Below are 56,008 nucleotides of genomic sequence, written 5' to 3' on the forward strand. Positions count from 1 at the left end.
GTTACATTCCGAACCCGGAAGCTAAGCCTTTCAGCGCCGATGGTACTGCATGGGGGACCGTGTGGGAGAGTAGGACGCCGCCGAACTAATTGTGAATGCCGTAGGCCCCAGGTCGAAAAGACCTGGGGCCTACGGCTTTTTTGCGTTTACTGTGGCGTCATGCGCTATGACCTCGTGATTTTCGACAACGACGGTGTGCTCGTCGACAGCGAGCCCGTCTCCAATACGATCCTTGCCGCATATCTGACCGAGCTCGGTCACCCCACCACCTACGAGGAGTCCGTTCGCGACTACATGGGCTCCGCCGTCCACCGCATTCACGAGCTCGTCCTCGAGCGCACCGGGCAGCGGCTGCCGGACGGATTCGACGAGGTGCTGCAAGCACGCGTCCTCGACGGTTTCGCTCGTGAACTCCAGCCGGTCAAGGGCATTGGCGAGGTCCTGGAGCTCCTGGTCGCCGAGGGCATACCGTACTGCGTCGCCTCCTCCAGCACGCACGAGCGCATTCGGGCCGGGCACCGCCGCACCGGCCTGGACGAGTGGTTCGAGGACGCGTGGGTCTTCAGCGCGGAGGACGTCGGCCGGGGCAAGCCCGCACCGGACCTCTTTCTGCATGCCGCCCGCGCCATGGGCGTGGAGCCGTCCCGCTGTGTTGTCGTCGAAGACAGCCCGCTGGGTGTGCAGGCCGCCGTGGCCGCCGGAATGGACGTCTACGGATTCGCTTCCATGACGCCGAGCGACCGGCTCGCCGCGGCCACGGGCCTCTTTTCCGAAATGACCGAGCTCCCCAGGCTTCTCGCCTAAGCCCGTGCATTCCCGTGCGCGCGATCGATTACCGTGACGGTCATGAGCGGCCGCGCACAGGTGATGTGGGACGAGGCAGTAACGGGCTACGACTTCGGTCCCGGGCACCCGATGGACCCGGTACGGCTGGCCCTCACGATGCGGCTGGTCGAGGCCTTCGGTCTCGACCGTGCCGCCCGCGTGGTGGCGGCAAAGCCCGCAGGGGACTCCACCCTGCGTCTGGTCCACCGCGAGGACTATGTCGCGGCCGTGCGCGCCGCGTCCGCCGACCCGTCGTCCGCCGACACTTCTTATGGCCTCGGCACCCCCGACGACCCCGCCTTCGCCGGGATACACGAGGCCGCCGCGCTGATCGCGGGGCAGTCGGTCAGCGCCGCCGAGGCGGTGTGGGCCGGCGAGGCCCTGCACGCCGTGAACTTCGCCGGTGGACTGCATCACGCGATGCCGGGCGCGGCTTCCGGCTTCTGTGTGTACAACGACGCCGCCCTGGCCGTCGCACGGCTCCTGGAGCTGGGCGCCGAGCGCGTCGCCTACGTCGATGTCGATGTGCACCACGGGGACGGTGTGCAGGCGGCGTTCTGGGATGACCCACGGGTGCTGACGATCTCCCTGCACGAACACCCCCGCACCCTCTTCCCGCAGACCGGCTGGTCGGAGGAGACCGGCGGGGACGCCGCCCAAGGGAGCGCCGTCAACCTGCCGCTGCCGGCGGGGACGGGGGACGCGGGCTGGCTGCGGGCCTTCCACGCCGTCGTGCCCGAGCTCCTGGCCGCCTTCCGCCCGCAGGTGCTGGTGACCCAGCACGGAGCGGACACCCACTTCGAGGACCCCCTCGCGCACCTGGCGGTGTCGCTGGACGCTCAGCGGCTCGTGGCGGAGGCCTGCCACTCCTTGGCGCACGAGCACGCGGAAGGGCGCTGGCTCGCCCTGGGCGGCGGCGGGTACGCGGTCGCGGAGGTCGTCCCCCGGGCGTGGACGCACCTGGTGGCGGTGGCCGCCGGGCAGCCGGTGGCGCCGCAGACGCCGGTGCCGGAGGAGTGGCGGGCCGAAGTCTTCCGACGCACCCGGCAGTTGGGGCCGCTGCGGATGACGGACGGCCTGGAGCCGCAGTGGAAGGACTTCGCGCACAGCGGTTACGACCCGGCCGACCGGCTGGACCAGGCGATCCTTGCGACCCGGCGCGCGGTGTTCCCCTCCCACGGCCTGCTGCCCTGAGCCGGATGCCGGATGCCGTCTGACGGCATATCGGCCCGCCGGCCCGCCGGCCCGCCGGCCCACCGGCCCGTATCCGCCCACCAGCCCGTCCGTTACCCCGCCTGTGGGACCCCCGGCCCGAAAGCCCCGCGGCCGTCCGTCCGGTGAGCAAGCATCAAAGGCGTGCCGCCCCCCGACTCTCCCGTCTCCCGCTCGTCCCTGCGGGCCCACCTGCTGGCCGCCCGGCTGGCCGGTGTCATCGCCACGCCGCGGGAGCGGAGCCTGCAGCGGTACCGGATGTTCGCGGCCCGCGACCCACGGGTGTTGCTCGGACTTGAGCCTGAATGTGACTGGTGTTTCGGTGACTTGTTACATCTGATGGGGCAGAGGTGCGGAGTTTCGGCCGATCCCAAGCACACTTCCGGGCAGGATGTGATCGACCCGGACCGCACCCTGGTGGCACTCGATGCCTTCGCCGACCGGCTGGCGGTGGCGGCCGCGGCCGGCGCGCCGGTGCTGCTCGGCACCGGGCACCCGCATCGGCTCCTGGGGTTCTACGCCTCGTTGGCCGCCGCCCTCTCGGCGGCGGGATGTGGTGTCCTCACCCCGGCGCAGGGTCGAAGTGTCGACATAGCGACCCGGTTCGGGGTACGCACATACAACCTTGACTACGTCCGAGGAGTCGCGCTGATGCGTGAACCCGGCGCACGCGCGCCGGGAAGTGAGCCGGGCGTGCATACCCATTCACCCCTCCCGCTTCGTATCGCGCTGGCCGCCGCCGCGGAGGCGGACGGGGTGCTGCCGGCGCTGGTCATCGGGGACCACGGGTGGGTCTGCGGGGCAGGTCAGATGGGCATTGAGGCCATCGGGCTGGCCGACTCCGACGACCCCGCGCCGTTCGTCGGGGAGGCCGAGGGGCGAGTGTCCGTGGCCGTTCCGCTTGATGACACTGTGCGGTCTGATTACTACCGACCGCTTACTCGCTATGTACTCAATCGAGCGTGTCTGTCACAGTAGGCGGCCGATGGCTGCTCCTCTTCCCCACTCGCATCACGCGCCCCTAACCTGGGGAGTGAGCGCGCAGCGACGAGGAGTCACCGGAGGGGAAGCCGGTGCGCGTCATGTGCGGAAGGTTCAGGTGTGTCATGGCTGCTGGCGAAAGGCCTCTCAGCGAGGTTCAGTTCCTGACCGTGGCGGAAGTCGCCGCGGTGATGCGAGTGTCCAAGATGACCGTGTACCGCTTGGTGCACAGCGGTCATCTGCCGGCGATCCGGGTGGGAAGGTCCTTCCGGGTCCCAGAGAACGCGGTGCACGAGTACCTCCGGGAGTCCTTCGTGGGGGTGGAAACGGCCTGACGGTCACCTCGGATTACGCTGTTCGCCCGGTGCCGGGTAGGCTGGCCCGATGTAGGTCGTGTGGGCTCGGACGCCCCGCACCGAGTGAATCGATGTAAGCGAGGGTAGTCGTGGGCTCTGTCATCAAGAAGCGGCGCAAGCGGATGGCCAAGAAGAAGCACCGCAAGCTTCTCAAGCGCACGCGTGTTCAGCGTCGCAACAAGAAGTAAGCGGCGCCGCTGTGCTCGTCCCGCAGCCCTCTCACCGTCATGGTGGGAGGGCTGCGGTGCGTTGCGGTGAGTAAAGCTTTCGCTACGGCTTGAAATGTCGCTCCACGCATCGGGTGGTCATCACAGCGCAACAACGACCCGCTACGGTGGCCGCGTCGGGCACCCGGCACGTCACATGCCGGGGCACCGCGTCAGGTCACCGCTCGCCGGGCGAGGGTGGGAAGGAAGGCGCTGATCTTGGGCAGGGTCGTGCTCGTCACCGGAGTCGCGCGGCAGCTGGGCGGCCGCTTCGTCCGCCGCATCCAGCGCGAGCCCGACGTGGACCGCGTCATCGGGGTGGACGCAGTGCCACCCGCGCACCGGCTGGGCGGGGCCGAATTCGTACGGGCGGACATCCGCCACCCCACGATCGGCAAGGTCCTCGCCGAGCACGCCGTCGACACGGTCGTCCACATGGACGTCAACGGCACGCCCCTCGGCAAGCGCGGCAGCCGGGCCACGGTCAAGGAGACCAACGTCATCGGCACCATGCAGCTGCTCGGTGCCTGCCAGAAGACGCCGTCGGTCAAGCGGCTGGTGGTCAAGTCCAGCACGAGCGTCTACGGGTCCGCGCCCCGCGACCCCGCGGTCTTCACCGAGACCACGCCGCCCAAGTCGCTGCCCGGCGGAGGCTTCGCCAAGGACGCGGTCGAGGTCGAGGGATACGTACGCGGCTTCGCCCGGCGCCGCCCCGATGTGGCCGTGTGCGTGCTGCGCTTCGCCAACATCCTCGGGCCCTGCGCGGACTCGCCGCTCGCCGAGTACTTCTCGCTGCCCGTGCTGCCCACCGTCCTCGGCTTCGACCCGCGCCTGCAGTTCGTGCACGAGGAGGACGCGATCGAGGTGCTGCGGATCGCCACCGGAGAGCCGGTGCGCGGCACGCTCAACAGCGGGACGTTCAACATCGCGGGCGATGGCGTGCTGCTGCTCTCCCAGGCCGCACGGCGCCTCGGGCGCCCCACGCTCCCCTTCTTCCTGCCCACCGTCACCTGGGTCGGCTCCGCACTGCGGTCGGTGGGCGTCCTGGACTTCTCACCCGAGCAGATCCGGCTCCTCACGCACGGCCGGGTCGTCCAGACCACGCAGATGCGGGAGACGCTGGGCTTCCAGCCCAGGTACACGACGGCGGAGGCCTTCGCCGACTTCGCGCGCAGCCGTGGTGCGGGGCTGCTGCCGCCCGAGACCCTCGCCCGTACCGTCGACCGGATCGCCGCGCTGATGCCTGCCGGCCGCGGCCAGAACTGAGGAGCGCACGCACCATGGCGGATGCGAAGGTCATTCCGTTCGGCGACGAGCCGCGGTCCAAGCGGCGGGCCAAGCGCCCGGCCCGGGGCGGCCGTACGGGCCGGGCGGCCGCGCCGCTCGCGCCCGTACCGCCGCAACGTGACGAGGCGCAGCAGGCGAGCGCCCCCCTGGAGGGCGGCGGCGAGCAGGCGGCGGCCGCGCCCCGGCAGGAGCAGGCGGAGGGCGGCTGGGACCGGAAGCTGGCGCACGGCCTGAACTTCCTGCGGCGGCGGATCACCGGCGAGTACGAGGTCGACGACTTCGGCTACGACAAGGAACTCACCGACCAGGTGGTGCTGTCGCTGCTGCGGCCGTTCAAGGAGAAGTACTTCCGGGTGGAGGTGAAGGGCATCGAGAACATCCCGGACAAGGGGGCGGCGCTGATCGTCGCCAACCACTCCGGGACGCTGCCCGTCGACGGGCTGATGCTCCAGGTCGCCGTGCACGACCACCATCCGGCCGCGCGGCATGTGCGGATGCTCGCCGCGGACCTGGTCTTCGTGCTGCCACTGATCAACGAGCTGTCCCGAAAGCTGGGGCACACGCTCGCCTGCGCCGAGGACGCCCAGAAGCTGCTGGAGCGCGGCGAGGTGGTGGGCGTGATGCCGGAGGGCTTCAAGGGGATCGGGAAGCCGTTCTCCGAGCGGTACAAGCTGCAGCGGTTCGGGCGGGGCGGCTTCGTCTCGACGGCACTGCGTGCCGGGGCGCCGATCGTGCCGTGCTCGATCGTGGGCGCGGAGGAGATCTATCCGATGCTCGGCAATTCCAAGACACTGGCGCGGCTGCTGGGCTTTCCGTACTTCCCGCTGACGCCGACCTTCCCTTGGCTCGGGCCGCTGGGCGTGGTGCCGCTGCCGACGAAGTGGACGATCCAGTTCGGCGAGCCGATCCCGACGGACGGCTATCCGCCGGAGGCCGCGGACGACCCGATGCTGATGTTCAACCTCACCGATCAGGTGCGGGAAACGATTCAGCACACGCTCTACAAGCTGCTGGTGCAGAGGCGGTCGGTCTTCTTCTGAGAACGGCTTCTGAGAACGGCAGAGGCGGTCGGTGTTCTTCACGAACACCGACCGCCTCCGGGTGAGCGGGCTTGCTACTTCTCTTCCTCGCCGTGGATGCCCAGCCCCGGGAGGATGTCCGGCAGCAGCGGCGGGATGGTGATGTCCGGCTGCCTGGACGGCTTGCCGTCCTTGCCGTGCTGGCGGTCCTGGCCGCTCTCGGAGCCGGACGGGGGCTGGAGCAGGCCCGTGCCGCCCAGGAGGCCCTCATGGTCGTCGCGGCCGCCGGGGGAGGACTGCGCGGGGTGGCTGCTCGGGTGCTTGCCGTCGGCCGTGGCGGGCGCCTGTGGCGTGGGCGCGGAGTGGCCCGCACCGCCGGACGAGCCGTGCGGGGAGGCACCGGCGCGGCCGGGGGTGCCCTGCGTGCCGTGGTCGGAGTGGAGCAGGGAGCGCAGCGGCTCGACGTCTTCGTCTATGGCGGCGAAGACCGAGCTGACCTCGTCGACCATGTCGGTGAGCTGAGGGGGCAGCTTCTGGCGCAGTTGGCTCCAGCTCTCGCGGTGCGTGGCCGTGAAGGACGACAGCAGCCGCATCGGGCCGAGCGAGCCGTCGCGCTCGTAGGCGGCGTGCAGCAGCCGGTGGCCCTCGGTGGCGTCGTGGGTCATGCCGGAGAGCGTCTTGCGGATCTCGGACAGCGACTCGTGGTCGAGGTGTCCGGAGCGGCCGCGCTCCATGAGGCGGCGGGCCTCCTGCATGCGGGTGGACGCCTGGTCGAGGAAGAGCCCGCCGCGGTCGCGGTCGCCGTCGGCCATGCCGAGCTTGAGGTCTTCCATGCCGCGCTTGAGCCCGTAGAGCGTGTCGCCCGGCAGGGCGTTGGAACTCGCCGCGGCCACGCCGCCGAACGCGCTCGCCGCGACGCCCACCGTGAGCCCGCCGGCCGCCAGGCCCTTGGACCACCGCGAGCGCGGCCTGAGCCGGCTCAGCCGGTGCGCGCCCCGGCTCGCCGCCGCGCCGGTGCGCGGCTCGGGGACGGTGGCCGCGCCGCCGCCCGCGAACTGGGCCTCCATGGCGGCGATCAGCTGCGCCCGCTGCACGGTTTTGACCTCGGCGTCCAGCTCGGGCACCGGCAGTGCGCCGAGCCCGCCGGCGAGGGCCAACAGCTTCCCCTGGTCGGCGTCTTCCGCCGATGGGCCGGACTGTGCGGCCGCAGCACCCTGGAGGTCCTGGTCCTCCAAGGCCTGGGCGAAGGCGTTCGCCCGCCGGTGCGCCGATACGTTCGCGATCACGGGCGGCACCTCCTCTCGTCATGACGGTCGACTCCCCCGGGCACCTGAAGGGTTGCACGCCATGGAGGCATCCACTCGATCGAGTGAGTGAATGCGGGCATGACGTGACATCGGGAAGTCTGCATCCCGGACAACGAGCGGCGCGGCAGTCGGGTTACGCGGCCGGGGCGAGGTGGCCGCCGTCGAGTGAAGGTTGGCATGAAGTCGGCGAGGATCAGCGGGCGTCGTCCGGGAGAAGTCTTGCCAGGGTGCGCACGGCGCGGTACTGGAGGGTCTTGATGGCGCCCTCGTTCTTCCCCATCACGCGGGCGGTCTCGGCGACCGACAGGCCCTGGAGGAAGCGCAGCGTGACGCACTCCTGCTGCTGGGGGTTGAGCTTGCGGACCGCCTCCAACAGGGCGGCGTTGGAAAGGGATTCGAGGACGGAGTCCTCGGGGCTGCGCTCGACCTCGTTGGCGTCGAGCATCTCCCCGGTGGTCACCTCGAGCCGGAACCGCGAGGACTTGAAGTGGTCGGCGACCAGATTGCGGGCGATGGTCACCAGCCAGGCCCCGAAGTCGCGCCCCTGCCAGGTGAAGGTGCCGATGCGGCGCAGGGCGCGCAGGAACGTCTCGCTGGTGAGGTCCTCGGCGGTGGCCCGGCCGCCCACGCGGTAGTAGATGTAGCGGTAGACGGTGTCGGCGTACTGGTCGTAGAGGCGGCCGAAGGCCTCGGCCTCTCCGGCCTGGGCGCGCTCGACCAGGTCGAGCATGCGGGCGCTGTCGCTGTCGGCGCTCGGGCGGCGGGCGGTGGTGGACGTGGCGGCCCCGGCGCCGCGGCGGGTGCGTCTGCCGACGGCCGCACTGCTCTCGGCGAGGGCGTAGCAGGGGCCGGCGGGGCCGACCGCTGCGGCAGGGGCGAGCGTGGCGAGGGCGGGGACGGCGTACGCGGTGGGGACGAAGACGCGCAGACGGTCGAGGACCGCTGCGCGCAGCGTAGCCAGGCCCGAGGCGTCAACCCCGACGTGTGGGTACACGGGACTCCCAGAGGCAGAGCTTCCATCACGTGCAGTGCGGGACCGTTCACTCGTCGTAGGGACAAGCTGGCACCGGTTTGCGTCTGAGGAGAATAACCCTTCGTACAGGCAGTGCTACACCGAGTTGCCTAAATCATCGTTTCCGTTCGCTCTCACTCCTATTGGTGGCCGATCAAATATCGAACTACCAACGGAAGTTGACCAGATTTGGCGATGGTGTGGCCGATTGGGCAGCGTGTTGTGGCAATCCGGACACCGAAGGACTGTCGGGGGCCGTGTGCGGGTATGACAAACGGATTGCCTGTGCGCCCAAGGTGGTTACGCGGCGTGGCGAGGAGGCGCGCCGAAGCGTCGCCCGTTCCGGTGACGGCGGCCCGATCGGTGGGGTGCGGACGGAAGGGGTCGCGCGAGGCGGCTTTGGCCAGCGTTCTGGCGGGCATCCGGAGCGTGATCATCCGGTACTGCGCGTGATCATCGACGGGCCCGGGGCACGGCCCGTCGGCAGCGCGCATCAACCGGCGGCGCCGGAGATCACCCGATCCGGTGCCGCCGTCCCGTCCGGCGGGGTTGAACGCCCGGCCCGGCCGCTCAGCGGCGCCGGGCGCGGTGCAGTGCGACGGCCGCGGCCGCGCCGCCCGCCAGGGCGCCGGCGCCGGCCGCCGCCGGGAGGCCGATGCGGGCCGCCTTGCGGCCTGTCCGGTAGTCGCGCAGCCGCCAGCCGTGCTCGCGCGCGTGCTTGCGCAGCCGCGCGTCGGGGTTGATCGCGTAGGGGTGGCCGACGAGCGAGAGCATCGGAATGTCGTTCGCGGAGTCGCTGTAGGCCGCGCAGTGGGACAGCTCCAGGCCCTCGGCCGCGGCCAGGGCCCGGACCGCCTCGGCCTTCGCCGGGCCGTGCAGCATCTCGCCGACGAGCTTGCCGGTGTAGACCCCGCCGACGGACTCGGCGACGGTGCCCAGTGCGCCGGTCAGGCCCAGGCGGCGGGCGATGATCGTGGCCGTCTCCACGGGGGCCGCGGTCACCAGCCAGACCTTCTGCCCGGCGTCCAGGTGGGCCTGGGCCAGGGCGCGGGTGCCGGGCCAGATGCGCTCGGCCATGTACTCGTCGTAGATCTCCTCGCCGACGGTCATCAGCTCCGAGACCCGGTGGCCCTTGACGATGGAGAGCACGCTGTCGCGCGCTTCCTGGATGTGCTCCGGGTCCTCGATGCCCGCCAGCCGGAACCAGGTCTGCTGCCAGGCGAAGCGAGCCAGTTCGCGCTTGCCGAAGAACTCCCGCTTGTACAGTCCGCGGCCGAAGTGGAATATCGCGGCGCCCTGCATGACGGTGTTGTCGAGGTCGAAGAAGGCAGCCGCCTTCTCGTCTCCCGGCACGGGGAAGTCCGGCTCCGGCGGTGGGGTGCCGCCCGGCCCCGCGGCCAGGGACTCCTCGCTCTCCCGAGCGGACTTGCGGGCAGCCTCAGCCGCGGCCTCGCCTGCCAGCACGCTGCGTGCGGTGGCGGAGCGGCGGCGGTGTGTGAGCCATCCGAGTGCGGCCATGCCGCGAGCATAGCCAGTTTGTTCGGGGTAACCGGAAGCCGGGACGGCGCGATGGCGTGAACAGTGCGTATCCGGGCGGTCACGGCTACCCGGCGAGGGCCTTGCGCAGCCGGTCCGGGTTCACCCGCCAGAAGTCGTGCTGGGCGCCGTCGACGAGGATCACCGGGATCTGCTCCCAGTACTTGCGGTACAGCTCCTCGTCCTCGGTGATGTCCTTCTTCTCCCAGCGGGCGCCCAGCTCGCCGCAGACCTCGGCGATGACCGCCTCCGCGTCGTCGCACAGGTGGCAGCCGGGCTTTCCGACGAGCGTGACCAGGCTGTCGGCGGGGTTCTTGCGGGGGGCGCGGCGCAGCAGAGGGCTCATGGCGGCCATTGTGCCCCGGCAGCGGGCGGCGTCGGCGGCGGCGATTTTGGGTGCCTGAGTCGACTACCATCGGTGGGCGTTTTATTGATGTCCGGGAGTTTTAACCGGCCGGGGGGCCGGGGGCGGCGCTCCGGCAGGAAGAGTTGCGGTGAGGAGTGAACGCCCGTGTCCCCGTCCGTGCGCCCGTGGTGCGGGTGTGGCCCATGTGGCGGTCGCGGTGATGCGGGCGATGGTTCCCGGATCGGGCCGAAACACCGCGTGACACCCATCACTTTGCCGGGGCAAAACGGACACCATCTTTGTGCACGCGTTCACAAAGGCATAGCCTGCGTTCGACGGGGCGGTCCTGGGACAAGGCGCCGCCTACAGCCCCGCTCTACCCGCAGGAGCACCGTGGCAACTGGCCGAACTCACCGACCGGCGACCCGAAGCCGAGGGATTCCCGAGGCCACCGTCGCCCGGCTTCCGCTGTATCTGCGTGCGCTGACCGCGCTCTCCGAGCGTTCGGTCCCCACGGTCTCCTCCGAGGAGCTCGCGGCCGCGGCGGGCGTCAACTCCGCCAAGCTGCGCAAGGACTTCAGCTACCTCGGCTCGTACGGCACCCGCGGTGTCGGCTACGACGTCGAGTACCTCGTGTACCAGATCTCGCGGGAACTCGGCCTCACCCAGGACTGGCCGGTCGTCATCGTCGGCATCGGAAACCTCGGCGCCGCCCTCGCCAACTACGGCGGCTTCGCCTCGCGTGGCTTCCGCGTCGCGGCGCTGATCGACGCCGACCCCGCCATGGCGGGCAAGCCGGTGGCCGGGCTGCCCGTGCGGCACACCGACGAGCTCGAGTCGATCATCAGCGACAACGGCGTCTCCATCGGCGTCATCGCCACCCCGGCCGGGGCCGCGCAGCAGGTCTGCGACCGGCTCGTGGCCGCCGGGGTCACCTCGATCCTCAACTTCGCGCCGACCGTGCTCGTCGTGCCCGACGGGGTGGACGTGCGCAAGGTCGACCTCTCCATCGAGCTGCAGATCCTCGCCTTCCACGAGCAGCGCAAGGCCGGCGAAGAGACCGCGGAGGGCGCAGCCGCCGCCACGCCCCGCCCGGGCGCGGCCGCCGCGCCCGCCGCTGCGGGCGGCAGGAAGGGACCGGACGGGGACGTGCCCGCCGTGATGCCGGCATGAGCCTTCTGGTCGTCGGCCTCAGCCACCGCAGCGCGCCCGTCAGCGTGCTCGAACGCGCCGCTCTGACCCGCGAGACGCAGGCCCGTCTGGTGCACGACACGCTGACCGCCGAGCCCGCCACCGAGGCGGCGGTGCTGGCCACGTGCAACCGCATCGAGCTCTACGCCGACGTGGACAAGTTCCACGCCGGTGTGGCCGAGCTGTCCACGCTGCTCGCCCGGCACTCGGGCGTGTCGCTGGAGGAGCTCACTCCGTATCTCTACGTGCACTACGAGGACCGGGCCGTCCACCACCTGTTCTCGGTGGCGTGCGGGCTGGACTCGATGGTCGTGGGCGAGGGCCAGATCCTCGGCCAGATCAAGGACGCGCTCGCCCTCGGCCAGGAGCTGCACACCGCCGGGCGGCTGCTGAACGACCTGTTCCAGCAGGCCCTGCGGGTCGGCAAGCGCGCCCACAGCGAGACCGGCATCGACAAGGCCGGCCAGTCGCTGGTGACCTTCGGCCTGGAGCGGCTGGCCTCCGGTGTGCCGGTGGCCGACTGGGTCGCGGGCAAGCGCGCCCTGGTGATCGGCGCCGGCTCGATGTCCTCGCTCGCCGCGGCCACGCTCGCGCGCGCGGGGGCCGCGCACGTGGCCATCGCCAACCGCACCCTGGAGCGGGCCCGGCGCCTGGCACAGATACTGACCGAGCCCGGCGGCCCGGGCACCGCGGGGTTCACCGCTTCCGCCGTCGAGATGACGGCCGTCGCGGAGGAGCTGGCGCTCGCGGACATCGTCGTCTCCTGCACCGGCGCCACCGGCCTGGTGCTGACGGTCGAGGCCGTACGGGACGCGCTGGCCGCACGGCCCGCAGCCGCGGACGTGACGCTGGCCCTGCTCGACCTCGCGATGCCGCGCGACATCGACGCCGCCGTCCACCGCCTGGAGGGGCAGGGCACCCGGCTCGTCGACATCGAGACGCTCGCCGAGGCCTCCGCGGACGCTCCGATGGCCGCCGACGTCGATCAGGTGCGCTCCATCGTCTCCGACGAGGTCGCCGCCTTCGGCGCCGCCCAGCGGGCCGCGCACATCACCCCCACCGTGGTCGCCCTGCGCACCATGGCCGCGGACGTCGTGGCCGGCGAGATCGCCCGGCTCAACGGCCGCCTGCCCGACCTCGACGACAAGCAGCGCGCGGAGATCACGCAGACCGTGCGCCGCGTCGTCGACAAGCTCCTGCACGCGCCCACCGTCCGGGTCAAGGAGCTTGCCTCCACCCCGGGCGGCGCCGGCTACGCCGACGCCCTGCGAGAGCTCTTCGACCTCGACCCGCAGGCGGTCGCCGCCGTCAGCAGGGCGGACACGCGTGCCGACAGGCACAACACAGCACGGGAGTCGGCATGAACGACACCTCCACCACGGCGGCCGCCGGCCGTCCGCTGCGGTTGGGCACCCGCCGCAGCAGGCTCGCCATGGCCCAGTCCGGCATGGTGGCCGACGCGGTCCGGGAGCTCACCGGGCGCCCGGTCGAGCTGGTCGAGATCACGACCTACGGCGACGTCTCGCGAGAGGCCCTCGCGCAGATCGGCGGCACCGGCGTCTTCGTCTCCGCGCTGCGCGACGCGCTGCTCGCGGGCGAGATCGACTTCGCCGTCCACTCGCTCAAGGACCTGCCCACCACACAGCCCGACGACCTGACGCTGGCCGCGATCCCGCTCCGCGAGGACCCGCGCGACGTGCTGGTCGCCAGGGACGGCCTGACCTTCGAGACCCTCCCCGAGGGCGCCCGCATCGGCACGGGCTCCCCGCGCCGCATGGCGCAGCTCAACGCCTGGGCGCGCGCGCTCGGCCGGAGGATCGAGACGGTGCCGATCCGTGGCAACATCGACACCCGCATCGGGTTCGTCGCCAAGGGCGAACTGGACGCCGTCGTGCTGGCCGCAGCGGGCCTGAACCGCATCGGCCGGATCGGCGAGGCCACCCAGTTCCTGGAGCCCGACACGGTTTTGCCCGCCCCCGGCCAGGGGGCACTGGCGATCGAGTGCGCCTCGACCAACGCACCGCTCGCCGCCGCGCTCGCCGAGCTCGACGACCCGCACACCCGGGCCGCCGTGACCGTCGAGCGTTCCCTGCTCGCCGCCCTGGAGGCCGGCTGCTCCGCACCCGTGGGTGCGCTGGCCGACCTCCAGGCCAGCGGGCAGGTTGTCACCGAAATGCGCCTGCGTGGCGTCGTCGGCACCACCGACGGCAAGACGCTGGTGCAGCTGTCCACCACCGGTCCCGTACCCGCGTCCGAAGAGGACGCACTTGCACTCGGCCGCGAACTCGCCGCCGAGATGCTCGCCAAGGGTGCGGCCGGTCTTATGGGGGAGCGAGCACATTGAACCCCACCGCCCCGAACCACCCCGCGCACGGGCACGTCACCTTTCTCGGTGCCGGCCCCGGAGACCCGGGCCTGCTGACGCTGCGTGCCGTGGAGGCACTGGCGGCCGCGGACGTCCTGATCGCCGATCCGCAGGTGCTCGACGTGGTGCGTGCACATGCCCGGGCAACCGTGGACATGCCTGCGCAGACGGTTACTGACGAGTCGTCAAAGGCCGCCGAGATCCCTGTCCTTAGGGACACCGCCAATCTTGTCATGACGGCCGCGCGCGGCGGCAAGCGGGTCGTCCGTGCGGTCCTCGGCGACCCCGGCCTCGACGGCAACGCCGCCGACGAGATGCTGGCCTGCGCCGACGGCGGAGTCACCTTCGAGGTGGTGCCGGGCGTCGCCACGGCCGTCGGCGTGCCCGCCTACGCCGGGGTGCCGCTGCGCGACGGGCAGGGCGGCGACGTCCGGTTCGTCGACGCCCGTACCGCCACCGCCGTCTGCTGGGCCGAGGCCGGCACCAGCGAGGCGACCGCGGTGGTCTCCGCCACGCTGGGCACGGTCGTGGCCGCCGCGGGCGAGCTGGTCGCCGCCGGGCGCCGGCCGCAGACGCCGGTCAGCGTCACGGTCGCCGGCACCACCACCCGCCAGCGCACCTGGACCGCGACCCTGGGCACGCTCGCGCAGGTGCTCAAGGCCGCCAAGGTGCTGCCGTCCGCCGACGGCGCCCAGCCCGTCATAGCCGTGGTCGGCGAGCGCAGCGCTGCCGAGCAGCGCGAGCGGCTCTCCTGGTTCGAGTCCAAGCCGCTCTTCGGCTGGAACGTCCTGGTGCCGCGCACCAAGGAGCAGGCCGCTTCGCTCTCCGACCAGCTCCGTTCGTACGGCGCCGTGCCCAGCGAGGTGCCGACGATCGCCGTCGAGCCGCCGCGTACCCCGCAGCAGATGGAGCGCGCGGTCAAGGGCCTGGTCACCGGCCGCTACGAGTGGATCGCCTTCACGTCCGTGAACGCCGTCAAGGCGGTGCGCGAGAAGTTCGAGGAGTACGGGCTCGACGCGCGCGCCTTCGCGGGCATCAAGGTCGCGGCCGTGGGCGAGCAGACCGCCAAGTCGCTCATCGAGTTCGGCGTCAAGCCGGACCTGGTGCCCAGCGGCGAGCAGTCGGCCGCCGGGCTGCTGGAGGACTGGCCGCCCTACGACCCGGTCTTCGACCCGATCGACCGCGTCTTCCTGCCGCGCGCCGACATCGCCACCGAGACCCTGGTGGCGGGCCTGATCGAGCTGGGCTGGGAGGTCGACGACGTCACCGCCTACCGCACCGTGCGGGCCTCGCCGCCGCCGGCCGAGACCCGTGAGGCGATCAAGGGCGGCGGCTTCGACGCCGTGCTCTTCACCTCCTCCTCCACCGTGCGGAACTTGGTCGGCATCGCCGGCAAGCCCCACAATGTCACCGTCATCGCCTGCATCGGCCCGGCCACCGCGAAGACCGCGGAGGAACACGGCCTGCGGGTGGACGTGCTGTCGCCCGAGCCCTCGGTGCACAAGCTGGCCGAGGCGCTCGCGGAGTTCGGGGCGGCGCGGCGCGATGCCGCGCTGGAGGCCGGGGACCCGGTCACCCGCCCCAGCGAGCGACGGCCCGGATCGCGTAGGAGGGCACGGAGTTGAGCACCACGTACGGCACGTTTCCCGGTTCCCGTCCCCGGCGGCTTCGGACGACCCCGGCCATGCGCCGCATGGTCGCCGAGACCCGGCTGCACCCGTCCGACCTGATCCTTCCCGCCTTCGTGCGGGAGGGCATCGGCGAGCCGGTGCCGATCTCCGCCATGCCGGGGGTCGTGCAGCACACCCGCGACACCCTGCGGAAGGCGGCCGTCGAGGCGCGTGAGGCCGGCGTCGCCGGGATCATGCTCTTCGGCGTGCCCGAGGATGCCAAGAAGGACGCGCTCGGCACCGCCGGCACGGACCCCGACGGCATCCTCCAGGTCGCCATCCGCGATGTGAAGGCCGAGGTCGGCGACGAGCTCGTCATCATGTCCGACCTCTGCCTGGACGAGTTCACCGACCACGGCCACTGCGGCGTCCTCGACGCCGAGGGCCGGGTCGACAACGACGCGACGCTCGAGCGCTACGCCGAGATGGCGCAGGTCCAGGCGGACGCGGGCGTCCACGTGGTGGGCCCCAGCGGCATGATGGACGGTCAGGTCGGCGTCATCCGCGACGCCCTGGACCAGACCGGCCACGAGGACGTCTCGGTCCTCGCCTACACCGTCAAGTACGCCTCCGCGTTCTACGGCCCGTTCCGCGAGGCCATCGGCTCCTCGCTGCAGGGCGACCGCAAGACGTACCAGCAGGACCCGGCCAACGCCCGGGAGTCGCTGCGCGAGCTCGCGCTCGACCTCGCCGAGGGCGCCGACATGGTGATGGTCAAGCCGGCGCTGCCCTACCTCGACATCCTGCGGCAGATCGCGGACGCGGTGGACGTGCCGGTCGCCGCCTACCAGATCTCCGGCGAGTACGCGATGGTCGAGGCGGCCGCCGCCAACGGCTGGATCGACCGGGACCGGGCGATCATGGAGACCCTCACCTCCGTCAAGCGCGCGGGCGCCGGCATGATCCTGACGTACTGGGCGACGGAGGTCGCCCGCAGCCTCTAGCGGCTTCGTGACGCACGGCAACGGCGGCGCTCCCCGGTGGGGGCGCCGCCGCTGTCGTTGGCACTCTTGCGTCTTCCTCGCGTTTGCGCAGCTCACGCATTGATCACAGACAGTGCACCGACGTCACCCACAGGGGTCGAGTCTCGTCGAAATGAGAGAGGAAGGGCTCCCAGCCTCCGACCATGACTACCGTGTGTGTCAAGCCGCTTACTCTACGGAGGCGTGCATGAGTCATGAACCTGAACTGACGGAAGACTGGGAGTACACCCTCCAGGTCCCGTCGGACCCCATGGCGCCGTGCATCGCGCGCCGCACCTTGCGCACCATCTTCGAGGAGCACGGCTTCCTGGAGCTTGCCGACACCGCCGAGCTGCTCACCTCGGAGCTGGTGACCAACGCCTACCGCTACTCCGACGGGCCCGCCTCCGTCCGCGTCAAGCGCGAAGGGGACCGGGTCCGCGTCGCCGTCTGGGACACCAACCCCCGGCTGCCCGCCCTCGAAGGCGTCACCCTGCCCGACGCCGAGGCCGAAGGCGCCGAACAGGGCAGGGGGCTGGGCCTCGTCCAGTGGTGCGCCGACAGCTGGGGCGGATTCGCGCTGCGCGACCAGCCGCAAGGGCTGGTCGGCAAGCTCATCTGGTTCGAACTGGGCGCCAAGGCCGCCAACACCGGATGACCCCCGCGGGGGCCCCGCGGGCCTACAGGCGCTCGGGCGTCCGCAGACCCAGCAGCGCCATCCCCTGACGCAGCGTGCGCGCCGTCAGGTCGCACAGCAGCAGACGGTTCTCGACGTGCGCCGGGGTGTCGGCCTTGATGACCGGGCACTGGTCGTAGAACGTCGTGAAGTGCGAGGACAGCTGGTACAGGTACGAGGCCAGCTTGTGCGGCTCGTACGAGGCGGCCGCCTCCGCCAGCGTCTCCCCGAACTGGTCCAGGTGCAGGCCCAGCGCGCGCTCGGCCGGGGCCAGCGCCAGCTCCGGGTGCGCCTTGGGGTCCGTGCCCTCCGCGCGGCGCACGATCGAGCGGATCCGGGCGTAGGCGTACTGCAGGTAGACCGCGGTGTCGCCGTTGAGGGAGACCATCTGGTCCAGGTCGAACTTGTAGTCGCGCGCGGCCGAGGTGGACAGGTCCGCGTACTTCACGGCGCCGATGCCGACGTACACGCCGTTCTCGGTGATCTCCTCCTCGGACAGGCCGACCTTCTCGGCCTTCTCCCGCACCACCGCGGTCGCCCGCTCGACGGCCTCGTCCAGCAGGTCCACCAGGCGGACCGTCTCACCCTCACGGGTCTTGAACGGCTTGCCGTCCTTGCCCAGCACCGTGCCGAAGGCGAGCTGCACCGCGTGCACGTCGTCGCTCAGCCAGCCGATCCGGCGCGCCGTCTCGAAGACCATCTTGAAGTGCAGCGACTGCCGGGCGTCCACCACGTACAGCAGGGTGTCGGCCTTCAGGTGCTGCACGCGGTCGCGGATCGCCGACAGGTCGGTGGCCGCGTAGCCGTAGCCGCCGTCCGACTTCTGCACGATCAGCGGCACCGGCTTGCCGTCCGGGCCCTTCACATCGTCGAAGAAGACGCACAGCGCACCCTCGGAGCGCACCGCGACCCCGGACTCCTCCAGCAGCCGGCACGTCTCGGCGAGCATGTCGTTGTAGCCGGACTCGCCGACGACGTCCTCGTCACGGATGAGCATGTCGAGCTTCTCGAAGACCGAGTAGAAGTAGATCTTCGACTCGTCGACGAACCGCTGCCACAGGGCGAGCGTCTCCGGGTCGCCGGCCTGGAGGTCGACCACCCGGCGACGGGCGCGCTCCTTGAACTCCGCGTCCGCGTCGAACAGCGCCCGCGCCGCCTTGTACAGCCGGTTGAGGTTGGACATGGCCTCCTCGCCGGAGGTCTCGTCCTTGTGGTCCAGCTCGTGCGGGTGCTCCATCAGGTACTGGATGAGCATGCCGAACTGGGTGCCCCAGTCGCCGATGTGGTGGCGGCTGATCACCTTCTCGCCGGTGAACTCCATCATCTTCACCATCGCGTCGCCGATCACCGCGGAGCGCAGGTGGCCGACGTGCATCTCCTTGGCCACGTTCGGCTGGGCCCAGTCGATGACCGTGGTGCCCGGCCGCTCCTTGAAGGGGACGCCGAGGCGGTCGTCGGCAGCGCGGGCCGCGAGCGTCTCGGTGATCGCCCGGTCGGCGACCGTGATGTTGAGGAAGCCGGGGCCGGAGACCTCGATCTCGCCGATCAGCTCACCGGCCGGCAGCCCGTCGACGACCTTGCCCGCCAGCTCGCGCGGGTTCCCCTTGAGCTTCTTCGCCAGCGCCAGCAGACCGTTGGCCTGGAAGTCCGCCCGGTCGCTTCGTCGCAGCAGCGGGTCCGCGGCGCCGGCCTCCGGCAGGGCGGCCGAGACGGCGTCCGCGATGCGCCGGTTGAGCGTGGAAGCGAGGGAGGGAACCGAAGCCATGAGGTGGGTGCCATTCCGGTAGACGGCATTGAGAGGAGTACCGAGTATCCCATGCGCCTACCACGGCACCCCCGGGATTTTCGCCCGCCCCGGGCAACCGCCGGACCACCCCGTCCGTCTGGGACAATGGTCATGCCAGGACCGTAAGGAAGGAAGTGCCGTGGCTCAGGCTCAGAGCACCGAGGCCGACTGGGTCTCCCGTTTCGCCGACGAGGTCATCGCCGAAGGTGAGCGCCGCGCCCCCGGCAAACCCATCGTCGTCGCATCCGGCCTCAGCCCCTCCGGCCCGATCCACCTGGGCAACCTCCGCGAGGTCATGACCCCGCACCTGGTCGCCGACGAGATCCGCCGCCGCGGCCACGAGTGCGTCCACGTCCTCTCCTGGGACGACTACGACCGGTACCGCAAGGTCCCGGCCGGCGTCGACGCCTCCTGGGCGGAGCACATCGGCAAGCCGCTCACCGCCGTCCCGGCGCCCCCCGGCAGCCCCTACGGCAGCTGGGCCGAGCACTTCAAGGCCGCCATGATCGAGGCCCTGGACGAGCTGGGCATCGAGTACCGCGGCATCAGCCAGACCGAGCAGTACACCTCCGGTGCCTACCGCGAGCAGATCCTGCACGCCATGAAGCACCGCGGCGACATCGACGCGATCCTCGACCAGTACCGCACCAAGGCCAAGCCCGGCGCGAAGAAGCAGCAGAAGCCCCTCGACGAGGCCGAGCTGGAGGCCGCCGAGGGCTCCGGCGCAGCCGCCGAGGACGACGGCAGCGCGGGCGGCGCGGGCTACTTCCCGTACAAGCCCTACTGCACCGTCTGCAACAAGGACCTCACCACAGTCACGTCGTACGACGACGAGACCACCGAGCTCGCCTACACCTGCACCTGCGGCCACGCCGAGACCGTCCTCCTCAAGGAGTTCGACCACGGCAAGCTCGTCTGGAAGGTCGACTGGCCCATGCGCTGGGCCTACGAAGGCGTGATCTTCGAGCCCAGCGGCGTCGACCACTCCTCGCCCGGCTCCTCCTTCCAGGTGGGCGGCCAGATCGTCGGCCCGATCTTCGGCGGCGAGCAGCCCATCGGCCCGATGTACGCCTTCGTCGGCATCAGCGGCATGGCCAAGATGTCCTCCTCCAAGGGCGGCGTCCCCACCCCCGGCGACGCCCTCCAGATCATGGAGGCCCCGCTGCTGCGCTGGCTCTACGCCCGCCGCCGGCCCAACCAGTCCTTCAAGGTCGCCTTCGACCAGGAGATCCAGCGCCTGTACGACGAGTGGGACAAGCTCGACGCCAAGGTCGCCGACGGCACCGTCCTGCCCGCGGACGCCGCCGCCTACAGCCGTGCCACGCGCACCGCCGCCGGCGAGCTGCCCCGCACGCCGCGCCCGCTGCCCTACCGCACCCTCGCCTCCGTCGTCGACATCACCGGCGGCCACGAGGCGCAGACCCTGCGCATCCTCAGCGAGCTCGACCCGGACAACCCGGTCACCTCGCTGGAGGAGACCCGGCCGCGCCTGGAGCGGGCCGAGCACTGGATCAACACCCAGGTGCCCGCCGAGTCCCGCACCATCGTGCGCGACGAGCCCGACACCGAGCACCTCGCCCGCCTCGGCGAGCAGGACCGCGAGTCGCTGCGCCTGCTCCTGGAGGGCCTGGACGAGCACTGGTCGCTGGACGGCCTGACCACGCTCGTCTACGGCGTGCCGAAGGTCCTCGCCGGACTGGAGCCCCACGCCAAGCCGACGCCCGAGCTCAAGGCCGCCCAGCGCGCCTTCTTCGCGCTGCTCTACCAGCTGCTCGTCGGCCGCGACACCGGCCCGCGCCTGCCCACGCTGCTCCTCGCCGTGGGGGCGGACCGGGTGCGCAAGCTGCTCGGCGCCTGACGGCTCCCGCAGCTCCCGTACGGAAAAGGGCCCCGGCCCGGTGATCGCTCACCGGGCCGGGGCCCTTCCGTTTCCGCGAACTACTTGTTGGCCTTGCCGACCGACTCCACGACCTCCTTGGCCGCGTCCTGCGCGTCCTTCTTCATGTCGTCCGCGTTGGGCGTCTTCGCGCCCTCGTAGCCGGCGCCGCTGTACTTGACGGTGATCACGACATTCGCGGTGCGGGCGACGACGGTCTCGTTCTTGAAGTCGTTGTCGTCCTTCTTTGTGCTGGTGCTCACCACGCTCGCACCGTCGCCGATGCCGCTGGCCTGCTCCGTCTTGGCGTCCTTGGCGCCGTCCGCCGTGGTGGCCGCCGTCGTCTGCTTCGCCGCGAAGTCCTGTGCGCGCTTCTCGCCCGTGCCCAGCGTCGGGTCCGAGGCGAACCGCTTCAGCGAGATCGTCAGGGTGCGGAACTGCAGGTCCTTGACGTCCTCGTCGTTCAGGCCGTTCCAGAAGCAGCTCGCCGAGTCGTTGGTGTCGGGCGTCGGAAGGGCCTTGCCCTCCTTCTTCTCCGCCTTGGGCACCATCTTGTCGACGGTCTTGTCGGAGATCGTCTTGCAGACGTCGGGCAGCTTGGCGTAGGTGGCCGCCTTCACCGTGGGGGAGGCGCCCGGCGTCGCGGTCTGCGAGGGCTTGGCCGACTCCTTCTTGGACCCGCCGGAGTCCGAGGAGCAGCCGGTGGCTACGAGCATCACCGGTACTGCGGCGCAGGCGAGGATTCGGGCGAGGCGCGGGGCTGTACGTCGGTGCATGGGTCCTTCGCTTCAGTGGAGTGGGTGTCGCGGGGCGCTTTCAGGGGCACGGTACGCCGCTCGCGCTTTCCGGCGGCCGAAATGCGGGGTTACTCGCCGGGCCGGAACCGGGCGGGTCAGTTGCCGAAGTGCCCCGCGTCGAGCTCGCGGGCCAGGGAGTGGGCCTTGCCCTGGAGGTCCTGGCTGGCGGGGATGTGCTGCTTGTCGGTGGACCACTGGTCGTAGGTGATCGTGACCAGGACGTTGGCGGACCGGAAGACGACGGTGACGTCGCGGTGCTCGCCGCCGCCGGCGGGGACGAGCTTGTCGTCGACGAAGGCGTCGTCGCCGATGTCGTCCAGGGCGCGCGGGGCGAGGCGGGGGTCGGCGGAGGCCGAGCCCGTGGGGGCGGGCGAGGCGTCCGCCAGCTGCGGGCCGAGGTCGCCCTTGGCGGCCGCGGCGGCGGTCGGGGAGGCGCTCGTCGAGGGGGAGGCGGAGGGACCGGAGGAGGGGCCGGAGGAGGCGGCGGCCGGGATGTGCGCGGCCATGGCCAGCCGCTGGTACAGCTGCTCCGCGCGCTCGTCGTCGCTGACGCCGGTCTGGTACGAGACCACGCGCTCGAAGTCCACGGAGAGGTGGCGGGTGCCGTTGGGGGTCTCCAGCTTCCAGCGGCAGCCGACGCGGCGGTCGGTGTCGTAGGTGATGGCCGCCTGGCCCCCGTAGATCTTCTCCGCCTCCTGCTCGTCGCCGTCGTCGGCGCCGGGCAGCATCCGCCGCAGGGTGTCGCGGTGGACGTAGTGGCAGGGCTCGGGGAGGCTGCGGTACTTGCCGGGCTGTGCGCCGGGCACGGAGGAGCCGGCCTGTCCGGCCTTGGCGTCGATGCCGCCGCCGCTGTTGCCGCCGCCCGTGCTGCACCCGGCGAGACCTGCCGAGAGCACGGCCGCGACCAGTGCTGCTGCCGGTGCGTACGCCCTTCGCTGCACTGTCCGTGGCTCCCTTCGCGCCGGGCGTCCGCCCGAAAACCGGTTGCTGCCGCGTGGCGGCGGCTGGACACAATGTGTACCGCACGGGCTGCGGAGTCTGCCGGTCCGCTGTCGTGAATCGGAGCTTAGGTCCGATTTTTGCTTTATCTCAGTTTTTCGGGGGAATGGAACAGATATGTCGTACGTCGAGGTGCCCGGCGCCCGGGTCCCGATCCGTATGTGGGCCGACCCGGCCACGGTGGAGCCCGTCGCCATGCAGCAGCTGCGCAACGTCTCCACCCTGCCGTGGATCCAGGGTCTGGCCGTGATGCCGGACGTCCACTTCGGCAAGGGCGCCACGGTCGGCTCGGTGATCGCCATGCGGGGCGCGGTGTGCCCGGCGGCGGTGGGCGTGGACATCGGCTGCGGGATGTCCGCGGTGAAGACCTCGCTGACGGCCAATGACCTGCCGGGCGATCTCTCGCGGCTGCGCTCGAAGATCGAGGAGGCGATCCCGGTCGGCTTCTCGATGCACGACGACCCGGTCGACCCCCGGCGCCTGCACGGGCTGCCGACGGCGGGGTGGGACGACTTCTGGGGGCGGTTCGACGGAGTGGCCGAGGCGGTCAAGTTCCGCCAGGGGCGGGCGCTGAAGCAAATGGGAACACTTGGCTCGGGCAACCATTTTTGGGAGCTATGCCTCGATTCGGACAATTCGGTCTGGATCATGCTCCACTCCGGGTCTCGGAACATCGGCAAGGAGCTGGCCGAGTACCACATCGGTGAGGCACGGAAGCTGTCGCACAACCAGGGGCTGGTCGACCGCGACCTCGCAGTGTTCATAGCCGACACTCCGCAGATGGCGGCTTACCGGCACGACCTGTTCTGGGCGCAGGAGTATGCCCGGCACAACCGCGAGATCATGATGGCGCTGTCCCAGGATGTGCTGCGCCGGGAATTCAAGAAGGCGAAGGTGACCTTCGAGCCGGTCATCTCCTGTCACCACAACTATGTGGCGGAGGAGACCTATGAGGGCGTCGACCTGCTGGTCACCCGCAAGGGCGCGATCCGCGCGGGCGGCGGGGAGTACGGCATCATCCCGGGCTCGATGGGCACCGGTTCGTACATCGTGCGCGGCCTGGGCAACGACGCGTCGTTCAACTCCGCCTCGCACGGTGCGGGCCGCCGGATGAGTCGTAACAAGGCGAAGAAGCTGTTCTCCGAGCGGGACCTGGCGGAGCAGACTCGGGGCGTCGAGTGCCGCAAGGACCGCGGCGTCGTCGACGAGATCCCGGCTGCCTACAAGCCGATCGAGCAGGTCATGGCACAGCAGCGGGATCTCGTCGAGGTCGTGGCGAAGCTCAAGCAGATCGTCTGCGTGAAGGGCTGACTGGGCTACTGCTTCTGCAAGCGCCAGCGACGGATCTGGCAGGAATTCTTCGACCTGCCCAATTGCTCGGCCGCCTCGTCGAGGGACGAGGCGGTCAGGAGGATTCGGTCTTCTCTCTGGGTCCAGCTGCGGCGGGGGCGTGGCGGCCGCATGTGTGCGGGGCGAACCCAGGCGCCGACCTCGGTTGCTGCTGTGCGCTTGCGCTCAAGAGCCAGGCATTCCTGGTGGTAGAGGTGCTGTGCCACTGCCGCCCCGGCCTCTCGCATGTACATGATGTTGTACGCGCGGTCGCGGACGTTTCGTCCCGTCAGACGGTGAATGCCGAGCGTCAGCTTGGTGTAGCGGCACAGATAGGTGGCGATCGCGGTGCTTGTCGTTGCGAGGCTGATGAAGGGCAGGTCCTGGGCTGTGAAGCCCACGGCGCCATCGGCATCGATGATCCCGCGCAGGTAATCCGGGCGGGAGAACGGAACGCGGGGCGGCGCGATTCTGGTGGACTTCTTCCCATAGGGGAGACCCAGCTCCACGAGGCGCTGCCGCGCTTCCATCGAGCAAACGGTCCAGATGGCGGACCGATGGCTCTCCGAGAAGCTGGTGGCTCTCGTGCGCTCGCTTACGGTGCTGTTGTACGGGCACAGCTCCTGGAAGGTGTGGAGTATGCCGATGTCGCGGTAGCTGATCTCGATGCTCAGGCGGCCTTTTCGGCCGGGGCCTGCGTGCATGTGCCCGTCGGCCTGCAGGAAGCCGAACATGTATGCGTAGCGTGGGTCTTCCAGGTCCATGAAGGTCATGTGGTGATCGTGTGATGCACCCGTTGCCCCCGGGGTGGGTTTCGCCGTCCGCCCCTCGAACTAGCGAGCGTGCAGTGTTGCGTACGCGCCGCTTCCGCTTACGCCGCTGCTCACGCATTCTGCGGGTGCATATACGGACAACACTGGGGTCAGTGGTTCCACTAGGAAAAAAGCGGAACCATTGACACCTTCCGTTACAGGCCGGTTCACTCACCCCCAACAGCTGGGCGCGGCAAGCGTCATCCCCACGGTGGCGCACCAATTGCCGTGTCCGGCGCACCGGTTCGGTGCGCCGACGAGCATGGGAGGAGAGAAGACCGATGTCGAAGTTCCTTGCTGCCGTACGCAATGCGGGTATCCCGATCTGCCGTGAGGTGCCGCTCTTCAAGAAGAGCGAGCCCAGCCTCAAGCAGAGTGCCTGGTACATCTGGTACTAGGCCCGGCCGGTACCGGTGACGGGCCCGCACGCGGCGGAGCCGGTTTTTCCTTCCGGCGCCGCCGTGTGCGGGCCCCCGGCATTTCCGCGCCGGAAATCCCCCCTGGAGCCTCCCCTGATGCCACCCGCAATACCGCACCCGGCCGCCCGCCGGGCCACCGTATTCGCCCCCCGCCTCCAAGCCCTCTTCGACGAACACCTCGGCAAGGACCTCGCCCGGCTGGAGCCCGACACGATCGGCATCGCCGGCGCGGAGCTGGCGGACCGGATCCTCTCCGCCCGCAAGGCGACGGAGACCGAACGGCCCACGTTCAAGCCCCTGCACGGGCGGTCGATCTCCAGGACCGAGGCGTCCGCGGGGATCAGGACGATCGGCCGGGACATCCGCGAAGCGCTCACGCATCCGATCCCCGAGCGGACGGACCTGTCGGGGCCGTGGCCGATCACCGGGCACATGTTCCTGCGGGATCTGGTCCTGCGCGGCGACCCGTACCGGCTGCGCATCCTCATGAGCCGCAAGCTGGAGATCGACACCAAGCTGACCTGGACGACCATCGTCGTCGGGGCCGCCCTGCCCGGCCGGCCGAAGCCGGGCCCGCGCCTGACCCACACCGCGCACCTCGTCGCCGAGGCGGAGGGCTATCAGGACCGCCGGTACGCCATGGGCATGTACCGCCGCCTGGCGGCGCCCGTGTGCTTCACCATCTCCACCCTCGTCGCCAACGCCCTGTGGCTCGGCGCCCCCTTCGACGAGGGCGTGCCCAGCCGCAACATCCTTTACGAGGCCATGCGGCTGCTGCCCCCCTCGTGGAACCTGCTGCGCAACCGCTCGCCCGAGTACCCCGTGATCGACGACCGGATCAGGCCCGGCGACGACCTGCTGATGCTGCCGCTGCTCACCCACCGCGACCCCGCCCTGTGGGACGCGCCGGACGCATTCCGGCCCGAGCGCTGGGACACGCTCGACCCCGACGACACCCCCGGATACATGCCCTTCGGCCATGCGTCCGAACGCTGCTGGGGGCGGCACATGGTCATGCCGCTCGCCGAACTCCTCCTGGACCACATACGCCGCACCGGCCTGGTCGTCGCCCCCGGGCAGCGCACGGCCGAGGTGCCCCTCCTCGGGCTCCTCGGCGTGAAGGAGATCCACATCGGCCCGAGGAGCAGGATCCGCCGTGCCCGAGCCTGAGCTCCCCGAGCCCGAGCTCCCCGAGCCCGAGGTCCTCGCGCCCTCGTTCTACGACCGGGCCCACGCCGTCCACCGCCTGTGGCGGGAGGGCGGGGGCGTCCGTCATGCACGCTTCCCCGGGGCGGCGGGGATCGAGGGATGGGTCGTCACCGGCTACGACGACGCCAGGCGGCTGCTGGCCGATCCGAGGCTGTCCAAGCAGGACGCGGTGCAGAAGTTCGGCCGGCGCACCGGGCGGACCGAGGGCCCCGGCGAGGCGCTGTTCACACACATGCTCAACTCGGATCCGCCGCAGCACACCCGGCTGCGCAGGCTCGTCCAGAAGGCGTTCACCGCGCGGCGGACGGCGGCCCTGCGTCCGATGATCGAGGCCCATGTGGCCGCGCTGCTGGACGAGTGGGAGGGGCGCGAAGAGGCGGAGCTGATCGGCGAGTTCGCGCTGCCCCTGCCGGTGGCGGTCGCCTTCGACCTGTTCGGGGCGTCCGACGCGGACCACGAGATGCTGCAGGTGCGGGGCAACACGCTCGGCGGCGGCCGGGGCGACGGCGAGGTGTCGGTGTTCACCGCCGAGCACATGCACGCCTACCTCGGCGCGCTGATCGCCCTCAAGCGCGAGAACCCCGACGACGGGATGCTCTCGGCCCTGATAGCGGCCCGGGACGAGGGCGACGCGCTGAGCGCGGACGAGATCACCTCCATGGCCTTCCTCCTGGTGGTGGCGGGCCATCAGACGACCGTCAACCTCATCGCCAACGGCGTCCACACCCTCCTCACCCACCCCGGCTCCCTCGACGCGCTGCGCGCCGATCCGTCGCTGATGCCCGGGGCGGTCGAGGAGATCCTGCGCTACGAGTCCCCGTCGGGCCTGGCGTCCCTGCGCTACACCACCGAGCCCGTCACGGTGGGCGAAGCGACCGTTCCGGAGGACGAGTTCGTCCATATCGGTCTGCTCGGCGCCAACCGCGACCCGGCCGTGTTCGCCGATCCGGACCGGTTCGACATACGCCGCGAGAACGCCTCGAAGCACCTCGCCTTCGGGCACGGCATCCACCACTGCCTCGGTGCGCCCCTCGCGCGGCTGCAGGCCGGGATCGCGTTCACCGCGCTCCTGGAACGCTTCCCCGGACTGCGGCTCGCCGAGGGGCACGAGGCGCGGTGGCAGGCCAACCCCCGCCACCGCGGGCTGCTCGAACTGCCGGTGCGGCTGCGCTGAGCGTTTCCGGTCGCGCAGTTCCCCGCGCCCCTTACGGGGCGCGGTACCGCACCCGCGCTCAGGCGTCCTGCGGGTACCAGCGCAGCTCCACCGTGTTGCCGTCCGGGTCCTGGACGTAGACGGACTGGGCGTCCCCGCGGGCGCCGAAGTTCGTGTACGGGCCGCGGACGGAGCCGAAGGTGCCCGCGTCGATGACGGACTGCCAGTCGAGGGGTTCGACGACGAGGCAGATGTGGTCGACGTTGGACTGGCCGCGCTCGCGTTCGACCAGGTCGATGATGGTGGTGGGGCTGACGCGCACGGAGGGGAAGGGGACCTCGCCCGCGCGCCATTCGGCCACCCGGACCGGCTCCAGGCCGAGCGGGCCGCAGTAGAAGTCGAGGGCCCGCTCGGCGTCGGAGACGTTGAGGACGAGATGGTCGAAGTCGATGACGCGCATGAGGGCTCCTTCTGCTGCGGTGCGTGACCTCGACCGTAGCCGCCCTTGATCGTTTGCGCGATCGGTCGTTGGGACTAGGGCCGGGACTAGGGCCCGAGGCTCAGACCCCGCTCCTCACGACTCGCGGTGCACCTTGTAGTTGGACGCCTGGGCGCGCGGGCGCAGCACGAGCAGGTCCACGTTGACGTGGGCGGGGCGGGTGACGGCCCAGGTGACGGTGTCGGCGACGTCGTCGGCGTCCAGGGGCTCGGCCACGCCCGCGTAGACGGCGGCCGCCTTCTCCTCGTCGCCCCGGAAGCGGGTGACGGCGAAGCCCTCGGTCTTCACCATGCCGGGGGCGATCTCGACGACGCGCACCGGCTGCCCGCACAGTTCCAGGCGCAGGGTCTCGGCGATGACGTGCGCGCCGTGCTTGGCGGCGACGTAGCCGCCGCCCCCCTCGTAGGTGGCGAGGGCGGCCGTGGAGGACAGGACGACCACGGTGCCCTCGGCGGCGACGAGGCGGGGGAGGAGGGCCTGGGTCACGTTGAGGACGCCGAGGACGTTGACCTCGTACATGGCGCGCCAGTCGGCGGGGTCGGCGGTGGCGACGGTCTCGGTGCCGATGGCGCCGCCCGCGTTGTTGACCAGGACGTCGATGGAGTCGTGGGCGTCGAGGGCGGCGGCGAAGGCGTCGACGGCGGCGCGGTCGGTGACGTCGAGGGGGTGGGCCGTGGCCCGGTGGCCCTCGGCCGTGAGCTCGGCGGCCAGCGCCTTGATCCTGTCCTCGCGGCGGGCGGTGAGGACGACGTGGAAGCCGGCGGCGGCGAGGCGGCGGGCGGTGGCGGCGCCGATGCCGCTGCTGGCGCCGGTGACGACTGCGGTGCGGGTGGTCATGGTGAGGCCTCCGGGGGTGCCGTGATCTGTCCGCAGCATAGGCCGGGTCAGCGGCCGCGCGGCGCGTACATGATCAAAGCGACACCGAGCAGACAGACGAGCGCGCCGGCCACGTCGTAGCGGTCGGGGCGGAAGCCGTCGGCGACCATGCCCCAGGCGAGGGAGCCGGCGACGAAGACCCCGCCGTACGCGGCGAGGATCCGGCCGAAGTGGGCGTCGGGCTGGAGGGTGGCGACGAAGCCGTACGCCCCCAGGGCGGCGATCCCGGCGATGATCCAGGGCAGGCCTCGGTGCTCTCGCACGCCTTGCCAGACGAGCCAGGCGCCGCCGATCTCCAGGAGAGCGGCGAGCAGGAAGAGGGCGATGGAGCGGAGGAGGAGCATGGCGTCGTTACGGCCAGACCAGGCAGTAGGGCTGATGGCCCGCCTCGTGCAGGCGGTGGGAGAAGTCCTGCCATTCGTGCAGCAGTCGGTAGACGGTGAAGGCGTCGCGCGGGCCGCCGCGGTCGGGGACCGTGGACCAGATGAAGGCGGCGGCGCCCACCGATTCCTCGCCAATGCCGCGCAGCGGGTCGACGACGGTCATGGGGAGCTTGACGACGGCGTAGTCGGGGTGGAGAACGACCAGCTCCAGCGGGGGGACCTTGTGCAGGGGTATGCCCTCGATGCCGGTGAGGACCATGGCGGCCACGGTCTCCGGCTTGATCTTGGTGAACATGCCGCCCATGCCCAGCTCGTCACCGCCGAGCTCCTCGGGGCGCATGGAAATGGGAACGCGGGCCGCGGTCGCGCCGTTCGGCGCCCCGAAGTACTTGTAGGTCACCCCCACCCGGCCACTCCCGCTCACGCTGTCTTCCCGGCGTTGTTCCTCGCGCCGGTGTCGTCCTTTGCCGGGCCATCGGGCGGGCTCGGGGCCCAGGTCATCGGTGCCCTCGCCCAGTCCGCCACCGCGATGCATATCTCCACCCGACCGCTTTTTTACGCAGCACAGCCCCAGCCGCGCAACCCGATCATCGTCTCAGAGACCTCCCCCGTGAACCGCGTGCGAAACGCCCGGACGCGACTGCCCGCGCGGCTCTGAGACCATGGCTGGCGTGAGCTACCCATATGACGCCCCAGTCTCCCAGACGCTCTTCGACCGCGCGGCCGTCGTGACGCCCGGTGGCGTGAACTCTCCGGTGCGTGCGTTCCGTGCCGTGGGCGGTACGCCCCGCTTCATGGTGTCCGGCACTGGTCCGTACCTCACCGACGCGGATGGCCGGGAATATGTGGACCTCGTGTGCTCGTGGGGACCGATGATTCTCGGCCATTCCCACCCCGAGGTGATCGCGGCCGTGCAGGAGGCCGTCGCGCGCGGCACGTCCTTCGGCACGCCCGGTGAGGGCGAGGTCGCCCTGGCCGAGGAAATCGTCGCCCGGATCGAGCCCGTCGAGCAGGTGCGCCTGGTGTCCTCCGGCACCGAGGCGACCATGTCGGCGATCCGCCTGGCCCGCGGCTTCACCGGCCGCGCCAAGGTGATCAAGTTCGCGGGCTGCTACCACGGGCACGTGGACGCCCTGCTGGCCGCGGCCGGCTCGGGCCTCGCGACCTTCGCCCTGCCGGACACGCCCGGGGTCACGGGCGCGCAGGCCGGCGACACCATCGTGCTGCCGTACAACGACCTGCAGGCGGTGCACGAGGCCTTCCACACCCATCCGGGCGAGATCGCCTGTGTGATCACGGAGGCATCGCCGGGCAACATGGGCGTGGTGCCGCCGGCGCCGGGCTTCAACGAGGGGCTGAAGAAGGCGTGCGCGGACAACGGCGCGCTCTTCATCTCCGACGAGGTCATGACGGGCTTCCGCGTCTCGAAGGCCGGCTGGTACGGCATCGACGGCGTCACGCCCGACCTGATGACCTTCGGCAAGGTCATGGGCGGAGGCTTCCCGGCGGCGGCCTTCGGCGGCCGGGCCGATGTGATGGCCCACCTGGCCCCGGCGGGCCCGGTGTACCAGGCGGGCACGCTCTCCGGTAACCCGGTGGCGACGGCCGCGGGCCTGGCGCAGCTGCGGCTGCTGGACGACGCGGCGTACGAGAAGGTGGATGCGGTGTCCGCCGAGATCCGCACCCTGGTCGGCGAGGCGCTGACCAAGGAGGGCGTGGTGCACCGGCTGCAGACCGCCGGGAACATGTTCTCGGTGTTCTTCACCGGGTCCGAGGTCACGGACTACGAGAAGGCGCGGGCGCAGGAGTCCTTCCGGTTCACGGCCTTCTTCCACTCGATGCTGTCGCAGGGCGTGTACCTGCCGCCGTCGGCGTTCGAGTCGTGGTTCGTCTCGACGGCCCACGACGCGGCGGCCGTCGAGCGGATCGCGGCGGCGCTGCCGGCCGCGGCGCGGGCCGCGGCCCAGGCGAGCGAGGGGGAGAAGTGAGCGGTATGCAGGAGCAGGGCAAGGACATCACCGTCGTCCATCTGATGCGCCACGGTGAGGTGCACAACCCCGAGGGCGTGCTCTACGGGCGCAGATCGGGCTACCACCTGTCGGACCTGGGCCGGCGGATGGCGGACCGGGTGGCGGAGCACCTGACCGGGCGGGACGTGACGTACGTGGTCGCCTCGCCGCTGGAGCGCGCGCAGGAGACGGCGACGCCGATCGCGAAGGCGCACGGTCTGGACCTGGCGACGGACGAGCGGCTGATCGAGGCGGGCAACGTCTTCGAGGGCAAGACGTTCGGGGTGGGTGACGGTGCGCTGCGCAAGCCGGCGAACTGGAAGCACCTGACCAACCCGTTCCGCCCGTCGTGGGGCGAGCCGTACGTCGAGCAGGTCGTGCGGATGATGGGTGCGCTGGACGCGGCGAAGGACGCCGCGCGGGGGCACGAGGCGGTGCTGGTGAGCCATCAGCTGCCGATCTGGATCGTGCGCAGCTTCGTGGAGAAGCGGCGGCTGTGGCACGACCCGCGCAAGCGGCAGTGCACGCTGGCGAGCCTGACGACGTTCACCTACCGGGGCGACAAGATCGTTTCGGTGGGGTACAGCGAGCCGGCCCGGGATCTGGTCCCGGCTCATCTGCGGGCGGGCGCGAAGCCCGTGAAGGGCGGCCAGAAGGCCTTCGGCGCGTAGCGCCCGGGTCGTGCGCGCCGGCGCGTGAGTCATCGGGGCGTCAGCCCTACCCGCCCGGCGCGCATTCGGCGTCCGGTACGCCCGAATGGCGCGTAAAAACCGGCAAAAGGCCGCAACCGTCCCGGCTCGGCGAGCCCTCGTTCCCCATGTCGATTTATATGACGACGTGGGGGTGCGAGGGCACGGCGAGAGCGACGGACGGAGCCGACATGCGCGAGATATCCCGGCGAGGCCTCCTCGGAATGGGGGTGGGAGCGGCCGCGGCGCTCGGCGTGGCCGGCTGCTCGGCCCGCAGCGCTCCGCCGGCGGCGAAGCCGGTCCCGCCCGCCGCCAAGGCGGCCGCCCGGGCCCGGCTGCGTCCGATAGGCGACGGCTCCACGGCGGACGCGGGGGAGCAGCCCCATCAGCCCCCCAAGCCCGAGCCGCTGGAGCCGGGGCAGAAGCCCCCGCAGTTCGTGATCTTCTCCTGGGACGGGGCGGGCGAGGTCGGCAACGGCCTGTTCCCGCGCTTCCGGAAGCTGGCCCGGGACCACGGGGCCAAGATGACGCTCTTCTTCTCCGGGGTGTACTGCCTGCCGGAGGACAAGCGGCACCTCTACGAACCGCCGAACAACCCGGTCGGCGCCTCGGACATCGGCTACCTCTCCGACGAGCACATCAGGGCCACGCTGGAGAACCTGCGCGAGGCGTGGCTGGAGGGCCACGAGATAGGCACGCACTTCAACGGGCACTTCTGTTCCGGGCGCGGTTCGGTGGAGCACTGGACGCCCGGGGAGTGGGAGTCGGAGATCGAGCAGGCCGTCTCCTTCGTCACCCGCTGGCGCACGAACACCGGCTTCACCGATCTCGACCCGCTGCCCTTCGACTACCGCAAGGAGCTCATAGGCGGCCGGACCCCCTGCCTGCTGGGCCAGGACAACCTGCTGCCGACCGCGGCGAAGCTCGGCTGGCGCTACGACGCCAGCTCCTCCGGCGGGCTCCAGGTGTGGCCGTCGAAGAAGCACGGCCTGTGGGACCTCCCGCTGCAGGAGATGCCCTTCCCCGGGCGCTCCTTCGAGGTCCTGTCCATGGACTACAACATCCTCGCCAACCAGTCGAACAACTCCACCCGCGGCCCCTCCCGCCACTACCCGGACTGGCGGCGGCAGGCCACTGAGGCCTACATAGCCGGTTTCGAGCGGGCCTACGAGACGAACCGGGCGCCCTTCTTCGTGGGCAACCACTTCGAGGAGTGGAACGGGGGGATCTACATGGACGCGGTGGAGGAGGCGTTCAAACACATCGCCGACGATCGGCGCAAGGACGTGCGTCTGGTCTCCTTCCGGCAGTTCGTCGACTGGCTCGACGTGCAGAGCCCGGCCGTGCTGGCACGGCTGCGCCGCCTGGACGTGGGCGAGAAGTGGAGCGCCCGGGACCGCTGAGCCCCCGGAGGAGAGCGAGGGGGGTGCGGAAGATCCCCAAACGGCGCATGCGAAACTTTTCACATGAGTGCCTGCCGCGCCCTTCGACGCCCTCGATCCCGCCGTCGTACGTCCGTGCCGGCCGCCGCCGGTGTCGTCCTGGCAGCGCTGGCGCTGAGCGCCTGCGGCTCGGGGTCGAAGTCGAGCAGCGGCGGGCAGACCCAGTTCGTCCAGGGGACGGGCGGGGTGAGTGTGGTGAAGGACCGTTCCGGCCGCCAGGACGCGCCCGACCTGTCGGGCAAGACCCTGGACGGCAAGGAGCTCGACGTCGCCAAGGACTTCAAGGGCAAGGTCGTCGTCCTCAACGTCTGGGGCTCGTGGTGCTCGCCCTGCCGGGCCGAGGCGTCCAACCTGGTCAAGGTCGCGAACGACTTCAAGGACAAGGGCGTGCAGTTCGTCGGGCTCAACACCCGTGACGCCGACACCGCCCCGGCCAAGGCCTTCGAGAAGGAGTTCCAGGTTCCGTACCCGAGCCTGTTCGACTCCTCCGGCAAGCTGCTGCTGCGCTTCCCCAAGGGCAGCCTGAACCCCCAGGCCATCCCCTCCACGATCTTCATCGACCGGGACGGCAAGATCGCGGCCCGGGCGCTCAAGGCGCTCACCGAGGACGAGCTGCGCAAGACGCTCGACCCGCTGGCGGCGGAGAAGTGACCCGGTGACCGCCGCCCTCGCCGCCGGCGCGACGAGCACCCTGGCCGCCGCCGGTGACATGAACCAGACCGTCCTCACCGGCGCGCTGCTGCTCGCGCTGCCCGTGGCGCTGCTCGGCGGGCTGGTCTCCTTCTTCTCGCCCTGCGTGCTGCCGCTGGTGCCCGGCTACCTGTCGTACGTCACCGGCGTCAGCGGCGCGGACCTGGCCGAGGCCAGGCGGGGCCGGATGGTCGCCGGATCCTCCCTCTTCGTGCTCGGCTTCACCGCCGTCTTCGTCTCCTTCGGCGCGCTCTTCGGCTTCTTCGGCGAGACCCTGCTGGAGTACCGCGGCACGATCAACACGGTGCTGGGCTCCCTGACGATCGTGCTGGGCCTGGCCTTCTCGGGGATTCTGAGCCGGTTCGGGCAGCGGGAGTTCCGCTTCCACACCCGGCCGGTCATGGGCCTGGTGGGGGCGCCGCTGCTGGGCGCGCTCTTCGGGCTGGGCTGGGCGCCGTGCATCGGACCGACGCTGGCCGCCGTGCTGTCCCTCTCCTCCAACCAGGCGAGCGCGGGCCGGGGAGCCCTGCTGACGGTCGCCTACTGCGTGGGCCTGGGACTGCCCTTCATACTCGCCGCGGTGGCCTTCCGGCGCGCCCTCGGCGCGTTCGGCTGGGTCAAGCGGCACTACGCGTGGGTCATGCGCATCGGCGGGGGGATGCTCGTCGTGGTCGGCGTGCTCCTCGTCACCGGGGTGTGGGACAGCATGGTCACGGACCTGCAGACGTGGACGCAAGCGAACTTCACCCCTGGGATCTGATCGATGGCCAAGACCGATAGCACCGCTTCCCCGCAGACGCGGGAGCCGCGGCAGGACGAGGAGGACGACGGCACCGCCGGCGCCCCGCTGTCCACCGCGCCCACCGAGGAGGGCGGGCAGGCGATGCCCGGCTCCTTCGGGGGCGTGCGGGCCCCCGGCTTCCTCGGCGCGCTCGCCTGGACGGCGCGCGAGGCCATCGGCTGGGTGCGCTGGTTCTGGCGGCAGCTGACCTCGATGCGGGTCGCGCTGATCCTGCTCTTCCTGCTCTCCCTCGCCACCATCCCCGGCTCCCTGGTCCCGCAGACCAGCGTGGACGCGGTCAAGGCGCAGGGCTGGAAGGACCAGCACAAGACGCTCGCGCCGATCTACGACAAGCTCGGCCTCTTCCACGTCTACAGCTCGGTGTGGTTCTCGGCGATCTACATCCTGCTGTTCGTCTCGCTGATCGGCTGCATCGTCCCGCGCACCTGGCAGTTCGTCGGCCAGCTGCGCAGCCGCCCGCCGGGCGCGCCCCGCCACCTGACCCGGATGCCCGCCCACGCCACCTGGCACACGGACGCCGAGCCCGAGCAGGTGCTGGCCGCGGCGGCCAAGGTCCTGCGCGCCCGGCGCTTCCGCACCGAGGCCCGCAGCGAGGCGGTCGCCGCCGAGAAGGGCTACCTCCGCGAGGCGGGGAACCTGCTCTTCCACATCTCACTGATCGTGCTGCTGGTGGCCTTCGCCTCCGGACAGCTGTGGAAGTCCGAGGGCGGCAAGCTGATCGTCGAGGGCGACGGCTTCTCCAACACGCTCACCCAGTACGACGACTTCAAGTCCGGCTCCCTCTTCGACCCCGAGGACCTGGCGCCCTTCGGCTTCCGGCTCGACGGCTTCACCGGGACCTACGAGCGCACCGGCCCCCAGAAGGGCACGCCCCGCGAGTACGCCGCCCACGTCACGTACTGGGACGGCTCCGACGGCGCCGAGCACAAGACGGACATCAAGGTGAACGAGCCGCTGGAGACGGCCGGCTCGAAGGTCTACCTGATCGGCCACGGCTACTCCCCGATCGTCACCGTCCGGGACGGCAAGGGCGACATCGCCTACCGGGGCGCGGTGGGCGCGCTGCCGCTGGACAGCAACGTCACCGAGACCACCGTGCTCAAGGTGCCCGACTACCGGGACAAGAACGGCAACAAGGACCAGCTCGGCTTCAAGGGCTTCTTCGTGCCGACCCTGGACCTGCGCACGGGCACGATGTTCTCCCAGTTCCCGGGGCTGGACAATCCGGTGCTCGTGCTGACCGCCTATCACGGCAGCCTGGGCATCGACTCCGGCATGCCGCAGAACGTGTACCAGCTCGACCTGTCCAAGATGAAGCAGTTCAAGGACAAGGACGGCAGCGCGTTCAAGAGCATGCTCAAGGCCGGTGACACCATGACGCTCCCGGACGGCGCCGGCACGCTGAAGTTCGAGGGCATCAAGAACTGGGCGACCTTCCAGGTCTCGCACCAGCCCGGCAACGAGACGGCGCTCGCCGGGGCCGCGGCCGCGCTGCTCGGCCTCGCCGGTTCGCTGTTCATCCAGCGGCGCCGCATCTGGGTGCGGGCCGTCGAGGGCGAGGACGGGCGTACGGTCGTGGAGCTGGCCGGCCTCGGCCGCAGCGAGTCCGCGCGGCTGCCCGAGGAACTCGCCGACATCGCGGTCGCCCTGCAGGACGCCGCACCGCTCGTCACCCCCGCAGACCCCGCCGAACCGTCCGAAGGAGCGCGCGCGTGAATCTCGCCGCCGCAACCAACGAGAACCTGGCCCACATCAGCAATGTGCTGGTCTATTCGGCCATGGCCGTCTACACCCTCGCCTTCCTCGCGCACATCACCGAGTGGGTCTTCGGCAGCCGCAGCGCGGTCGGCCGCACGGCCGCCGCGATCACCACGCAGCCGGCCGCCGTCACCGTCACCGCGCGCGCCGAGAGCGCGAAGGGCGGCGGCACGGCCGTCCTCGAGCGCCCCAAGGTGATCACCCGCGCCGCCCCCGGCAGCCGTGACGTGCCCGACGGCCCCGGCGCGGCCGGCGGCAGCGAGAAGGGCGACCTGTACGGCCGTATCGCCGTCTCCCTGACGGTGCTGGCCTTCGCGCTGCACGCTGGCGGGGTGCTCACCCGCGCGCTGTCCGTGCAGCGGGCGCCGTGGGGCAACATGTACGAGTTCTCCACGACCTTCGCGATGGTGGCCGTCGGCGTCTACCTGGGCCTGCTCGTCGCGAAGAAGAACATCCGCTGGCTGGGCCTGCCGCTGGTCACCACCGTCCTGCTGGACCTGGGCCTGGCCGTCTCGGTGCTCTACACCGCCAGCGACCAGCTGGTGCCCGCGCTGCACTCGTACTGGCTGTGGATCCACGTCTCCTGCGCGATCTTCTGCGGCGCCGCGATGTACGTCGCCGCGGTCTCCACGCTCTTCTTCCTCTTCCGCGACCGCTACGAGGCCCGGCTGGAGGCCGGGGAGAGCGACGCCGGGCGCAGCACCTTCGCCCGCGCCATGGACAACGCGCTGTCGCGGCTGCCCTCCGCGGCCACGCTCGACAAGTTCGGCTACCGCATCAACGCCACCGTCTTCCCGCTGTGGACGTTCACGATCATCGCGGGCTCGATCTGGGCCGAGGCGGCCTGGGGCCGCTACTGGGGCTGGGACCCCAAGGAGGTCTGGTCCTTCATCACCTGGGTCGCCTACGCCTGCTTCCTGCACGCCCGCGCCACGGCCGGCTGGAAGGGCCGCAAGGCCGCCTACCTGGCGCTGCTCGCCTTCTCCTGCTACCTCTTCAACTACTACGGGGTGAACCTGCTGCTCAACGGCAAGCACTCCTACGCCGGGGTCTGAGGGCCCCGGACGGGCATGCCGTACGGCCCGCCACCCGCCGCTTCCAGCGCGCGGGCGGCGGGCCGTCGTGCTAGAGCTGGAGACATGGAGATCCCCTCCCCCTACGGCTCGTCCGAGAGCAAGGGCGACCAGCACACGCTCCACTACGAGCTGTCCGTCCCGCACCCACAGGCGGACGTGTGGGCCGCCATCGCCACGCCCGAGGGCCTGCCGACCTGGCTGGCCGCCGCCGAGCCGTTCGAGCAGCGCGAGGGCGGCGCCATCACGCTGCGCTGGCTGAACACCGACCCCGAGGGCAAGGCCACGGTCGCCCCCGGGCAGGTGACGGCCTGGGACCCGCCGCGGCTGGTCGAGTACACGGTCGACATCCACGGCCGGATCCGCTTCGAGCTGGAGCCCGCACCGGCGAGCGTCGGGGGGACGCTGCTGCACTTCACCAATGAGCTGACGGGCGCGGAGGACACCCGCCTGGACTGCCTGGCGGGCTGGCACCACCACTTCGAGTACCTGCTGAGCGCGCTGGCCGGGCACCCGGCCGACTGGTCGGCGTGGCAGCCGGACCGGTGGCGGAAGCTGCGCACGGAGTACCAGCGGGGCCGGCCGCCGCAGTGAGACGGCGGTGACGCGGGGTCAGCCCGCGGCGCCGTCCTTGCCGTCCGTGTTCTTGTCGTCCCGCCGCAGCGACCGCAGGAACTCGGGGTTGTCGTCGGGCGCCACCCAGCGCTGCCCGCCGCCGGGCGCCGCGCGGCGGCTGCGGGGGCGGCCCGCGATCAGCCAGGCGACCGGGCCCAGCAGCACCTCGCCGAAGAGCAGGATGACCAGCACCCACGCCATCTTCGGCAGGCCGCGGACCTCATCCTCCGGGGTGTTCAGGCAGTCGATGAAGGCGTAGATCCACAGGGCCAGGACCAGCAGGAACGGCAGATACCTCAGCATGGTGGCGGCCCCCGGGACGTGATGCTGCGGGCCGCGCGGACGGCCCCCGTGACGGGTCAAGGGTAGTGCGTGCTCGATACTGGATCGCATGGCTTATGACGATCTTCGCTCTTTCCTCCGGGCCCTGGAGCGCGACGGCGATCTCAAGCGCATCAAGGCCGAAGTCGACCCGTACCTGGAGATCGGGGAGATCGTCGACAGAGTGAACAAGGCGGGCGGCCCCGCACTGCTCTTCGAGAACGTCAAGGGCTCGGCGATGCCGCTCGCGATGAACGTCTTCGGCACCGACCGCAGGCTGCTCAAGGCGCTCGGCCTCACGTCCTACGACGACATCAGCGAGAAGATCGGCGGGCTGCTCAAGCCGGAGCTGCCGCAGGGCTTCGTCGGGGTGCGGGAGGCGTTCGGCAAGCTGGGCGCGATGGCGCACGTACCGCCGAAGAAGGTGAAGTCCGACGCCGCGGCGGTGCAGGAGGTCGTGCTCACGGGCGACGACGTCGACCTCGACGCGCTGCCCGCGCTCTTCACCTGGCCCGAGGACGGCGGCTCCTTCTTCAACCTCGGCCTCACGCACACCAAGCACCCCGAGACCGGTGTCCGCAACCTCGGCCTCTACCGCCTCCAGCGCCACGACAAGCGCACCATCGGCATGCACTGGCAGATCCACAAGGACAGCCGCAACCACTACCAGGTCGCCGCCAAGCGCGGCGAGCGGCTGCCAGTCGCGATCGCTTTCGGCTGCCCGCCGGCCGTGACGTACGCGTCGACGGCGCCGCTGCCCGGCGACATCGACGAGTACCTCTTCGCGGGCTTCGTGGCCGGCAAGCGGATCGAGATGGTCGACTGCAAGACGGTCCCGCTCCAGGTCCCGGCCAACGCCGAGGTCGTCATCGAGGGCTGGCTGGAGCCCGGCGAGATGCTGCCCGAGGGGCCCTTCGGCGACCACACCGGCTTCTACACGCCGCAGGAGCCGTTCCCCGCGCTGAAGATCGACTGCGTCACCATGCGGCGGCGCCCGCTGCTGCAGTCGATCGTGGTGGGCCGCCCGCCGACGGAGGACGGCCCGCTGGGCCGGGCCACCGAGCGGTTCTTCCTGCCCCTGCTGAAGATCATCGTGCCGGACATCGTGGACTACCACCTGCCGGAGTCCGGCGGCTTCCACAACTGCGCGATCGTCTCGATCGACAAGAAGTACCCCAAGCACGCCCAGAAGGTCATGCACGCCATCTGGGGCGCGCACATGATGTCGCTGACCAAGCTGATCGTGGTCGTGGACGCGGACTGCGACGTGCACGATCTGCACGAGGTGTCCTGGCGGGCGCTGGGCAACACCGACTACGCGCGCGACCTCACCGTCGTGGAGGGCCCGGTCGACCACCTGGACCACGCGTCGTACCAGCAGTTCTGGGGCGGCAAGGCGGGCATCGACGCCACCGCGAAGTGGCCCGAGGAGGGCTACACGCGCGACGGGGGCTGGCCGCAGATGGTCGAGTCGGACCCGCAAGTCGCCGACCGGGTGACGAAGCGCTGGAAGGAGTACGGGCTGTGAGTCGGGTGTCCACAATGGTGGTCGGCAGCGCGAAGACGGGGTTTCCCCGCCTTCGCGGGGGTGAGCCGGAGTACGGACTGTGAGCGGCGATGCCATCCTCGGAGAGGGCGGCGCGAAGCCTCTCCGCACACGCGGAGGTGTGCCGGCGTTCCTACGCCTGGTGATGATCGAGCACTCCGTCTTCGCGCTGCCCTTCGCCTACATCGCCGCGCTGACGGCGATGTTCCAGGAGACCGGCAGCATCAGCTGGTGGCGGCTGCTGCTCGTGACCGTCGCCATGGTCGGCCTGCGTACCTTCGCGATGGCCGCCAACCGCATCATCGACCGCGAGATCGACGCCCGTAACCCGCGCACCGCGGGCCGCGAGCTGGTGACCGGGGCCGTCTCGGTGCGCTCGGCGTGGACCGGCGCGCTGGTCGCCGTCGTCTTCTTCCTCGGCGCCGCCGCGCTGCTCAACCCGCTGTGCCTGGCGCTCGCGCCCATCGCCGTGATCCCGATGGTGGTGTATCCGTACGGCAAGCGCTTCACCAACTTCCCGCACGCCATCCTCGGCTTCGCGCAGGCGATGGGCCCGGTCGGCGCCTGGCTCGCCGTCACCGGCTCGTGGTCGTGGGACGCGGTGATCCTGGGGCTCGCGGTGGGCGTGTGGATCGGCGGCTTCGACCTGATCTTCGCCTGCCAGGACGTGGCGGCCGACCGCGCCCACGGAGTGAAGTCCACCCCGGCCCGCTTCGGCATCCCGGCCGCGCTGTACGGGGCCCGCGTCTGCCATGCGATCACCGCGGCGCTGCTGGTCTGGTACGCCCTGGCCACGCACGCGGGCGTCTTCTTCTGGGCCGGCCTGACGATCGTCGGCTGCGCGTTCCTCTACGAGCACTCGATCGTCAAGCCGCGCGATCTCTCCCGCTTGAACAGGGCCTTCTTCACGGTCAACGGTTTCATCGGCATTGCTCTGTTCGGGTGTGCGCTGCTCGATCTCCTGGTGCGCGGCCTCGGCCTGTAGTGGGGACCGCCGCCCCCGGGCCCGCGCCGTCCTGCGGCTAGGCTCGGGGGCGTGGAGCCGTACGAACACACAACGCAGTGCCGGCCGTGGGTGGTCGGCGTCTCCGGCGCGTCCGGGACGCCCTATGCCGCGGCGGTGCTGCGCGGCCTGCTCGCGGCGGGGGAGGCGGTGGACCTCGTCGTCAGCCGTGCCTCGCGGCTCACGCTGCTGGACGAGACCGCGATCTCCTTCCGGGACGCGCGCTGGCAGGAGGACCTGGGGCAGTGGCTGTCGCTGGGGGCCGACGGCAAGCCGCACACCTTCGACGTGGACGTCTCGGGCGTGCGGTACTGGGCGGCGGGGGACCTGGCCGCGGGGCCGTCCTCGGGCTCGTACCCGGCGAAGGGGATGCTGATCGTCCCGGCGAGCACGGCCTGTGTGGCCGGCGTGGCGCTCGGGTTGTCGAAAGATCTGCTGCAGCGCGTGGCGAGCGTGACGCTCAAGGAGCGTCGGCCGTTGATCGTCGCGGTGCGGGAGACGCCGCTCAGTGGGCAGACGCTCAAGCAGTTGGTGGCGCTGGACGAGGCGGGCGCCGTGGTGCTGCCCGCCTCTCCGGCGTTCTACGCGGGGGCGACGCACATCCAGGATCTGGTGGACTTCGTCGCCGGGCGGGTGCTGGATGCGGCAGGGGTGCCGCACACGCTGTACCGCCGGTGGAAGGGAGAGCTCGGTGGTGCGATGGGCTCTCGTGACGGGCGCGGTGAGCGCGGTGCGGGTTAGCGCTTCTTGCGGCCGAAGCGCGAGGGCTTGGGCTCGGCGGCGCGCACGGCGGCGGGGGACTGGTGGGCACGCGAGCGGTTGGCCAGGTCCTGCAGCTCACGCATGCGGGCGTAGGCCACCTCGATCGTGTACACGAGAACGTCACTCCTGAAGGATCGTCGTTGAGTCGCTGATCTGCTGAAAGATTTACGGGGTCTGAACCCTCGTATGCCTTAGATTCTACACGTAAACCGGCGAGTTCGCTGATTATTGAAAGGTGCCAGGCAATGGACGCGGTGGACAGGCAGCTCATCCAGGCCTTGCGGGAGAACGGCCGTGCCTCGTACGCGGAGCTGGGCCGCTTGGTGGGCCTCTCCGGGCCGAGCGTCACGGACCGGATCAACCGTCTGGAGGCGGCGGGCGTCATCACGGGCTACCGCGCGACCGTCAACTCCGCTTCGCTCGGGCTGGGCGTGACGGCCCTGATCGGTATCCAGCTCTCGGACGCCGCCGACCACGAGGACGTGGCGCGGCGGCTGCGCGACCTGGAGGAGATCGAGGACTGCTGGTTCATCGCGGGCGACGACTCCTACATGCTCAAGGTCCGCGTCGGCGACGTGGACGGGCTGGAGCGCACGATCCGCAGGCTGTCGGGCACCAAGGGCGTCAGCCGGACCCGGACCACGATCGTGCTCTCCACCAAGTGGGAGAACCGGGTGGGTGAGCTCCCCGAAGGCGCCTGAGCACGGGGGAGTACGCTCGGAGCGGTTGCAGCGGAACGTATGGCGAAGTAGCCAGAGAGGCGGGGCGCACCCATGGACGTGGGGCTCAAGCGCGAGCTGGAGGAGAAGGTCCACGCCGGAGAGCGGCTGACCCGCGAGGACGGCATCGCCCTCTACGAGTCCGACGACCTGGCCTGGCTGGGCGGCCTCGCCCACGAGGTGCGCACGCGCAAGAACGGTGACGTCGTCCACTTCAACGTCAACCGGCACCTCAATATGACCAATGTGTGCACCGCGTCGTGCGCCTACTGCTCGTTCCAGCGCAAGCCGGGCGAGAAGGACGCGTACACGATGCGCATCGAGGAGGCCGTCCGCCTCGCCAAGGCGATGGAGAACGAGCACCTCACCGAGCTGCACATTGTCAACGGCCTGCACCCCACGCTGCCCTGGCGCTACTACCCGCGCTCCCTGAAGGCGCTCAAGGAGGCGCTGCCGGACGTCTCGTTGAAGGCGTTCACGGCGACCGAGATCCAGCACTTCGAGAAGATCTCGGGGCTGTCGGCCTCGGAGATCCTGGACGAGTTGATCGACGCCGGTCTGGAGTCGCTGACCGGCGGCGGCGCGGAGATCTTCGACTGGGAGGTCCGGCAGCACATCGTCGACCACGACACCCACTGGGAGGACTGGTCGCGCATCCACCGGCTCGCGCACGAGAAGGGCCTCAAGACCCCGTGCACGATGCTGTACGGGCACATCGAGGAGCCGCGCCACCGGGTGGACCACGTGCTGCGGCTGCGTGAGCTGCAGGACGAGACCGGCGGCTTCCAGGTCTTCATCCCGCTGCGCTACCAGCACGACTTCGTGGACATGAAGGACGGCAAGGTCCGCAACCGGCTCCAGGCGCGGACCACGATGGCCACCGGCGCGGAGGCGCTCAAGACCTTCGCCGTCTCGCGGCTGCTCTTCGACAACGTGCCGCACGTGAAGGTGTTCTGGGTGATGCACGGCGTGCAGACCGCCCAGCTCGCGCTGCAGCACGGCGCGGACGACATGGACGGCTCGGTCGTCGAGTACAAGATCACGCATGACGCGGACAACTACGGCACGCCGAACAAGCTGACGCGCGACGACCTGCTGGAGCTGATCCGCGAGGCCGGCTTCCGTCCGGTGGAGCGGAACACGCGCTACGAGACCATCCGCGAATACCCCGGTCCGGACGCCTCGCTGCGCGAGTCGCCGCAGCCGATGCGGGTCTGACCCGCGGCCCAGCCGGATCCGGGGCGCGTCCCGCCGATTTGATCCACTTGGGGTCGTGCTGTACTGGTGCAGACCCTTTCGGTTGCCCCCAGAGTTGGAAGGTCCGTCCGTGAGTAGCCAGAAGTACGCCTCGCTCCGCTACACCGCCCTGCGTGTCGCCCTGCTCGTCGCATGCTTCGCGGTTGTGTACGGGCTCTGCTACGCGCACATCATCCCGCTCGGGGTCGGCAGCTCGAACCTCGTCTGGATGGTGCTGCTCGCCCTGATCCTCTCCGCGCCGCTCAGCTGGGTGCTGCTGCGCAAGCAGCGCGACGCCATGTCCGAGCAGATCGTGCAGCGCGTGGACAACGCCAAGGCGCGGATCGCGGCCAACGCGGGCCAGGAGGACGGGGCCTGACCCCACCAGCCCGGGGGTAAATCACCCCCAACCGGATGTAAGGGTGTAAGTCTCCTCACGCCCCCGTCGACGCCCTGTCGTGGAACTGCCGTTCCACGACAGGGCGTCGGTGCGTTTCGGGCCGCGTGCGCCTCAAAGATTATCTTTGGGATGGTCAAAGCATGAGTGTTAGTCTGTGCGGCATGTCGACGCCCCCGTCCAACCCGGCGTCCGCTCAGCGCGGGCGCATATCGCGCATCTCCAACGTCCCCTTCTGGGCCCAGATCCTGCTCGGCCTCGTGCTGGGCGCCCTGCTCGGCTGGGCCGCCAAGAGCGGTGACGTCCACTGGCTGCAGACCACCCTCGACAAGATCGGCGGCATCTTCGTCCAGCTGCTGATGGTCGTGGTCGCCCCGCTGGTCTTCTTTGCCATCCTGGTGTCGATCACCAACCTGCGGAACGTCTCCAACGCCGCCCGGCTGGCCACCCGGACCCTGCTCTGGTTCATGATCACGTCGCTGATCGCGGTCACCATCGGCCTCGTCATCGGCCTGCTCACCGACCCCGGCTCCGGCACCGGCCTGACCATCGCCGACGGCGCCGACCCCAAGAAGCACGGCTCCTGGCTGGACTTCCTCACCGGCATCATCCCGACCGACGTGATCACGCCGTTCACCCAGCTGAACGTGCTCCAGATCGTCTTCATGGCTGCCGTCGCCGGCATCGCCGTCCTCCAGGTCGGCGAGAAGGCGCAGCCGCTGCTCACCTTCAGCGAGTCCGTCCTGGAGCTGCTGCAGAAGGTGCTGTGGTGGGTCATCCGGCTCGCCCCGCTCGGCAGCCTCGGCCTGGTCGGCAAGGCGATCTACAAGTACGGCTGGGACCTGATCGGCAAGTACGCGACGTTCACCGCCGACATCTACGTCGGCTGTGCCATCGTGCTCTTCGCCGTCTACCCGCTGCTGCTGGCCACCGTCGCCAAGGTCAACCCGCTGCGCTTCTTCAAGGGCGCCTGGCCCGCGATCCAGCTGGCCTTCGTCTCCCGCTCCTCCGTCGGCACGATGCCGCTGACCCAGAAGGTCACCGAGCGCCTGGGCGTGCCCAAGGAGTACGCGTCCTTCGCGGTGCCGTTCGGTTCGACGACCAAGATGGACGGCTGTGCCTCGATCTACCCGGCGATCGCCGCGATCTTCGTCGCCCAGGTCTTCGACGTGCACCTGGAGATCAAGGACTACGTCCTGATCGCCTTCGTCTCGGTCATCGGCTCGGCGGCCACCGCCGGCCTGACGGGCGCGACGGTGATGCTGACGCTGACCCTGTCGACGCTGGGCCTGCCAATGGCGGGCGTGGGTCTGCTGCTGGCGATCGACCCGATCGTGGACATGGTCCGGACGGCGACGAACGTCGCGGGCCAGTCGGTGATACCGATCCTGGTCTCCGCCCGCGAGGGAATCCTGGACCGCGCCGCCTACGACACGGCGGACGGCTCCCGGCTCGAGGACGCGCCCGTGCGGGAGGTCCGGCCGGTGGCGAGTGCCGCGTAAGCGGCCCGCGGCTTGATCTCCACCCTTGACGTCCCTGCTCCCCGTGATATTACCTGCCGGTAATGTGACGGGGGGGAGGGATTTTCGTCGTGAATGTCGTAAGTACCGTGAATGCCGTAAGTGCCGCACAGGAGCATCAGAACCGGCCGGTGCCCCGGCCCAAGCGGAAGAGCGGTGGCAAGGTCAAGCGGATGCCGCGGGAGGTGCGCGAGCGGCAGATGCTCGACGCCGCCGTGGAGGTCTTCGCCCGGCGCGGCTACAGCGCCGCTTCGATGGACGAGATCGCCGAACTGGCGGGGGCGTCCAAGCCGTTGGTCTACCTCTACCTCAACTCCAAGGAGGACCTCTTCAGCGCGTGCATCCGGCGCGAGGCCGAAGCGCTGATGACAGCGGTGCGCACCGCCGCCGACCCCGGCGACCGCGCCGACCGGCGGCTGTGGCACGCCCTGCGCGCCTTCTTCGCCCACACCGCCGAACACCCCGCCGGCTGGGCGGTGCTGAGCTGCCAGGCGCGTACGCACGGGGAGCCGTTCGCGCTCGTGGTGGCCGGGCTGCGGCAGCAGATCGCCGACCTGGTGACCCAGCTGATCGCCGAGTCCGTGCGGGACGCCGCCTGCGCCGCGCCGCTGGACGAGAAGGAGGTGTCCGGCCTCGCCCACGCGCTCGTGGGCGCCGCCGAGTCGCTCGCCGGGTGGGCCAACGCCACCGCTCAGGCCGGTCCCGCCGCCCCCGCGGCCAGGGAGACGGCGGCCACGTTGATGAACGTGGCCTGGGTGGGGCTGGAGAACCTCGTCAACGGGCGGCGCTGGGCGCCCGTCCGTTCGTAGCGGCCCTCCCGGTCAGCGCCGTGCGGCGCTGACCGCGGGGCCCGCCCGGCCGGGCAAGGGCCGAAGACGGTCTGGAGCCCGTGGGGCCCCGAGGCGTACATTGCGGGCTTGGATTTACCGATGGGTAAGGCTGTCCCGCCGTGGTCCCCGGTCTTGCATGTGGGTCTGGAACAGGAGCCGCACGTGTCCGTACCGCCCGTACTCGTCCCACCCCGCACGACCGCCGTCGCCGGTGTCGTGCGCGAGGCGTCCGTGCCGCCGCTCGTGCCGCCCGTCACCCGGGGCTCGCTCGGCGACCTGCCCTTCGACAACGCCGCGGCCGCCCCCGCCGACGCCGTCCTCAGCCGCAAGCAGCCCGACGGCACCTGGCGCGACGTCACCGCCGCCACCTTCGCCGCCGAGGTGCTGGCCGTCGCCAAAGGGCTGCTCGCCCACGGGCTGCAAGCCGGCGACCGGCTCGCCGTCATGGCCCGGACCCGCTACGAGTGGACGCTGCTGGACTTCGCGGCCTGGGCCGCCGGCCTGGTCACCGTCCCCGTCTACCCGGCCTCCTCCGCCGAGCAGGTCCGCTGGATCCTCGCCGACTCCGGCGCCGTCGCCTGCGTCGTGGAGACCGCCGAGCAGCTCCGCCTGATCGCCGGGGAACGGCGCCGGCTGCCCGACCTCGCCCACGTGTGGCAGATCGAGGCGGGCGCCGTCCGCACGCTCACCGACGCCGGGCGCGCGGTGCCGGGCAGAGCGGTGGCCGAGCGGCGTTCCGCCCGTACCCCCGACGACATCGCCACCCTCATCTACACCTCCGGCACCACTGGGCGCCCCAAGGGCTGCGTCCTGACCCACGCCAACTTCTTCACCGAGGCCGACAACTGCACCGAGCTGCTGCACCCCGTCTTCACCTCCGTCAGCCGCCGCCCCGCCGCGACGCTGCTCTTCCTGCCCCTCTCCCACGTCTTCGGCCGCGCGGTCGCGATCGGCTGCCTGCGCGCCCGGGTCCGGCTGGGGCACACCCCCTCGCTGCGGGCCGAGGAACTCCGCGCCGACCTGGCCGGCTTCCGGCCGACCTTCCTGCTCGCCATCCCCTACGTCCTGGAGAAGGTCTACAACACCGGCCGCGCCACCGCCGGACAGCTGGGCCGCGCCGCCGTCTTCGACCGGGCGGCGGACGTCGCCGAGGCGTACGGGGAGGCGGTCACCGCCCGCCGGCACGGCACCGGCCCCGGGCCCGGCCTGCGGCTGCGCGCCGCCCGCGCCCTCTACGAGCCGCTGGTCTACCGGCGCGTGCGCGGCGCCCTCGGCGGCCGCGTCCGGTACGTCATCAGCGGCGGCTCCCCGCTGGGGCGGCGGCTGTCCGCCTTCTACACCGGCGCCGGAGTCGAGGTCTACGAGGGCTACGGGCTGACGGAGACCACCGCCGCCGCCACCGTCACCCCGCCGCTGCGGCCCCGGCTGGGCACGGTCGGCTGGCCGCTGCCCGGCGGCGCGGTGCGCATAGCCGACGACGGCGAGGTGCTGCTGCGCGGCGGGCACGTCTTCGCCGGGTACTGGGACGCCAAGCGGCAGCGGGCCGAGGAGGCCGAGGGGGCCGGCGAGTGGTTCGCCACCGGTGACCTGGGGGCGCTCGACAGCGACGGCTACCTCACGATCACCGGCCGGAAGAAGGAGCTCATCGTCACCTCCGGCGGCAAGAACGTCGCCCCGGCGCCGCTGGAGGACGCCCTGCGGGCGCATCCCCTGGTGGGCCAGTGCATGGTCGTCGGCGACAACCGCCCCTACGTGGCGGCGCTGATCACCCTCGAAGAGGAGGGGACGGCCGTGGACGACCGGCTGCTGGCGGAGCTCCAGCGGGCGGTGGACGAGGTCAACCGGACGGTCTCGCGGGCCGAGTCGATCCGCAGGTTCGTGGTGGTGCCGGGGGCGTTCACGGAGGAGTCGGGGCACCTGACACCGTCGATGAAGCTCAAGCGCGACGTCGTCGCACGGGACTTCGCGAAGGAGATCGCGGGGCTGTACGAGAAGTGAGGGCCGGCATTCCGCCCGGCCCTCAACCCGAAGCCTGGGGAGGCAGCATGCCGCAATGTCCCGCAACGATCGCGCAGTTCACCGAATGGACGGCCGGACGGTACGGGGGCCTGCCGGCCCTGCGGTTCCGTCCGCCGGGCGGTGGGGGATGGACGGAGGTGAGCTTCGAGGAGCTGCGCGAGACCGTGCGGGCGGTGGGGTGCGGGCTGATGGCGCTCGGGGTGCGGGCGGGGGACCGGGTGGCGGTGCTGTCCGGGACCCGCCCGGAGTGGACGTACGCCCAGTTCGGTGCGCTGGCCGCGGGCGGTGTGGTGGTGCCGGTGTACCCCACGGCCGGGGAGGACGAGCTTTTGTGGGTGCTCGGTGACTCGGGCGCCTCGGTGGTGGTGTGCGAGGACGCGGCGCAGGCGGAGCGGGTGGCCGCGGTGCGCGGGAAGCTGCCGGAGCTGCGGCACGTGGTGCTGATGGACGGGCGCGGGGCGGCGCCGGGGGCGCCGGTGCTGGACGGGCTGCCCGGCGGGGTGCCGGTGGCGGAGCTGCTGGCGCGCGGCGCGGCCCGAGGGCCGTCGGACCTGTGCACGATCATCTACACCTCGGGCACCACGGGGCTGCCGAAGGGGTGTTGTCTCACGCACGGCAACGTCGTCGCCCAGCAGAATGCGACGGCGGATCTGACGGACGGCGGTCCGGGCGACACGACGTACCTCTACCTGCCGCTCGCGCACGTGCTGGCCCAGATCGTGCAGTTCACCTCGCTGCGGCAGGGAGGCGCGCTGTGTTACTTCGGCGGGCGGATCGAGGACGTGGTGGCGGAGCTGGCCGAGGTGCGGCCCACGCATCTGCCGTCCGTGCCCCGGCTGTTCGAGAAGGTGCACGCCGGTGTGGTCTCCCGGGCCGAGGCGCGCGGCGCGGGCGGCGCGGCCCGGCTGGAGGCCGCCGTACGGGCCGGCCTGGCGGTGACCGAGGCGCGGTCGCGGGGCGAGGAGCCGGGCGAGGAGCTGCGCCGGGCGTGGCAGGAGGCGGAGGAGAGCGTGTTCGCGCCGGTGCGGGCGGCGTTCGGCGGGCGGGTGCGCTGGGCGCTGACGGGGGCGGCGCCGATCGCGCCGCAGACGATGGATTTCCTGCGGGCCTGCGGCATCCCGGTCTTCGAGGGTTACGGCATGACCGAGTCGTCCGGGGTGATCACCGTCAACCATCCGGGTGCGGTGCGGTACGGGACGGTGGGCAAGCCGGTGGCGGGGTACGAGGTGCGGATCGCGGCGGACGGCGAGGTGCTGGCGCGGGGGCCGTCGGTCTTCCCCGGCTACCACGCCAACGCCGCCGCGAGCGCCGAGGCGCTGGACGCGGACGGCTGGCTGCACACCGGTGACCTGGGCAGCCTGGATGCGGACGGCTTCTTGAGCATCACCGGGCGCAAGAAGGACATCATCATCACCTCGGGCGGCAAGAACCTGACGCCGTCACTGGCGGAGTTCGCGGTCCAGCAGTCGCGCTGGGTCTCGCGCGCGGTGCTGATCGGCGACCGGCGGCCGTATCCGGTGGCGCTGCTGACGCTGGACCTGGAGGAGGTGGGGGCCTGGGCGGAGCGCGAGGGCGTGGACCTGGCCGCGGCGGGTGGTCCGGCCCGGCACCCTGCGGTGCGGCGGCTGTGCCGGGAGGCGGTGGAGACGGCGAACGGGCAGCTGTCCGGGCCGTTGCGGATGCGGGCGTTCGCGGTGCTGGCGGAGGACTTCTCGGTGGCGGCGGGGACGCTGACGCCGACCTTGAAACTGCGGCGGGCGGCGGTCGCGGAACGCTATGCGGCGGAAATCGATGCGCTGTACGGAGGGCGCCCCGAAGGGCGTTATCGCGAATGACTGCCGTGAAGCTTGTGAACCCTGCGAAGCGGGTGAAGGTCGTGCGGCCTGAGCAGCTCTGGGAATAGAGCGACGCGTGTGAAAAGAGCGTTAAAGATCGCCGATTGAGACGTGAAAAGGCAGGAGCCCCACCCTTCGCCGAAGCGGAGGGCAGGGCTCCTTAAGTGGATCCCCGGAGATCAAAGATCTGCCGGGGATCCGAAAATCACGCCGGGGTGACGTTCTCGGCCTGCGGACCCTTGGGGCCCTGCGTGACGTCGAAGGTCACCATCTGGTTCTCCTCGAGGGAGCGGAAGCCAGCGGCGTTGATCGCGGAGTAGTGGACAAAGACGTCGGGGCCCCCGCCGTCCTGGGCGATGAAGCCAAAGCCCTTTTCAGCGTTGAACCACTTCACGGTTCCGGTAGCCATAAGCCCTCCTTGGGCCAAAGGGTTGCCCTGCTCCAGAACCTTCGAGAAGTCTGAAAACTACAAAAGCCTGCGGGGTCACATGCTCCGCAGGCTCTGTACTGCAAGGGAAACCAAACTGCAACTTGCGGCGAGCCTAGCACGCCGCGTTCTCGCGGGGAAGGAGTTGAAGATCACGCTCAAGGCGGGTTTTCGGCGCCTTGCGGACGGAAAAGATCGGCGGTCGGGCACCGCGCGGCGGACCCCCGCCCCGGCGGCCGGGAGGGACCGGGGCTAGCCTCCGGATGTGGACAACTCAGCATCAGATGGAGCGACCCTCGTCGGCCTGCAGGAGCGGCAGCGCAGCCGCCCGCGCGTCGGCCACATCCAGTTCCTCAACTGCCTGCCCATCTACTGGGGCCTCGCCCGGACGGGCACGCTGCTCGACCTGGATCTGACCAAGGACAGCCCGGAGAAGCTCAGCGAGCAGCTCGTCCGGGGCGACCTCGACATCGCCCCCATCACCCTCGTCGAGTTCCTGCGCAACGCCGACGAGCTCGTCGCCCTCCCCGACATCGCCGTCGGCTGCGACGGCCCGGTGATGTCCTGCGTGATCGTCTCCCAGCTGCCGCTGGACCGGCTGGACGGCGCTCGCGTCGCCCTCGGCTCCACCTCGCGCACTTCCGTGCGCCTGGCGCAGCTGCTGCTCGCCGAGCGCTACGGCGTGCGCCCGGACTACTACGCGTGCCCGCCGGACCTCAGCCTGATGATGCAGGAGGCGGACGCGGCCGTGCTGATCGGCGACGCCGCCCTGCGGGCCTCGCTGCACGACGCGCCCCGGCTGGGCCTCGAAGTGCACGACCTCGGGCAGATGTGGAAGGACTGGACGGGGCTGCCCTTCGTCTTCGCCGTGTGGGCCGCCCGCCGGGACTACCTGGAGCGCGAGCCGCGGATCGTCCGCACGGTGCACGAGGCCTTCCTGGCCTCCCGGGACGTGTCCCTGGAGGAGGTCGGCAAGGTGGCCGAGCAGGCGGCGCGCTGGGAGGCCTTCGACGCCGAGGTGCTCGAACGCTACTTCACCACGCTGGACTTCCGCTTCGGCCCGGCGCAGCTGGAGGGCGTGACGGAGTTCGCCCGCCGGACCGGGCCGACGACGGGCTACCCCGCCGACGTCCGGGTGGAACTGCTGGAGCCCTGACCCCCGTGAAGGGGATCAGGGCTCCAGGAGGTCACGGGGCCGGGCTGCCGGGCCGCGGCGATATGCGCCGGGCCCGGGCGGCCTTGCCGTATCAGGGCTTCAGACCAGGGCTTCAGATCACGGCGAGACGGGGCCGGCCATCTGCTCGCTGATCCACTGGATGCTGCCGGCGCCCATGCCCTCGACGTAGGTCTTGGCGTTGTGCCTACCGCCCTGGATCACCTGCAGCCGGGTGTGGATGGGGCCCTTGTTGCCGTAGGTGGCGATGAACTTGTCCACGGGCGGGATGACGCTGGACTCCAGCGTGCCGTACTGGAAGGCGAGATAGACGTCCTGCCCGGGCTTGTTGGCGGCGATCAGCTGCTTGGCCAGCACCTCGGGGTTGTTCTCGGCCTTCTCCTTCTCGTGGCCCTTCCACAGCGGGGAGTCCGGGACGATGTCCGGGCCGGAGGCGATCACGGCCTTGAACTGGTCCGGGTGCTTGAGCACGGCCTTCAGGCCCGAGAAGCCGCCGGAGGAGGAGCCCATGAAGGCCCAGCCGTCACGCGACTTGATCGTGCGGAAGTTCGCCTTCATCAGGTCGGGGACATCTTCGGTCAGCCAGGTGCCCATCTTCGGCTGGCCCGGGATGTCACTGCCGTCCCAGTACAGACCGCCGGTGTCCGGGTGCGGGTTGAGGACGGGCATCGCCAGGATGAAGGGCTTGCTCTTGCCCTCGCTGTACCACTTGGAGATCGACGACTCGAGCTTGAGGTTGTCGTCCATCCAGTAGTTGGCCGGGAAGCCGGGGCCGCCGGGGAGGGCGATCAGGACGGGGAAGCCGCTGTCCTTGAACTTCGGGTCCTTGTACTCCTTGGGGGCCCAGACCCACACCTTGCCGGTGAAGCCGGACTTCTTGCCCTCAAGGGTGGTCACCGCGACGTGGGTGCCGTTGTCCAGGGTGCTGGCGTTCTTGAAGTCGGCCGCCGGGCCGGTCGGCATCAGCACCTTGGAGTCCGGGTTCTGCGGGCCGTTCGCCCCGCCGGCCTGGCCGCCGCTGCCGGCGGCCTGGTCCTGTCCGAAGCTGACCGGGTCGCCCTTGTCCGAAAAGGGCCCGATCTTCATGTAGTTCAGGACACCAGCCGTTATCAGCCCGAGCACGGCTATGGACGCCACAACGATGGTCCATCGTTTGGCGCGGGATGCGCGGCGGTGGCCCTGGGACTGGTAGGCCCCATGTGATGAGTGCGTCATCGCGTCGCTCCGGACGTTGCTGCTGCCCCGAAGGACATGACGGTTTGTTCCTTCCTAGTGGATGGGCAAACCCCGGTCCGGGGTTCCTGAGACCCTCCGTGAATTGAGTCATAGGCTCAAGGGCCGGGGGCCCGGAGGTCCCGCACGGGGGGAGGCGAAGGGCCCGATGCAACCACTGCTGGCGGAAGACCCGCAGGCCATCGGCGTGTACCGGCTGCTGGGGCGGCTGGGGGCGGGCGGCATGGGCCGGGTGTACCTCGGGCGCAGCGCGGGCGGCCGCACGGTGGCCGTCAAGGTGGTGCATCCGCATTTCGCCACGGACGAGCAGTTCCGGGCGCGCTTCCGGCGCGAGGTGGAAGCGGCCCGGCGGGTCGGCGGGGCGTGGACGGCGCCGGTGCTGGACGCGGATCCGCAGGCTCCGGTGCCGTGGGTGGCCACCGGCTATGTGGCCGGTCCCTCGCTCACCCAGGCGGTCGCCGAGGAGGGCCCGCTGCCCGAGGCGGCGGTACGGGCGCTGGGCGCGGGCCTCGGCGAGGCGCTGGCCGCGGTGCACGCGCTGGGCCTGGTGCACCGGGACGTGAAGCCGTCGAACGTGCTGCTGACCCTGGACGGCCCGCGGCTGATCGACTTCGGCATCGCCCGCGCCTCGGACGGCACGGCGTCGCTGACGTCGACGGGGGTGTCGGTGGGCTCACCCGGCTATATGTCCCCCGAGCAGATCCTGGGCAAGGCCGTGACGGGCGCGGCGGACGTCTTCTCGCTGGGGGCGGTGCTGGCGTACGCGGCCACGGGCGAGCCGTCCTTCCCCGGCGACGGCTCGGCCGCCGTGCTGCTGTACAAGGTCGTGCACGAGCCGCCGGTCCTGGGCCCGGCGCTGGCCGGCGAGCTGCGGGCCCTGGTCGTCGACTGCCTGGCCAAGGCGCCCGGCGACCGCCCGGACCCGGCCGAGGTGGTGCGCCGCCTCGCGGGCGGGCGGGGCGCCGCCGCCCTCGTACGGCCGGGCTGGCTGCCCGCGCCGTTGGTGGAGCGGGTGAGCCGACGCGCGGTGGAGCTGCTGGACCTGGAGGCGCGGGCCGCGGAGCCGGCCGTGGGGGTGTTCGGCCCGCCGGACCCCTCGTACGGGCAGGGGGTGGCGGCGGCGGTGCCGCCGCAGCGGCCGGCCGACGGCGGGCGCGCGGTGGGGGAGGAGGGGAAGCGGATCGCGCTGTCCGCCGCCGCGGGAGGCCGCGGCAGGCAGCGGCTGAGCTGCACCCTCGTGCTGACCGTCGCCGGGGCGCTGGCCGTGGCCACCACGGGGGCGTTCGTCTTCGGCCTGCTGCCGGGGCAGGGCGGCGGCGCCAGCGGCAAGGGCGAGTCGGCTGCCAAGCCGCCGGCCGCCACGGGCGCTTCGCAGGACCCGTCCGGTACGCCGGTCGCGACCGTGCCCGAGGCGTTCCTGGGCACCTGGAGCGGGCCGGTGAAGTCCGGCGGCCTCGACAACGGCACGATGACCAGCACGATCTCCGGCGGCGGCAAGGGCGCGTACGTGGTGCGCACCACCTACTCGGTGCTGGACGCCGTCGAGTGCCACAGCAAGGCGAAGCTGCTCGCCGCCACCAGCACCCGGCTCACCGTGGAGGAAGTGTCCGACGGCGCGCAGGGCCCGCTGTGCACGGGCGCGACCACGACCGTCACCTACGCCCTCGCCCCCGGGGGCATCGCCTTCGCGTCCGAGGACGCCGCGGGCGGCCGCCCCACGGCGGCGCTCAGCAGAAAGTCCGGCTGAACCCTCGCCCGGCCCCGGCGCCGTCAGACCCCTTCTGTAGGCTGATTCGTCGTACACACTCCCCCTCCGAAGGGACGCCCGGTGACCGAGAACGCCGACCTTCAGTCCGTCCTCGACCGCGCCGCGGCCGGTGGCCGCATCACCCCGGAGGAGGCGCTCGAGCTGTACCGCTCCGCCCCGCTGCACGCGTTGGGCCAGGCCGCCGACGCCGTGCGCCGCAGGCGCTACGGGAGCATCGCCCACATCGCGACGTACATCATCGAGCGCAACATCAACTACACGAACTCGTGCGTGACGGCGTGCAAGTTCTGTGCCTTCTACGCCCCGCCCAAGAGCGACAAGGTGTGGACCCGCCCCCTCGAAGACATCCTGCGCCGCTGCGCGGAGACCGTGGAGCTCGGCGGCACCCAGATCATGTTCCAGGGCGGCCACCACCCGGACTACGGCGTGGAGTACTACGAGGAGCACTTCTCGGCCATCAAGAAGGCGTTCCCGCAGCTCGTCATCCACTCCCTCGGCGCGTCCGAGATCGAGCACATGTCGCGGATCTCCGGGGTGAGCGCCGAGGAGGCCATCCGCCGGATCCACGCCGCGGGCCTGGACTCCTTCGCGGGCGCCGGCGCCGAGCTGCTGCCGGCCCGGCCGCGCACGGCGATCGCGCCGCTCAAGGAGTCCGGCGAGCGCTGGCTGGAGATCATGGAGATCGCCCACAGCCTGGGCGTCGAGTCGACCTCCACCATGCTGATGGGCACGGGCGAGACCAACGCCGAGCGGATCGAGCACCTGCGCATGATCCGTGACGTGCAGGACCGCACGGGCGGCTTCCGCGCCTTCATCCCGTACACCTACCAGCCCGAGAACAACCACTTGAAGGGCCGTACGCAGGCCACGATCTTCGAGTACCTGCGCATGATCGCCATCGCCCGGCTCTTCCTGGACAACGTGGCGCACATCCAGGGCTCGTGGCTGACGGTCGGCAAGGAGGCGGGACAGCTCTCGCTGCACTACGGCGCGGACGACCTGGGTTCGGTCATGCTCGAGGAGAACGTGGTCTCCTCCGCCGGCGCCCGGC

54 protein-coding genes and 1 rRNA gene (1 of these 55 cut by a window edge) are annotated in these 56,008 nt (G+C 70.9%); 39 read left to right on the plus strand and 16 right to left on the minus strand.

Annotated elements, in window-relative coordinates; all coding sequences use genetic code 11:
* The 8 genes from rrf to FHS39_RS17145 form a co-directional block, all read left to right on the plus strand.
* A 5S ribosomal RNA gene (rrf, locus tag FHS39_RS17110) occupies window positions 1–86 on the plus strand; the annotation flags it as partial.
* Window positions 87–159: 73 nt separating this feature from the next.
* Window positions 160–804, plus strand: coding sequence for an HAD family hydrolase (locus tag FHS39_RS17115; RefSeq protein ID WP_184350235.1), 645 nt, complete (start codon window positions 160–162; stop codon window positions 802–804).
* Window positions 805–846: 42 nt separating this feature from the next.
* The gene (locus tag FHS39_RS17120; protein ID WP_184350236.1) at window positions 847–2,019 is read left to right on the plus strand and encodes an acetoin utilization protein AcuC; all 1,173 of its coding nucleotides are present in this window, start codon (window positions 847–849) and stop codon (window positions 2,017–2,019) included.
* A 162-nt stretch (window positions 2,020–2,181) separates the two neighbouring features.
* A complete protein-coding gene (locus FHS39_RS17125; protein WP_343069624.1) occupies window positions 2,182–3,015 on the plus strand; it encodes a phosphatase in 834 nt (277 codons plus the stop codon).
* Window positions 3,016–3,143: 128 nt separating this feature from the next.
* Window positions 3,144–3,353 (plus strand): helix-turn-helix domain-containing protein, encoded by a 210-nt coding sequence (locus FHS39_RS17130; RefSeq protein ID WP_158705847.1) that lies wholly within the window; start codon window positions 3,144–3,146, stop codon window positions 3,351–3,353.
* A 110-nt stretch (window positions 3,354–3,463) separates the two neighbouring features.
* Window positions 3,464–3,562, plus strand: coding sequence for a 30S ribosomal protein bS22 (locus FHS39_RS17135; RefSeq protein WP_003948845.1), 99 nt, complete (start codon window positions 3,464–3,466; stop codon window positions 3,560–3,562).
* A 237-nt stretch (window positions 3,563–3,799) separates the two neighbouring features.
* Window positions 3,800–4,846, plus strand: a complete 1,047-nt coding sequence (locus tag FHS39_RS17140; RefSeq protein WP_184350237.1) for an NAD-dependent epimerase/dehydratase family protein — start codon at window positions 3,800–3,802, stop codon at window positions 4,844–4,846.
* A 14-nt stretch (window positions 4,847–4,860) separates the two neighbouring features.
* Window positions 4,861–5,907, plus strand: coding sequence for a lysophospholipid acyltransferase family protein (locus FHS39_RS17145; RefSeq protein WP_045932396.1), 1,047 nt, complete (start codon window positions 4,861–4,863; stop codon window positions 5,905–5,907).
* A 74-nt stretch (window positions 5,908–5,981) separates the two neighbouring features.
* Here the strand turns inward: FHS39_RS17145 and FHS39_RS17150 are convergent, their stop codons facing one another.
* The 4 genes from FHS39_RS17150 to FHS39_RS17165 form a co-directional block, all read right to left on the minus strand.
* The gene (locus FHS39_RS17150) at window positions 5,982–7,172 is read right to left on the minus strand and encodes a DUF5667 domain-containing protein (RefSeq protein WP_184350238.1); all 1,191 of its coding nucleotides are present in this window, start codon (window positions 7,170–7,172) and stop codon (window positions 5,982–5,984) included.
* Between the two features lie 214 nt (window positions 7,173–7,386).
* Window positions 7,387–8,187: an ECF subfamily RNA polymerase sigma factor, BldN family gene (locus FHS39_RS17155; protein WP_184350239.1), complete on the minus strand. Its 801-nt coding sequence runs from the start codon at window positions 8,185–8,187 to the stop codon at window positions 7,387–7,389.
* A 588-nt stretch (window positions 8,188–8,775) separates the two neighbouring features.
* Window positions 8,776–9,723 carry an HAD family hydrolase gene (locus tag FHS39_RS17160; RefSeq protein WP_045932399.1) on the minus strand — a complete coding sequence of 316 codons (948 nt, stop codon included), beginning with the start codon at window positions 9,721–9,723 and terminating at the stop codon, window positions 8,776–8,778.
* A gap of 85 nt (window positions 9,724–9,808) precedes the next feature.
* Entirely contained in the window at window positions 9,809–10,096 is a 288-nt protein-coding gene (locus FHS39_RS17165; protein ID WP_425507791.1) for a glutaredoxin family protein, read from the minus strand.
* A gap of 384 nt (window positions 10,097–10,480) precedes the next feature.
* Between FHS39_RS17165 and FHS39_RS17170 the strand changes: the two genes are divergently transcribed.
* From FHS39_RS17170 to FHS39_RS17195, 6 genes are all read left to right on the plus strand, one after another.
* The gene (locus FHS39_RS17170) at window positions 10,481–11,260 is read left to right on the plus strand and encodes a redox-sensing transcriptional repressor Rex (RefSeq protein ID WP_184350240.1); all 780 of its coding nucleotides are present in this window, start codon (window positions 10,481–10,483) and stop codon (window positions 11,258–11,260) included.
* Complete coding sequence (locus FHS39_RS17175) at window positions 11,257–12,642, plus strand: glutamyl-tRNA reductase (RefSeq protein WP_184350241.1); 1,386 nt, start codon at window positions 11,257–11,259, stop codon at window positions 12,640–12,642. The genes FHS39_RS17170 and FHS39_RS17175 overlap by 4 nt, the downstream gene beginning before the upstream one ends.
* Window positions 12,639–13,622 carry a hydroxymethylbilane synthase gene (gene hemC / locus FHS39_RS17180; protein WP_184350242.1) on the plus strand — a complete coding sequence of 328 codons (984 nt, stop codon included), beginning with the start codon at window positions 12,639–12,641 and terminating at the stop codon, window positions 13,620–13,622. The genes FHS39_RS17175 and hemC overlap by 4 nt, the downstream gene beginning before the upstream one ends.
* A complete protein-coding gene (locus FHS39_RS17185; RefSeq protein WP_045932403.1) occupies window positions 13,619–15,268 on the plus strand; it encodes a bifunctional uroporphyrinogen-III C-methyltransferase/uroporphyrinogen-III synthase in 1,650 nt (549 codons plus the stop codon). The genes hemC and FHS39_RS17185 overlap by 4 nt, the downstream gene beginning before the upstream one ends.
* Window positions 15,265–16,257: a porphobilinogen synthase gene (gene hemB, locus FHS39_RS17190; protein ID WP_045932404.1), complete on the plus strand. Its 993-nt coding sequence runs from the start codon at window positions 15,265–15,267 to the stop codon at window positions 16,255–16,257. The genes FHS39_RS17185 and hemB overlap by 4 nt, the downstream gene beginning before the upstream one ends.
* A gap of 226 nt (window positions 16,258–16,483) precedes the next feature.
* Window positions 16,484–16,933: an ATP-binding protein gene (locus FHS39_RS17195; RefSeq protein WP_045932405.1), complete on the plus strand. Its 450-nt coding sequence runs from the start codon at window positions 16,484–16,486 to the stop codon at window positions 16,931–16,933.
* A gap of 22 nt (window positions 16,934–16,955) precedes the next feature.
* On the opposite strand, the gene argS is transcribed toward FHS39_RS17195, so the two are convergent.
* Window positions 16,956–18,716, minus strand: coding sequence for an arginine--tRNA ligase (argS, locus tag FHS39_RS17200; RefSeq protein WP_184350243.1), 1,761 nt, complete (start codon window positions 18,714–18,716; stop codon window positions 16,956–16,958).
* Window positions 18,717–18,876: 160 nt separating this feature from the next.
* Here argS and lysS point away from each other — a divergent pair, with 160 nt between their 5' ends.
* Window positions 18,877–20,595, plus strand: a complete 1,719-nt coding sequence (gene lysS, locus FHS39_RS17205) for a lysine--tRNA ligase (RefSeq protein ID WP_184350244.1) — start codon at window positions 18,877–18,879, stop codon at window positions 20,593–20,595.
* Window positions 20,596–20,675: 80 nt separating this feature from the next.
* Here the strand turns inward: lysS and FHS39_RS17210 are convergent, their stop codons facing one another.
* Window positions 20,676–21,389: a DUF3558 domain-containing protein gene (locus tag FHS39_RS17210; protein ID WP_184350245.1), complete on the minus strand. Its 714-nt coding sequence runs from the start codon at window positions 21,387–21,389 to the stop codon at window positions 20,676–20,678.
* Window positions 21,390–21,505: 116 nt separating this feature from the next.
* Window positions 21,506–22,351 (minus strand): hypothetical protein, encoded by an 846-nt coding sequence (locus FHS39_RS17215; RefSeq protein ID WP_184350246.1) that lies wholly within the window; start codon window positions 22,349–22,351, stop codon window positions 21,506–21,508.
* A gap of 175 nt (window positions 22,352–22,526) precedes the next feature.
* Between FHS39_RS17215 and FHS39_RS17220 the strand changes: the two genes are divergently transcribed.
* On the plus strand, window positions 22,527–23,720 hold the full coding sequence (locus FHS39_RS17220) for an RtcB family protein (protein WP_184350247.1): 1,194 nt from the start codon (window positions 22,527–22,529) through the stop codon (window positions 23,718–23,720).
* A 5-nt stretch (window positions 23,721–23,725) separates the two neighbouring features.
* Here the strand turns inward: FHS39_RS17220 and FHS39_RS17225 are convergent, their stop codons facing one another.
* Window positions 23,726–24,511, minus strand: a complete 786-nt coding sequence (locus FHS39_RS17225; RefSeq protein ID WP_184350248.1) for a hypothetical protein — start codon at window positions 24,509–24,511, stop codon at window positions 23,726–23,728.
* 554 nt (window positions 24,512–25,065) lie between these two features.
* On the opposite strand from FHS39_RS17225, the gene FHS39_RS17230 reads away from it, so the two are divergent.
* The gene (locus FHS39_RS17230; RefSeq protein ID WP_184350249.1) at window positions 25,066–26,139 is read left to right on the plus strand and encodes a cytochrome P450; all 1,074 of its coding nucleotides are present in this window, start codon (window positions 25,066–25,068) and stop codon (window positions 26,137–26,139) included.
* A complete protein-coding gene (locus FHS39_RS25880) occupies window positions 26,126–27,352 on the plus strand; it encodes a cytochrome P450 family protein (RefSeq protein ID WP_184350250.1) in 1,227 nt (408 codons plus the stop codon). Before FHS39_RS17230 ends, FHS39_RS25880 begins: the two co-directional genes overlap by 14 nt.
* Before the next feature lie 58 nt (window positions 27,353–27,410).
* Here the strand turns inward: FHS39_RS25880 and FHS39_RS17240 are convergent, their stop codons facing one another.
* The 4 genes from FHS39_RS17240 to FHS39_RS17255 all read right to left on the minus strand — a co-directional run bounded on the left by FHS39_RS17240 (window position 27,411) and on the right by FHS39_RS17255 (window position 29,624).
* Entirely contained in the window at window positions 27,411–27,791 is a 381-nt protein-coding gene (locus FHS39_RS17240; protein WP_045932412.1) for a VOC family protein, read from the minus strand.
* A 114-nt stretch (window positions 27,792–27,905) separates the two neighbouring features.
* Window positions 27,906–28,667, minus strand: coding sequence for an SDR family NAD(P)-dependent oxidoreductase (locus FHS39_RS17245; RefSeq protein WP_184350251.1), 762 nt, complete (start codon window positions 28,665–28,667; stop codon window positions 27,906–27,908).
* Window positions 28,668–28,714: 47 nt separating this feature from the next.
* Complete coding sequence (locus tag FHS39_RS17250; RefSeq protein ID WP_184350252.1) at window positions 28,715–29,050, minus strand: YnfA family protein; 336 nt, start codon at window positions 29,048–29,050, stop codon at window positions 28,715–28,717.
* A gap of 7 nt (window positions 29,051–29,057) precedes the next feature.
* On the minus strand, window positions 29,058–29,624 hold the full coding sequence (locus FHS39_RS17255) for a hypothetical protein (protein WP_078847680.1): 567 nt from the start codon (window positions 29,622–29,624) through the stop codon (window positions 29,058–29,060).
* A gap of 127 nt (window positions 29,625–29,751) precedes the next feature.
* Between FHS39_RS17255 and hemL the strand changes: the two genes are divergently transcribed.
* The 8 genes from hemL (at window position 29,752) to FHS39_RS17295 (ending at window position 38,146) form a co-directional block, all read left to right on the plus strand.
* Window positions 29,752–31,077, plus strand: a complete 1,326-nt coding sequence (hemL, locus tag FHS39_RS17260; RefSeq protein ID WP_184350253.1) for a glutamate-1-semialdehyde 2,1-aminomutase — start codon at window positions 29,752–29,754, stop codon at window positions 31,075–31,077.
* A 5-nt stretch (window positions 31,078–31,082) separates the two neighbouring features.
* On the plus strand, window positions 31,083–31,769 hold the full coding sequence (locus FHS39_RS17265; RefSeq protein ID WP_184350614.1) for a histidine phosphatase family protein: 687 nt from the start codon (window positions 31,083–31,085) through the stop codon (window positions 31,767–31,769).
* A 209-nt stretch (window positions 31,770–31,978) separates the two neighbouring features.
* Window positions 31,979–33,190, plus strand: coding sequence for a polysaccharide deacetylase family protein (locus FHS39_RS17270; RefSeq protein WP_184350254.1), 1,212 nt, complete (start codon window positions 31,979–31,981; stop codon window positions 33,188–33,190).
* Window positions 33,191–33,253: 63 nt separating this feature from the next.
* Window positions 33,254–33,880 (plus strand): TlpA family protein disulfide reductase, encoded by a 627-nt coding sequence (locus tag FHS39_RS17275; protein WP_184350255.1) that lies wholly within the window; start codon window positions 33,254–33,256, stop codon window positions 33,878–33,880.
* A gap of 58 nt (window positions 33,881–33,938) precedes the next feature.
* A complete protein-coding gene (locus FHS39_RS17280; RefSeq protein ID WP_184350615.1) occupies window positions 33,939–34,679 on the plus strand; it encodes a cytochrome c biogenesis CcdA family protein in 741 nt (246 codons plus the stop codon).
* A gap of 3 nt (window positions 34,680–34,682) precedes the next feature.
* Entirely contained in the window at window positions 34,683–36,437 is a 1,755-nt protein-coding gene (gene resB, locus FHS39_RS17285) for a cytochrome c biogenesis protein ResB (RefSeq protein ID WP_184350256.1), read from the plus strand.
* Complete coding sequence (gene ccsB, locus FHS39_RS17290; RefSeq protein ID WP_184350257.1) at window positions 36,434–37,534, plus strand: c-type cytochrome biogenesis protein CcsB; 1,101 nt, start codon at window positions 36,434–36,436, stop codon at window positions 37,532–37,534. The genes resB and ccsB overlap by 4 nt, the downstream gene beginning before the upstream one ends.
* Before the next feature lie 84 nt (window positions 37,535–37,618).
* Window positions 37,619–38,146, plus strand: coding sequence for an SRPBCC domain-containing protein (locus FHS39_RS17295; RefSeq protein ID WP_184350258.1), 528 nt, complete (start codon window positions 37,619–37,621; stop codon window positions 38,144–38,146).
* An 18-nt stretch (window positions 38,147–38,164) separates the two neighbouring features.
* Here the strand turns inward: FHS39_RS17295 and FHS39_RS17300 are convergent, their stop codons facing one another.
* Complete coding sequence (locus FHS39_RS17300) at window positions 38,165–38,530, minus strand: PLD nuclease N-terminal domain-containing protein (RefSeq protein WP_246470326.1); 366 nt, start codon at window positions 38,528–38,530, stop codon at window positions 38,165–38,167.
* Between the two features lie 28 nt (window positions 38,531–38,558).
* Between FHS39_RS17300 and FHS39_RS17305 the strand changes: the two genes are divergently transcribed.
* The 3 genes from FHS39_RS17305 (at window position 38,559) to FHS39_RS17315 (ending at window position 41,778) form a co-directional block, all read left to right on the plus strand.
* Window positions 38,559–40,016 carry a menaquinone biosynthesis decarboxylase gene (locus tag FHS39_RS17305; protein WP_184350259.1) on the plus strand — a complete coding sequence of 486 codons (1,458 nt, stop codon included), beginning with the start codon at window positions 38,559–38,561 and terminating at the stop codon, window positions 40,014–40,016.
* 94 nt (window positions 40,017–40,110) lie between these two features.
* Window positions 40,111–41,019, plus strand: a complete 909-nt coding sequence (gene mqnP / locus FHS39_RS17310) for a menaquinone biosynthesis prenyltransferase MqnP (RefSeq protein WP_343069648.1) — start codon at window positions 40,111–40,113, stop codon at window positions 41,017–41,019.
* Window positions 41,020–41,070: 51 nt separating this feature from the next.
* Window positions 41,071–41,778, plus strand: coding sequence for a UbiX family flavin prenyltransferase (locus FHS39_RS17315; RefSeq protein WP_184350261.1), 708 nt, complete (start codon window positions 41,071–41,073; stop codon window positions 41,776–41,778).
* On the opposite strand, the gene FHS39_RS17320 is transcribed toward FHS39_RS17315, so the two are convergent.
* Complete coding sequence (locus FHS39_RS17320) at window positions 41,775–41,912, minus strand: hypothetical protein (RefSeq protein WP_184350262.1); 138 nt, start codon at window positions 41,910–41,912, stop codon at window positions 41,775–41,777. The two genes, FHS39_RS17315 and FHS39_RS17320, sit on opposite strands and share 4 nt — an antisense overlap.
* A gap of 132 nt (window positions 41,913–42,044) precedes the next feature.
* Here FHS39_RS17320 and FHS39_RS17325 point away from each other — a divergent pair, with 132 nt between their 5' ends.
* From FHS39_RS17325 to FHS39_RS17355, 7 genes are all read left to right on the plus strand, one after another.
* On the plus strand, window positions 42,045–42,500 hold the full coding sequence (locus tag FHS39_RS17325) for an Lrp/AsnC family transcriptional regulator (protein WP_184350263.1): 456 nt from the start codon (window positions 42,045–42,047) through the stop codon (window positions 42,498–42,500).
* 72 nt (window positions 42,501–42,572) lie between these two features.
* Window positions 42,573–43,736: an aminofutalosine synthase MqnE gene (mqnE, locus tag FHS39_RS17330; RefSeq protein WP_184350264.1), complete on the plus strand. Its 1,164-nt coding sequence runs from the start codon at window positions 42,573–42,575 to the stop codon at window positions 43,734–43,736.
* Window positions 43,737–43,845: 109 nt separating this feature from the next.
* A complete protein-coding gene (locus FHS39_RS17335; protein ID WP_184350265.1) occupies window positions 43,846–44,133 on the plus strand; it encodes a DUF4229 domain-containing protein in 288 nt (95 codons plus the stop codon).
* Between the two features lie 182 nt (window positions 44,134–44,315).
* The gene (locus FHS39_RS17340) at window positions 44,316–45,653 is read left to right on the plus strand and encodes a dicarboxylate/amino acid:cation symporter (RefSeq protein WP_184350266.1); all 1,338 of its coding nucleotides are present in this window, start codon (window positions 44,316–44,318) and stop codon (window positions 45,651–45,653) included.
* A 191-nt stretch (window positions 45,654–45,844) separates the two neighbouring features.
* Window positions 45,845–46,480: a TetR/AcrR family transcriptional regulator gene (locus tag FHS39_RS17345; protein ID WP_184350617.1), complete on the plus strand. Its 636-nt coding sequence runs from the start codon at window positions 45,845–45,847 to the stop codon at window positions 46,478–46,480.
* A 120-nt stretch (window positions 46,481–46,600) separates the two neighbouring features.
* Entirely contained in the window at window positions 46,601–48,499 is a 1,899-nt protein-coding gene (locus FHS39_RS17350; protein ID WP_184350267.1) for an AMP-dependent synthetase/ligase, read from the plus strand.
* 47 nt (window positions 48,500–48,546) lie between these two features.
* Window positions 48,547–50,355: an AMP-dependent synthetase/ligase gene (locus tag FHS39_RS17355; protein WP_184350268.1), complete on the plus strand. Its 1,809-nt coding sequence runs from the start codon at window positions 48,547–48,549 to the stop codon at window positions 50,353–50,355.
* 205 nt (window positions 50,356–50,560) lie between these two features.
* On the opposite strand, the gene FHS39_RS17360 is transcribed toward FHS39_RS17355, so the two are convergent.
* Window positions 50,561–50,764: a cold-shock protein gene (locus FHS39_RS17360; RefSeq protein ID WP_184350269.1), complete on the minus strand. Its 204-nt coding sequence runs from the start codon at window positions 50,762–50,764 to the stop codon at window positions 50,561–50,563.
* A 283-nt stretch (window positions 50,765–51,047) separates the two neighbouring features.
* Between FHS39_RS17360 and FHS39_RS17365 the strand changes: the two genes are divergently transcribed.
* Window positions 51,048–51,938, plus strand: a complete 891-nt coding sequence (locus FHS39_RS17365; protein WP_425507792.1) for a menaquinone biosynthetic enzyme MqnA/MqnD family protein — start codon at window positions 51,048–51,050, stop codon at window positions 51,936–51,938.
* 117 nt (window positions 51,939–52,055) lie between these two features.
* On the opposite strand, the gene FHS39_RS17370 is transcribed toward FHS39_RS17365, so the two are convergent.
* On the minus strand, window positions 52,056–53,042 hold the full coding sequence (locus FHS39_RS17370; RefSeq protein ID WP_246470345.1) for an alpha/beta hydrolase: 987 nt from the start codon (window positions 53,040–53,042) through the stop codon (window positions 52,056–52,058).
* Window positions 53,043–53,337: 295 nt separating this feature from the next.
* On the opposite strand from FHS39_RS17370, the gene FHS39_RS17375 reads away from it, so the two are divergent.
* Both FHS39_RS17375 and mqnC read left to right on the plus strand, forming a co-directional pair.
* Entirely contained in the window at window positions 53,338–54,936 is a 1,599-nt protein-coding gene (locus FHS39_RS17375; RefSeq protein ID WP_184350271.1) for a serine/threonine-protein kinase, read from the plus strand.
* Between the two features lie 81 nt (window positions 54,937–55,017).
* Window positions 55,018–56,008, plus strand: the 5' portion of a protein-coding gene (mqnC, locus tag FHS39_RS17380; protein ID WP_184350272.1) for a cyclic dehypoxanthinyl futalosine synthase. 206 nt of this gene lie beyond the right edge of the window; only the first 991 of its 1,197 coding nucleotides appear in the window; its start codon is at window positions 55,018–55,020; its stop codon lies off the right edge, out of view.

This window comes from Streptomyces olivoverticillatus, from assembly GCF_014203555.1.
Classification (GTDB): domain Bacteria; phylum Actinomycetota; class Actinomycetes; order Streptomycetales; family Streptomycetaceae; genus Streptomyces; species Streptomyces olivoverticillatus.

Bases quoted from the DNA above. Each gene is read 5' to 3' on its own strand.
- FHS39_RS17115 (WP_184350235.1), top strand. From the start codon at position 160: ATGCGCTATGACCTCGTGATTTTCGACAACGACGGTGTGCTCGTCGAC.
- FHS39_RS17245 (WP_184350251.1), bottom strand. From the start codon at position 28,667: ATGACCACCCGCACCGCAGTCGTCACCGGCGCCAGCAGCGGCATCGGC.
- FHS39_RS17255 (WP_078847680.1), bottom strand. From the start codon at position 29,624: ATGCATCGCGGTGGCGGACTGGGCGAGGGCACCGATGACCTGGGCCCC.
- FHS39_RS17145 (WP_045932396.1), top strand. From the start codon at position 4,861: ATGGCGGATGCGAAGGTCATTCCGTTCGGCGACGAGCCGCGGTCCAAG.
- FHS39_RS17120 (WP_184350236.1), top strand. From the start codon at position 847: ATGAGCGGCCGCGCACAGGTGATGTGGGACGAGGCAGTAACGGGCTAC.
- FHS39_RS17130 (WP_158705847.1), top strand. From the start codon at position 3,144: ATGGCTGCTGGCGAAAGGCCTCTCAGCGAGGTTCAGTTCCTGACCGTG.
- argS (WP_184350243.1), bottom strand. From the start codon at position 18,716: ATGGCTTCGGTTCCCTCCCTCGCTTCCACGCTCAACCGGCGCATCGCG.
- resB (WP_184350256.1), top strand. From the start codon at position 34,683: ATGGCCAAGACCGATAGCACCGCTTCCCCGCAGACGCGGGAGCCGCGG.
- FHS39_RS17355 (WP_184350268.1), top strand. From the start codon at position 48,547: ATGCCGCAATGTCCCGCAACGATCGCGCAGTTCACCGAATGGACGGCC.
- mqnE (WP_184350264.1), top strand. From the start codon at position 42,573: ATGGACGTGGGGCTCAAGCGCGAGCTGGAGGAGAAGGTCCACGCCGGA.
- FHS39_RS17295 (WP_184350258.1), top strand. From the start codon at position 37,619: ATGGAGATCCCCTCCCCCTACGGCTCGTCCGAGAGCAAGGGCGACCAG.
- FHS39_RS17305 (WP_184350259.1), top strand. From the start codon at position 38,559: ATGGCTTATGACGATCTTCGCTCTTTCCTCCGGGCCCTGGAGCGCGAC.
- FHS39_RS17325 (WP_184350263.1), top strand. From the start codon at position 42,045: ATGGACGCGGTGGACAGGCAGCTCATCCAGGCCTTGCGGGAGAACGGC.
- FHS39_RS17250 (WP_184350252.1), bottom strand. From the start codon at position 29,050: ATGCTCCTCCTCCGCTCCATCGCCCTCTTCCTGCTCGCCGCTCTCCTG.
- FHS39_RS17175 (WP_184350241.1), top strand. From the start codon at position 11,257: ATGAGCCTTCTGGTCGTCGGCCTCAGCCACCGCAGCGCGCCCGTCAGC.
- FHS39_RS17160 (WP_045932399.1), bottom strand. From the start codon at position 9,723: ATGGCCGCACTCGGATGGCTCACACACCGCCGCCGCTCCGCCACCGCA.
- FHS39_RS17240 (WP_045932412.1), bottom strand. From the start codon at position 27,791: ATGCGCGTCATCGACTTCGACCATCTCGTCCTCAACGTCTCCGACGCC.
- FHS39_RS17275 (WP_184350255.1), top strand. From the start codon at position 33,254: ATGAGTGCCTGCCGCGCCCTTCGACGCCCTCGATCCCGCCGTCGTACG.
- FHS39_RS17210 (WP_184350245.1), bottom strand. From the start codon at position 21,389: ATGCACCGACGTACAGCCCCGCGCCTCGCCCGAATCCTCGCCTGCGCC.
- FHS39_RS17265 (WP_184350614.1), top strand. From the start codon at position 31,083: ATGCAGGAGCAGGGCAAGGACATCACCGTCGTCCATCTGATGCGCCAC.
- FHS39_RS17360 (WP_184350269.1), bottom strand. From the start codon at position 50,764: ATGGCTACCGGAACCGTGAAGTGGTTCAACGCTGAAAAGGGCTTTGGC.
- FHS39_RS17375 (WP_184350271.1), top strand. From the start codon at position 53,338: ATGCAACCACTGCTGGCGGAAGACCCGCAGGCCATCGGCGTGTACCGG.
- FHS39_RS17230 (WP_184350249.1), top strand. From the start codon at position 25,066: ATGCCACCCGCAATACCGCACCCGGCCGCCCGCCGGGCCACCGTATTC.
- hemL (WP_184350253.1), top strand. From the start codon at position 29,752: ATGGCTGGCGTGAGCTACCCATATGACGCCCCAGTCTCCCAGACGCTC.
- FHS39_RS17280 (WP_184350615.1), top strand. From the start codon at position 33,939: ATGAACCAGACCGTCCTCACCGGCGCGCTGCTGCTCGCGCTGCCCGTG.
- FHS39_RS17370 (WP_246470345.1), bottom strand. From the start codon at position 53,042: ATGAAGATCGGGCCCTTTTCGGACAAGGGCGACCCGGTCAGCTTCGGA.
- FHS39_RS17225 (WP_184350248.1), bottom strand. From the start codon at position 24,511: ATGACCTTCATGGACCTGGAAGACCCACGCTACGCATACATGTTCGGC.
- FHS39_RS17165 (WP_425507791.1), bottom strand. From the start codon at position 10,096: ATGGCCGCCATGAGCCCTCTGCTGCGCCGCGCCCCCCGCAAGAACCCC.
- hemC (WP_184350242.1), top strand. From the start codon at position 12,639: ATGAACGACACCTCCACCACGGCGGCCGCCGGCCGTCCGCTGCGGTTG.
- FHS39_RS17345 (WP_184350617.1), top strand. From the start codon at position 45,845: ATGCCGCGGGAGGTGCGCGAGCGGCAGATGCTCGACGCCGCCGTGGAG.
- FHS39_RS17350 (WP_184350267.1), top strand. From the start codon at position 46,601: ATGGGTAAGGCTGTCCCGCCGTGGTCCCCGGTCTTGCATGTGGGTCTG.
- FHS39_RS17195 (WP_045932405.1), top strand. From the start codon at position 16,484: ATGAGTCATGAACCTGAACTGACGGAAGACTGGGAGTACACCCTCCAG.
- FHS39_RS17340 (WP_184350266.1), top strand. From the start codon at position 44,316: ATGTCGACGCCCCCGTCCAACCCGGCGTCCGCTCAGCGCGGGCGCATA.
- FHS39_RS17270 (WP_184350254.1), top strand. From the start codon at position 31,979: ATGCGCGAGATATCCCGGCGAGGCCTCCTCGGAATGGGGGTGGGAGCG.
- FHS39_RS17220 (WP_184350247.1), top strand. From the start codon at position 22,527: ATGTCGTACGTCGAGGTGCCCGGCGCCCGGGTCCCGATCCGTATGTGG.